We start from the raw sequence: 57,671 nt of genomic DNA, 5'->3' as shown, positions 1-57,671 counted from the left end.
AAGCGGGCCTGCAATATTAACAGGTTATTAAGGACCGGAGCGAATATGTCAAGAAGAGAGGCGCGCATTGGTAGCCCCTCGTAACACGAAACGCAAGTCCTCACACGCACCAATTCATGCGATTCCCACCAATCGCCACAATATAATTGGAATATTACCGGCGATGCGCTTACGATGCATATTCTACGGAGAAATAACATCATGCTCAGCCTCGTCTTCGAAACTCTCACCGCGCTGGCGGTCCTGATCATACTCATCCTCATCGTACGAAAGGATGATGATGTGGTCTTTGGCCGTAAAGGCTGGCTCTTCTTCAAGCTCGGCATCCTCTGCCTGCTGTTCGGATTGTTCGTGGGCATCATCAACAGTATCCCTGCCTTCAAGGGGACTCTGTCCAACAGCGGGTTCCCCCTTTCGGTCATTTTTGAAAAAGGCATCGGTTACTTCGGTGCCTTTGTTCTTATCGCCATCGGCCTGAAGCTCCGACTCGACGACCTGCACGAAAGGTACGAGAACAATAAAGCCCTCTCCAAAAAAGAACGCGCCCTCCAGATAACCGAAGAGGGACGACGCCTCATCTATGACAACTCCCCCATGGGCATCATACACGGTCTTATTGGCGGCAGCCTTGTGGAGCACAACCGCACATTTGCCACGATGCTCGCCTATGACTCCCTTGATGATTTCGAACAGACGGCCCAAGGCAAACCGGAAGGTTTCTACTGGAACGACCAGAGCTCCCTGAGACATGTCATCGAACGGCTCAAAAAGGAGCGGGAAGTCAAGGGCATCCGAACCCAGTTCATCCGTAAGGACGGCTCCCTCTTCTGGGCGCTCCTCGATTTCACTGCCCTGGCCGACCGCAACGGCGTCAACTACTACTTCTTCGGCTTTGCCTCAGACATCGACGATCAGTTCTCTGCCATGCACAAGCTCGCCGAGAGCGAACGACGTCTCAAACTCCTCTACGACAACGCCCCTGCCGGCATTGTTCACGGCGGCTTTAACCAGCCTCCTGAATACAACGACGAATTCGCCCGGCTTCTCGGCTACGAATCTGCCGAGGAATTTGCCACTGTCAGTGAGAGTAAGGGAGACCACAGTTTCTTCTGGCACGATCAGATGGACCTTGAGAAGCTCCTCCAACTCATGCAAGGCGAGGCGCGTGTCGCTGGCCTTGAGACCCGCTTCAAGCGCAAGGATGGCACCCCCATCTGGGTCCAGATCGACACCGCGGTTCTGACAGACGCCAAAGGTGAAAAGCAGTATTACTATTGCTTCATCCTCGATATCGACGGGCGCAAGCACGCTGTGGAACGAGTCATAGAAAGCGAACACCGCCTCAAGACGCTCATGAAGGCCATGCCTCTGGGCATCTATCTGGTCAATACCGAATCGTTGTTGATCGAAGAGATCAACCCGGCGGCACTGGAGATGACCGGCTATACCCGGGGAGAACTCATAGGCAACACCAGTTGCGACAAGTTCTGCCTCAAGTCCGAACCCTTCTGCGGCGGACTCGACCCAAAGGATGTCTCGGTACTCTCCGGCGAGGTATCCATTACCCGCAAGGACGGCACCGAGTTCCCGGCCATCAAGACCGTGAGCAAGGTCCATATCCTCGGCGAGGAGTATATGCTTGAGACGTTCATCGACATCTCCGAGCAAAAGCGCCTCGAACAGCTCCGTGAAGATGTGGACCGCATCGTGCGCCACGACCTCAAGTCGCCGGTCATCGGCGTGATCAACGCCTCCACGCTGGCCCTCATGGAAGAGTCCATTCAGGGCGAGGCGAGAGAGATGCTCGAAGCCATTCAGGTACAGGGCAACCGCGTCCTCGACATGATCGGCATGTCCCTCAACATGTACAAGATGGAAGCCGGGACCTATGAGTACCTGCCGGAACCGCTCGACCTCATGGAGCAGATCCGCCTGGTCCTCAGCGATCTGGAAGGGACCCTGCGGATTCTTGGCATCACGGTCTACATGACCATCGACGGTCTGGCCACGAACGCCAAATCCACTTTGCCCACATCCGGCACTCCGATCCTGCTCCAGTCACTGCTCGCCAACCTGCTGTCCAATGCAGCCGAGGCCGCCAGCTTCGGCGACACCATTACCATTGCCATCACCACCAACGGCGACATCACCCTGATCATAGCTAACCCCGGCGCTGTTCCGGAAGAGATTCGCGACACATTTTTCGACAAGTACGTCACTTCAGGCAAGGCCACCGGCACAGGCCTCGGTACATACTCGGCGCGCCTTATCGCCAACACCATCGGCGGCGATATCAACATGCAGACTTCGGACGAAAAGGACATGACGACCATCACTGTCACGTTGCCCACATAACCCTGTAACACCCCTTTTGCTTGACTTCACAGCCCTCCCACCGTAGGCATGGGCGCATATTTTCACCAGGAGGCCGGAATTATCATGATCGAACCCGGACAACTTATTCTTCTCATCAGCCACAAAGGCAAACGCTACCTGCGCAAGCTTGAAGCAGGCGGCGAAGTCCATACCCATGACGGCAAGCTCCTCATGGACGAAGCAGCCGAAGCCGGTTTTGGCCAGTACGTCAACACCCACCTCGGCCGTCCCTATCTCATCCTCAAGCCGACCCTGCATGACCTGATCAAAGGCGTGAAACGCCAGACCCAGATCATGTACCCCAAAGAGATCGGCTATCTCATGATGAAGCTCGGCATCGGCCCCGGCTCCACTGTCATCGAGTCCGGCACCGGCTCCGGTGGTCTGACCACCGCCCTCGCCTGGTTTGTGGGCGACACCGGCAAGGTCATCACCTACGAACGTCGCGCTGACTTCTTCAAGCTCGCAGGCAAGAACCTGGAACGCGTGGGACTCAAGCACCGCGTTGAGCAGGTGAACCAGAACATCGAAGACGGCTTCCTTCACTCCGGTGCAGACGCCCTGTTCCTCGACGTTCGCACCCCGTGGGAATACCTGCACTCCATCCCGAATGCCGTCATTCCCGGCGCCATGTGCGGCTTCCTGCTGCCCACCGTCAATCAGGTCTCAGATCTGCTTCGCGGCCTTGAAGATGGACCGTTCGAAGACCTCGAAGTGCTCGAAATCCTCGTCCGTCGCTGGAAGCCCGTTGCTGACCGACTGCGCCCGGACGATCGCATGGTTGCACACACCGGTTTTCTGGTGTTCGCCCGCTACATGGAGCCGCCCAAGGTGGAACCCAAGCCGGAAGTTGAAGAGACTCCGGTGGAGGTCGAAGCTCCGGCTGAAGAGCCCACGAGTGAGACTGAATCTGAATAAGAAGAAAGGCCCGCATCACTGCGGGCCTTTTTTTTGATCTCTAGCGGTTCGAGAGAGTGCTGTCGATGGGGATGGAAAAGGAGAATAGGCTTCCAGCCTCTTGATTCTGATCACACCAGATCTCCCCATTGTGTCTTCGTATTATCTCTTTGCATATGGACAACCCCAGCCCTGTCCCCTTTGGCTTGTCCGTCAGAACATCTCCCACCTGCTTGAACTTATTGAAAATCTCTTCCCTTTCTTCAAAGGGAACACCCATTCCTGTGTCCTGAATCTGGATGACAATATCCTCATCTTTCCGGAACATGCGACAGGCAACCTGGCCCTCCTGGGTAAATTTCGCGGCATTGGACAGCAGGTTGACACAGACCTGAACCAGCCTGTCAAAGTCTCCGACGATGGCCGGCAGATTCGGTTCGATGCTCTCTTCAAGTGGGAGGCCTTTTTCAAGGAACATATCGCGGGTCGCCTCAATGCCTTTTTCAAGGACATCCTGCAGAAATATCGGCTGAAAATCCCATTCATACTGGCCGGATTCAATTTTCGCGAGATCAAGCACGTTATCGACAAGGCCAGCCAGCCTGTCCCCTTCCTTGATTATTATCCGGGTATTCTTCCAGATGCGTTCAATGTTCTTGGAAACATCTTCGCCGCATTCGATGCACCCGGACATTTCAACACTGTACTTCTGGATCAGTTTGGCGAAGCCATTGATGGAGGTCAGCGGGGTGCGCAACTCATGGGACACCATGGAAAGCAGATCTGACTTCAACCTACTCAACTCTTCAGCCTTCTCCCTTGCTTCCATGAGCTGTCGGGCCTGCTGTCTCTGCTTCAAAATATGCGCGTACAGATTATATACGGCGAACCCCATCCCTATTATCAGAAATATCCATACAGCGAGAATGATCTCGTCCAATTCCCATTCTTCATGCTCTCGGGAAAAGCGCAACAGCAATTCAAACGCATCGAATGATGACAATATGGCAAAGGCAAGGCTTCCCAAAAGGGTTGCAAGGATCAGTTGCAATATCCAAGGCCTGTCTTTCATGTCATGTACTCCACCATTCTCGAGAACAATCCGCTTGAACAGCCCAACCGAAAGGAGAACCTCGATTCGACATCAACACCTGCATATTGGGCCACATATGATAATACCATAGTATCGACAGGACTATCCACAAGAATCGGTTTCAAAATTTCGCTGGACTCCGATCCAACTCCCCCGATCAAGGCTCCTCAGGTGAACGCATATGCTGCAACGCAAATCGAACACACGCCGGCCCGACGAGCTCAAAGAACGCTGTGGTGGTGACGACAATGGTGACGATGGAGTCGAATTCCTGATAACGATGCGCAGCCACCAGCGCCATGCCCAAGGCCACACCGGCCTGAGGCATCATCGCCATCCCCATCCAATTCTCTACCCGCGATCCGGAACCCGCCATCCGGCCGCCGACCTTGGCTCCGAGTATCCGTCCCAAAAATCGCAAAAGGATATAGGCAAGGATGACAGGGCTGGCATGGGGGACGTACTCCAATTGAATGGAAGCTCCGGCAAAGATGAAAAAAAGCACCATGAACGGCCACTCGATGCCCTCAATCGCATGAAAAGGCCGGGCATGATGTTTGGCTGTATTGGCCACGACCACGCCCAACGTCATGGAAGTCAGCAAATGCGAAACTTCAAGCCAAAGGGCAATGCCGCCACAAAGCATAACCATGCCGACAGCTTCGACCAGAGTTGGCTCACCCGGACGCAGGCGGCCTGTGAGAAAGCTCATGGGCAAGCCCAAGGCAATACCGATGGCCACGGCACCGCCAATCTCCCAAAGGGCATCAAGAACAATGGGAACAGCACCGCCTTCGCCGTTCAGGAACTGCACGCCCACAAGCAGGAGGCTGAACATGACCAGTCCCCAGGCATCATCTATCGCCACAATGCGCAACAATATCCGTGAGGGCCGATCCTTGAGCTTCAGCTCGTGAACCACATCCATTGTGGCCGCAGGGTCGGTTGCCGAAGCAATGCCACCGCACAATAGGGCAAAGGGCAATGGCACATCGATCAGCCACAACCCGAAGCTGACCAGCGCCGTGGTCACGATGACGACGCTCAATGAGATTGAGAGAACACTCCGGCCAGTGGTTTTGAAGCCTTCCACCGTAAGCGAGCTACCAAGCAGGAAGCCGACCATGACCAAGATCATGTCGGTGATATACGGGAACCAAACCGCAGAGATTTCAGGAAGAATATCAAGAACCGACGGGCCTATCAAAAAACCGAAGATGATCAGCGCCGACACCCGGGGCAAAAACGTATGCCGCCCGATATAGTCGGTCGCGAGGCCGCCAAGGAACAACAACCCCAGAGTAATCAGTGTCGTGGCTGGTGAAAGCATGGTGCCGCCTTTAGCTCCATCTGCCCTTTCTGCCATGAATCAGTCTCTCAAGACACGACGTCTATCGGACTACTCTATATCATAACAGACCAGCACAGCCGCCGCCAGCCCCATGGAAACGGCAGGGAGAAGGACTATTACCGGGCGCAGGCGCGGATCAGGCGGATGACTTCGTAGGAGTACTTTCCTTCGAGGGCCTCGAAGACAGGCGCGAGGGCGACGATGCCGCGCTGCTTGTAATGGGCGAGAGTATCGCGGATGGACCGGACTTCGGTGTCGGACATGCCGAGCACCTCCCGGTAGTCGATCTCTCGATGCTGCGCCGCCTGCGAGAGATGCCGCCAGATGGAGGCGACTTTGAGATCGCGGGCCTTAGCCACGGCTTCGATGTCGCGGAGATCGCGGAAGAGTTCGAGGGACTTGCGGGCTGTGTCGGAGAGGGATTCGTTGCGCTTTTTCTTGCGCTCCAGCTTGGCGAGACGATCCTCGGGGATGTCGGGGATATTGCCGGGCCTGCCGTGTTCATCCTCATGCTGCTGCAACCGGGTGAGGAAGGCGGAACCGAACCGGTCGAGTTTGACCGCGCCGACGCCGGACATGCAGCCAAAGGATTCGAGATCCTTCGGGCGGTACTGCACGAGCTCCAGCAGCGTCTTGTCCGGGAAGATGGCGTAAGGCGGCACTTCCTGCTCCTCGGCAATGGAAAGGCGCAGTTCGCGCAACTCATCGAAGAGCTTTTCGGCCTCCCAGTTATTGAGCACATCGGAAGCAGCAAGACGCACGGCCTTGGTCTTCTTCTTGGAGCGTCGGGGGAGCACAGGGTCCTGACGCAATCGCACTTCCTGTTCGCCGCGCAATACCGGCCAGGACCGCTCGTTGAGGGTCAGGGCGTTGAAGCGCTCCATGTCCACAGAGCAGAGGCCGTTGGCGAGGAGCTGGCGGTACACGGACTTCCACTGCTCCTGATTGAGCTCGGAGCCGATGCCAAAGGTGGATATCTGATCGTGATTGAAGGAGCGGATACGGTCGGTCTCCTTGCCCACTATCACCTGCGCGAGATAGTTGACGCCGAACCGCTGCTCGGTTCGGAAAATATTGGAGAGCGCCTTCTGGGCAGCCACGGTACCGTCCCAGGTCTCCACCGGCGTAAGACAGTTGTCGCAGTTACCGCACGGCTCAATATGCTCGCCAAAATAGCCGAGCAATGCCTGTCGACGACAGGTGGCTGTCTCGAGAAACGCAAACATGGAGCCGAGCTTGGCCGCCTCGACCCGCTTGCGCTGATCATTGGCCTCGCCCGAATCGATCATGGAGCGCAGAATAGCGATATCCTGCATGCCGAAGCACATCCACGCCGAGGCTGGCAGGCCGTCACGTCCACCACGTCCCGTCTCCTGATGGTAGGCTTCCAGTGATTTGGGCGGTTCCAGATGGCAGACAAAGCGCACGTTGGGCTTATCCACACCCATGCCGAAAGCGACGGTGGCCACCATGACCACGCCCTCTTCACGCATGAACCGGTCCTGATTGTGAAACCGCTCAGAGGCGGACAATCCTGCATGATACGGCAAGGCGGTGATGCCCTGCTTCTGAAGAAATTCGGCGGTCTGTTCGACCTTCTTTCGGCTGATGCGGTAGACAATGCCTGCGTCACCCGGATGGTTGTCCTGAATGAACCGAAGCAGCATCTTCTGGCCGTTGTTCTTGGGCAGCACCGTGTAAGTAATGTTGGGCCGATCAAATCCGGTGGCAAACACCTGCGCCTGTTCCAGATGCAGGTTGTTGACGATATCCCGCTGGGTCGGCTTGTCCGCCGTGGCCGTCAGGGCCAGTCGCGGCACCTGCGGGAACCGCTCCTTGAGCACGGATAGCTGCATGTATTCCGGCCGGAAGTCGTGGCCCCATTGCGATACGCAATGCGCCTCGTCAATGGCGAACAAACACGGGTGGCATCGCGCCAGAAAATCGAGAAAGCCCGGTTTGAATAGCCGCTCCGGGGCGATATACAGGATATCCAGCTGCCCCGTTTCCAGCCGTTGCTGAACGTCCCACGCCTCATGCTGATCCAGTGACGAGTTCAGGCAGGCCGCGCGAACGCCCATCTGGGTCAGCCCCTGCACCTGATCCTGCATCAGCGCGATCAGCGGAGAGATGCAGATACCCACGCCCGGGCGCAATATGGAAGGGATTTGATAGCACAGGGATTTGCCGCCACCCGTAGGCATCAGCACCAAAGAATCTCCGCCTTGAACAGCGTTGTCGATGATCGATTCCTGCAAGCCGATAAAGTTGTCGAAACCAAAGACCGACTGCAATATTTCACGGGGCGAAGACATAGGCGCGTAGCCTAGGTCAAAGCAGGAAGGAAGGCAATGTCTGCCTACCGGCAGTCGCCTCGCCGGCGGGGCAGCTTGCCAGCTGGGCCCAAAGGCCGAGGGCCTTTGGAATCCCATAGGCGATAAAAGTCGGCGGCATCTCTGAACGAACTTACGCTTCGCTTGTTCTTTTCAGGGATGCCGCCGACTTTTATCGCGGGGTGATTAACAGCACTACCTATCGCGCTAGCGCAACTACCATCTCACCAGACAACGACCAACACCAGCCCTTGAGCATGAGCCATAGAAACTGACCAAATCGAATGCCGTCGAAGACAGCACACATCTCCACAGCGACAAGTCGCGTAGAACATCCCAAGGCATTCTATTTGGATCAGATTCTCGGCGAGAACTCACGAGGCGGAGAGCACGCAAAAGCCGCGCTTTTTTCGTCTATTTTTTGGGGCGGCTCAGCCAAAAAATGGACCGCCCGCCGCGAAGGCGGCCCCCCGGCAGGGATCTAATAAATAAAAAAGAGGCCGCAGGCCGACATCCTCTCCTGCTTTCAAACTTCCCAAATAAAAAAGCCGCCCCAAAAGGGCGGCCTTCCTAAATTCTCTTAACCAACAAGAACCCTAATGATCCTTCCCCTCCGGCTCCAACCAATCCGCCAGCTTCGTAATCCCGACCATCTCGAAAACAGTCCTGAAGTTGGTGGAAAGTCCGGAAAGAACAACGCGAACACCAGCATCACGATTAAACTGAAGCATGTTCATCAATCCAGTGATGCCTGCGCCATTGATGGAGGCATTCTCCTCGAAATCGATGAGGATCGCGGACTTGTTCATAGCCTTGGCGGTCTCAAACGCTTCGGTGAGGTGCGGCATGGTATTGGCGGTCACATTGCCGCGCACGCCGATCATGGCGGACTCGGGGAGCTCCTCAACCGTCACCTGACTGCCCTCGGTCTTGGCAATGGCGAGACGCTCGGCCGCACGACTCAACGCCTGCTCAAGGGCCTCGCGCTGCACAGGCTTGTTGATGAAGTCCGTGGCGTCGAGATTGAGAGCCTGAATGGCGAGGTCCATATCGCCGTGTCCGGTGATGACAATGACCTCGGCGTGGGAATCCACCTTCTTGATCTCCTTGAGCACCTCAATGCCGTCCATGATGGGCATCTTGATGTCTGTGAGCACCACAGAGGGCCGTTTCTCCTTGAAGATATCGAGTCCCATCTGACCATTCTCAGCGGTTATCACCTCGTAGCCGTAGGCGGTAAGCAGCAATGAGAACATCTTGAGCGTGGGTTGCTCGTCATCGATAACCAGAATGATTTCCTTGTCCGTCATATGGTGGAACCTCCTCGCGCGCCCGATGCAGGGAATTGCATCCGGAACACGGTCCCTTTTTCTTTTTCGCTGTTGATGCGGATGTCTCCGCCGTAATCTTTTACGATACCGTACGTGATGGCAAGTCCCAGTCCCATCCCGTGACCTGCTTCCTTGGTGGTGTAGAACGGCTCAAAGACCTTATGCTGGTCTTCCTTGTCGATACCGCAACCAGTATCCTCCACCTCGACAAAGGCCAGACCTTCATCAGAACCGCTGCGGATGATGATGCGGCGGTCGGCATTGGAGTCGGTCGGACACGAGCAGTCGTCGATAGCATCGCGAGCGTTGGCCACCAAGTTAAAAATGACTTGTTGTATTCTGTTGGAGTGCGCTGTGACTGTGGGCAAATCATCGGCCAGTTTCAACTCGAAACGGATGTTATCCAGCTCGAACTGGCGACGCAAAATGGAGAGCACCGCACGAACCGGCTGATTCAGATCCACCTGCTCTTCGATGAGGTCGGACTTGCGACCAAACGAACGGAGCGTGTTGATAATCTCGGCGGCGCGGTCCACCTGCGTGGAGATTTCGCTGACCACCTCAAGGAATTGCTCCTTGGGCACTTCCATTCCACCCTCACGCATCATGCCCAGGTATTCGCTACCCATCTTGATGGCGTTAAGGGGCTGGTTGATCTCGTGGGCAACACCGGCCGACATCTCACCGAGCGACTTCATCTTACCAGCCTGAATAAGCTGGGCATCCTTCTCCATGAGCTCGGTAATGTCGGTCACAGCGATGATGATGGAGTGACGTCCCCGGTAGGAGATGGGACAGGCGTGCATGTTCACAAAGAACGGCTCATATCCGTTGCGGTAATGAAGCAGTTTGGGGAAATAGACGCAGCCCCCGCCGCCCTCATTGAAGTAGCGCATACAGTCGCTGTTGTGATCCGGCCCCAAGGAGATGAAATCCATGCCGATAAGCTCATCCTTGGAATAGCCGTACAACTCCACGGTACGCGGATTGGCGTCGCTGATCTGGGACGTCTCGCAATCCACAACAAAGATCGGATCCGGCCCGGAATCGAACAGGGAGCGGTACTTTTCTTCGGATTCGCGCAGGCGGCGGCGATACAGCTTGATGGACCAGACCATGTTGCGGAACGAGTCACTCAGCTGGACCACTTCGTCCCCTTCATGCTTGCGGTAAAAGGCACAGCTGGCGCACTTGCGGTGCACCTCTGCCGGGTCCTTGCCTGCGGTCTCGTCAAAGTGCCAGCATGGCAGATCCGTGTTGGTAAAGGCGGGACAATTGGCCGTATCCCAATTCTCGTCAGCCAACTTGAGGGGGATATCAAAGTTGCCGCGGCTGATCTCATCGGAGAGGCGCGTCAGGTCCACAATGGGCTTGGTGATGTACCGCGTCAGCCATGACGAGAAGAAAATCGTGATGAGCACCACCAGCGAGATGAAGCCGAGGAATGCCACGCGGAGCTTGCCCACAAGGGAGTCGATGTGAATCTTGTCCAACCCCACATGCACTGTACCAATCCGGTACAGTCCCTCGTTAATGGGCGCAGAGATGTCGTAAATATCCTGACCATTTACCGTTATCAGCTGCACGGCATCGCCATCGCTATCGGTGATCTCGTCCGAAAGAAGCACTTCGGGGAGCTTTCGGGTCAGCGTATGGGCCAGCAACTCCCCTTCGGAGTTTTCGATAAATATGTAGGACACCAGATAGCGCCGCTGATGCAGCTTGGCCTCATCAAAAATGAGAGTCAGCAGCTTGGGGATGTCGTTATCCAAAATGTACGAACCGCCGCGCTCGGCCACGGAATGAGCAATGGCCTTACCGCGCATTTCCAGTTCGTGCGTCAGCGAACTCACCAGAATATAACGGGAAATCAATGCCACAGCCACACTGATAAACAGAACGGCCGCCAGCATGGAGAGGAGCAGTTTCTCTCGCAATCCCGAGTAGGTGTACCAATGTATGAATTCTTCGCGAAGGCTCATTAGTGGCTCCCCCGCATCTTCTCAAGGGTCTTCCAATCGGTGAAGGGCACAAACCGCCCCTTCTGCAACCGGGTAAAGTAGACCTGATCCAAGCCCTGACGATCATGCTTGCCATAGGTGATGAACATGCCCGGGCCGAGCTTGTAGTTGCGGATTGACTCAATGGCGTCCACCAGTCGCTCTCGCGTCAACTTGCGTCCGGCCTTCTTCAGTCCTTCCACGAGGATGCGTGCATTCAGGAAGCCTTCCAAGCCGACAAAGCTGGGGCTTTCGCCCGGGAAATATTTATTCATCAACTGCACGTATTGCGAGGCGGCGCTGTCGGTGCCGTCATCCACAGGCGGCGGAACCACCTGCGACATGAGCACCGTGGCGTTGCCACCACCAACGCGTCGGGCCAACTCTTCTGCTCCGACAAAGGAGACGTTGTAAAAAATCGGGTTGTAGTCTTCATCACGGGCAAGGTTGATAAAACGGGCACACGCGCCGTACGTGCCAATCATGACCACGGCTTCCGCACCGGATTTGCTTATTTTTTCAACCGCTTCGGTGATATCCAACGTGCCGCGAATGTAAGACCCACGCGCCACTGGCTCGAGGCCATACTCCTTGAGCGCCAGCTCGGTACCGATGAGACCGTCAAAGCCGTAGGCGTCGTACTGGTAGAAGACCGCGATCTTGCGGATACCGAGTTCGGTGATCATGTTGGTCACAGCCGTGTGGGTTTCCTGATAATAGGAGGCGCGGATGTTGACCACGTACCGGTTGGGAGGTTCTCGCAGCCGATTGGCCCCGGTGAACATGCCGATAAGGGGGACATGTGCCTCTTCCAGCAGGGGGAGCACCTTCACCGTGGTGGGGGTTCCCACGTAGCTGAACAGAGCCAGCACGTCGTTATCTATGATGAATTTTTGCGTATTGGCGAGGCAACGCGGCGGATCATAAGAATCATCCACGGCCTTGATCCTGATCTTTCGGCCATGCACACCGCCATGGTCATTAATATAACGAAGGTAGGCCTCAGCCCCTTGAAGGGTCTGGGTGCCGAGGTACCCGGCGTGGCCGGTCAGGGCCAGCGAAGAGCCAAGCACAATGGAATCGTTGGTGACACCGGGAGTGCCCGAACGAGAACCACTGCCCTCGTCTGCCGGGCCACAGGCCACCAGCACCATGGTCAGAGCAAGAAGTAAGTTAAAGGCCCATGCGGGTCGTTTCACTGGAAGAGCTCCGTCGAGTTGCATTATCCGTCAATGGAAAATTCCAACCTCTGATTACTGTCATGGACGCAAAAAAACAAGGGTCTGCCATTTGCTTACGGTTCCGACCCACACTACCACCACATTTTTTTATACAAACGACCGGGTTTACGCCCGACAACACTAGCCAAAACCGGTCGTTATCGTTATGTGAGAACTGAAGGACCACGAATTCAACCCGCCTGATGCGGGATATCACCAGGAGGATGTTCTTATGTTAGTTGCGAATTGGATGACCAAGGATGTCATCACCCTCACCCCGGATCGCTCCATGATGAAGGCTTCCAAGCTGATGAAGGACAAGATCGTCAGCTGCCTGCCCATCGTCGACGAAGAAGGAAAGATCGTCGGCATCGTTTCGGATCGTGACATCAAGGACGCCTCGCCGTCCAAGGCCACGACACTGGATATGCACGAGCTCTACTACCTGCTGTCCGAGATCAAGATTCAGGACATCATGACCAAGAAGGTCGTCACCATCCGCTCTGACGAAACCGTTGAAAAGGCGGCAGTTCTGATGCTGGAAGGCCACTTTGGCAGCCTGCCGGTCGTCGATGAGAACAACGTGGTTGTCGGCATCATCACCGACACCGACGTCTTCAAGGTGCTCGTCGAAATCTCCGGTATTTATGAGGGCGGCACCCAGGTCTGCCTGCAGATTTCCACCGAGGCAGGTTCTCTGTCCCCGGTTCTGGATATGCTCAAGGAACACGGTGCGCGTATCATGTCCATCATGACCCGCAACGTCTCTCTGACCGAAGGAATGAAGGACGTATACATCCGCATCCGTGACATGGAGAAGCCGGAACTCAATCGCCTCAAGGCGGCAATGGAAGATGCATTCCAGGTCCAGTTCTGGGCCGTGGATCCTGTCCATCGCGTCATCTAGAAAACAAAAGCCAAAGGGGCCGGGGAAACCCGGCCCCTTTTTTTATGCTCAACCACACAGGAAACTAGGGGCATTACGCACCATCCCATAAGAAATGTTTACCGATAGGTTGCCGAAACAGTAATTCCATGTAATAAATGGATTAGGAACTGACTGACTTTACCTTATTCACTCCTTGGAAGAGGCCTCCCCGGCATGGAGGCTTCTTCTCTTTTTGGGCCACAAGACATGCGGATTGCCCCCTTAAGCTCTTTACGGTTTCTGCCGAAAAGAGAGATGCCCGCCTTGGGCAAAGGAGAAGGTATGGGAAGCGTTGTGGCGCTGGAGTCATTCCGGCAAAGCCAGCAAGAGAAAGATATCGGCAGTTCAAGACCGCCGCGTCCGGAAATCTCCGGAGGCGAGATATGGGGTCGCGACTACCGCGAAGTCGAAGCCATCGTGTTCGGCATTCTCAAGGTGCGCGCCATCCTCGCCCATCACATGGGCACTCACGACCATGTCTTTGACCACCTTTGCATCGAAACGCTGGAGGCGGCATACGCCATCCACGATTTGGGCCCTGCCAACCTGAGACTCGCCATCAAGCCGCTCAAGGAATGGATTCTCGACGAGATCACTGATGAGAACAAGCGTGATCTTTCATGGTCACTGGTCATATTGGACCTCATCGAGAAGTCGCCCACCAAGTAAGCCCGGATTTCCTCCCACCTCTCGACCGTTCACCGGTCCTTTTTCGCCCTTCCCCGAATAGGGGGTTGTCCTTGCGTGCAAATGCCGTATGGATGGATCATGGACGCCACCCCCACTGGCCCTGGCCCCCATATTCTGCTGTCAGCAGGCTGCCTGTTTCACCTGCCGCTCAAGCTCATTGCGCGCATCGGGAGGGAGGCTGGCTTTGTGGGCATGGAGCTGATCATGAATTCGCCGGACCTGACACCGGATTCGGGTCTGGAAAAGATCAGCGAAACCCTGCCCATACGCAGCATCCATGCCCCCTTCCGCAACTGGGCCGCATGGGGCGGCCACCTCGCGTCATGGAAGGCCACCGCCCAACTGGCCAACTCACTGTCGCACACCGACCACATCACCATGCACCCACCCGGGTCGCGGCTGGCCAACATGATCCAGAACCGCTGGTTCGAGAAAGCCTGCGACCTGCCCCTGCTCCTCGATGCCGTGGGCCGCATCCAATTTTCCCTTGAAAATATGCCGTGGGCAGAACGGTCGCCATTTTCCAAGGACCCGCTGGATCGGCTCATGGGCCAGTGCCGCGACAAGAACGTGGGCCTCACCTTTGATGTCTGCCACATGGGCGTTTCCGGCCGTAACGTCATGGATGCCATTGCAAAGGTACCTCTCGACTTGCTCTACAACGTCCACTTCTCCGACGCCGTGGGCTTCACCGAGCACCTCACGCCGGGGGCCGGGAACCTACCCCTCGATGACTTCCTGCACCACCTTGGCAAGATCGGCTACACCCGGTACATAACCTTGGAACTGGAACCCTCAGCCTTTCCCGATGACATGGACGGCACCATCGAACTGCTCATATCCATCCGGGAGGCCATGCAGCATCAACTTTCCCAAGGTCAGGAAGCCGCACCGCCATGCCCCACAACTACCTCGAACAAGTCCGCCAACCCGAACAATCCGTAAATCCCCTGTTCCGCCATCTCGGCATAGAAGTCGTGGAACTTGACGCTGACCGCGCTGTCCTGCGCCTGCCGGTCAAACCGGAGCTCATTCAGGGAGCCGGAAATGCGGCGGGCGGCGTCCTTGCAACCCTGCTCGACGAAACCATGGCCCACGCAGTGCTTTCCGGAAATCAGCCCGGCCAACTCACCTCCACCGTGGACATGAACGTCTCGTTCCTGCGCCCAGTCAAATCCGGTGACACCTTGCTTTGCGAGGCCACCGTCACCAAGCGCGGGTCCAGAATCCTCTTCACCGAGGCCACCGCCACCACAAAAAATGTCGCCGTTGCCAAGGCAACAGCGACATTCATAATGCTATAGATTTCGGACGACCCTACTGGATCTTTTGCAGCTCCTTGATGAGCAGCCCGAGATCCGGCCGGGTGTTGATGTCATGGACATCGATGTACCGGATCACGCCCTTCTTATCGATGATGAACAGGGCGCGCTCGGCCATGCCGTCGGAGCGAAGGACACCGAAGCTGTCAGCCACCTTGCCGTGGGGCCAGAAGTCGGACAGCACCGGGAAAGTGATGGTGTTCATGGCTTCGGACCAGGCATACTGGGTGGGGATGTTATCCACCGAGATTCCCAGAAGGACCGCATCATATTCGTGGAACATCTCCTGAGCGATGTTGTAACCGGGCCACTGATCCGAGCAGATCGGCGTCCAGGCCGCAGGCACGAAGGAAATAACCACGTTATTCTTGCCGCGGTAGTCGGCCAGACGAATCTTCTTGCCCTTGATGGACGGGAGCTCGAAGTCCGGAGCCTGCTCGCCGACAGCCACCTTCAACTTACTGTCGCGCGGTTTCATCTTGCCGTTATTGTAGGTCACATGATGCTCGGCCAACGCAGGCAGCGCGACCAGCAGTGACAATATGAATACAGATATGGCGAGTCGCATGGCGACCTCCTATTGCAGATTGGTATTGGCCTTGAGGGTCTCCATCAATGCATCCTTGTCTTTGAGTTCACCCTCACTCATGAACAGAATCTCCAGAGTGTCGAGCTTCACAATATAGAATGCAGGGGTACCAACCTCTTTCAAAGCCTTGTGAACGGAATAATCTTCATCCTGAAAGAGCGGGAACTCCACCTCATACTTCTTGCGGTAGAATTCCACCTCAAAGGGGGTATTGCCCATCGCCAGTCCGACGAACTTGACCGTGGACTTGGGATCAACGGATGCCATGGCGGCGTACATTTCATTCACCTCTGCGGCGTCACGCTGACAGATCGGACAGTACATGCTGTAGGCTTCAACAAAGAGATAATCGCCCTTGATCTCAGACACATTGAAGCTGTCAGCAGTCACGCCCAGATACGCCTTTTGAGCGTCAGACAGCTTTCCAGAAAGCTTCATGTCAGGGAAGGTGTCTCCAGCAACGGCAGCAGTGGCAAACATCATCAGCGCCAGTGCGAACAACATGGGGGCAAACCGTTTCATATCTCTCTCCTTAAACGCCTCATCCGATCGATGGGCTGGTTAATCATATGTAAGAATAATTACCATGCCAGAGGATTTGGCAAGGGCAAGTGAAAAATCATCATTGACCCGATTTTGCACCGTTGAGGGAAATACCCTCAGAAATGGCTATTTGACGCGCTTGACCGTGGCCCCGGCTTCCTTGTCGGGACGAAGTTCAAAGATACGGTCGGCGGCCCCGGCAAAGAGGTCCAGCGGATGATGGCTGATGACGAGAAGCTGCAACTCCAGTCGCTGTGCGATCTCGTTAATGAGTTTCATGAACTTGGGGATAAGGGCGGGTTTGAGCCAGCAGTCCTGCTCATCAAGCACCAGGAACGGACGGTGACGTTCGTCCGGAAGCTGTGAGAGGGCTATGAGCCGCAGGCCCACGGACAGGATATTACAGACCGAGCCACCCTGCCCTGTCATAATATCCTCAATTTCCTCTTCATTCCCCTGATTCTGAATCTGGAAATGAATCTGGAGACGGTTATTCTTCACCTCGCGCTCGGTGGTGACCACCCTGTCCTGCCCGAGGATTTCCCGCACGGCATGGGTGAGGTTCAACTCCACCTCATCGAGGATCTGACCGAACAGCGCCTTGGACAATTCTTCCAATCGATCCCGCGCCTTGGGCGCAAGCACAAGGAAGTCTCGCTCGGAGGCCAAGACCGCACGCACACGTTCGTGCTCGACGTGAAGTCCCTCGGCCAACGCGGAAAGGCGGTCAAGGCGACGCTCAATGGCACGCAGCTCAGACATTCCAGCGGAGGTGTCCACTAGCGGTCTCCGTCCACATTGTTTTCCACGGCGGCGAGGTCGGCCTGAATTTTCTGAATGTGTTCGCGGTACTCGGACACAACACGCTCATTTTCCTGCCGTTTTTGTTCAAGAAGTGCTTGAAGCTCTTCAGGATCACTGGTGCCATACTCGGCCTGTGCCTGTGTCTTGAGGGCTTCCAGACGGGAAGACAGGTCGGTCACCTGCTGCTCGGTACGCACTTTCTGGTCGCGGAGCTGTTCATACTGACGGCGAAGGCCGTTAAGCTCCTGCTCCAACTGGGCATCCTGATTTGTCCCGTTTCCGTTGGGGTTATTGATCACCTTGAATGACCTCCTCATAAAGTTCCCAGATCAACTCGCCTTCGGGCGTTGTCCGGGTCACGTTGTCTGTCAAAAATTGCTTCAGGCCCATGCCTTCCTGAGTGCGCTGCCACGCAAGTCTCTCCAATCCTTTAACATAATCGGACTCATCCTCTTCCTGCTCCATCTCCGGCGGGAATTCCTGATTCGGGAAGACCTCGTAAAACGGCTCGAAGGGAACCACCCATTTCTCCAGATCTTCACACCCCGGCGTCCAGATGGCGGCGGCCGGTTCGCGCTCCTGAGAGCGTCGGGAGAAGGTAATACGGGTGATGTTGCCTGGGTTGGCCCAGGTGGTTTGTCCTTTAGTGATAGTCGGTTGCGGACGGTGGATATGGCCATTGATGAGCCAGTCGATGCCGGGCAACTCCTTGATGGAGTAGGCACGGTCAATAAATTCGGGGAATTGGATATTGTGGTGGGAGAGCCAAACCACGGTCTCGGGATCGTCATCTTCGTGTTCATACCCCTTGGGGAGGGGAGTTCCATCCGGGCTGGCGCACACCAAGACCTGCTCATCACCCGTGTCGAGCACGAATTGGGGGCCGTCTTCCTTCATGAGACGTAGCACTCCGGCCGCCTCCAATACCGCAATGGTCACATCCTCGGTGAATCGGGACTGGTATTTGTCATGGTTTCCCACAACGGCCCACACCCGGTCCTGCCCCGTTCTGGCCCCGAAAACACGGATCAAATCCACAAGCATCTTGTTGGAGTTGTCTCTGGGCCAGTGAAACAGGTCACCCAGTATGACAACAGGCATGCCAAGGTCCGCTGCACGGTCCAAACACGCCTCAAGCTTGGTCATGATCTGATCGAGATAACCATCAAGCCGCTGTCCCGGGGGAACATCGGCCAAATGGGGATCTGCGACAAGGAAGAGACCCTTGCCTTGTATGACATCAAGCGTCATGGCGATGCCTCCGATCAAGGAAATCCTCTGCATTCATGTCCGCACCGCATGTGGGGCAGTATCCGAGGGCATTCACCCTGTCTGAAATAGCGTTCTTCAACTGGTCGAGCTGATTCTCCAACCCTCTGAGGTTGCCCTCTGCCACCTGCTGTTGGGAGATGACTGTGTGGATCTCGCCGAGCAGGGCTTGCAGATGACCCGGAGGGGTGATTTCAGGCGGCTCCACAACATTCTGCAAAGCGTCTTCCCACCGAGCACCACGCTTGCCACGGTAGGTCAAGGTGACTATTTCATCAATAAGGGCAGAAAGATGAGCTGTATTTTCCGGCACAGGAGGTTCAACCAAATCAGCCGTAACAGCCTGGCGTTTTCGAGTGCTATCAAGCCCTCGTTCCAAGGCTTGGAGTTGCCCGCAGACAGTTGCAAGTCGGACGGCATCGTACGTCTTCGGAGCTTCCGTCAGATCAGCCAACTTTCCGGCAGCAATTTCTACTCGCTGCTTTGTCTTTTCGACTTGATTCAGCTGTGTGATCATGTGGCATAACCCGCTGATATCCTGTAACTGAGGTGCTGGCGTGATCGCCTTGAGCACGCTTGCAGATGCCTGTCGAATTGTCAGATTATCAGTCAGATTTTTCTCACTGGAAATGACATTTTCCAGCTTTGGAATTTCGTTTTGCAGTCGAATTGCTGCCGACTCCAGTTCTTGAGCCGTTTCTACCTCAACTCCAATGTTCGGCAAGGGCGAAAAACGGTCCATTTCGCCTTCAATTTCGGCCAAACGTGCTTCCAACTCCCGCTCGCGCCGTTTGGCGTCCTGAGTTCGACGCTTGAGCGTGTTCTGCATGGCGAGCAGGTGGGCCGACTCGGTGGAGGCAGCAAAAAATGCAGCGGCATTGGAGCCGGGTTGGTTGAGCAGGAAGACAGGTTCGCGCTGATTACCCACATGGACGTCGACCTCGCCGCCGGTCTCCAGCTCAACAAGATCGAGCCGCATGACCTTGAGCACATCTTCGGGAGGCTTGCGCCCGAACTTCCAGTACTCCTCAGGCTCCTCGGCACCGGGATGCCACAGCTCGTATCCGGATGACCGCTTCTTGCGCACCCAGACCACACGAGTGCCGTTTTCCACCTCCAACGTCACGCGAGCCTCTTTGGCGCCGTGGCGAATGTAGTGCTTGGGCACCGGGTTGGTGGCCACACAACGAAGCCCCTCAACAATGGCGGATTTACCCGTATTGTTGGGTCCGGTCAGGGCGTTCACACCGGGGCCGAGTTCCAGCTCGGTGTGCTCGTGTGCCATGAAATTTTCAAGGACGATCTTGGTAATCATTGCCTTACCGATATTACTATATCAACTTGATTTATTATATATTATTTACAATTGACGAAAAGTTTCCGATCAGCAGAGCACAGTCCGTATTACAGATAGCGATGGCGGTCCATCCATTCTACGAACCACGCCTCGACACCCCTGTCAGCCATGGCCTCATTGTTTGCTTTCCAACGAGCCGCCAACGCGTCTGGCATACCGTGTTCTTCGCACGGGAACTGGTCACACTGGAAGCAGAAATCCACCCCGTGTTCCTTGGCACATTTCGGCACTCGGCAAGCTTTGAACAGACATCCCTTTTCCCGACAGCCCGAGCATGATCCCCCTGCCATAAAATCGAGCAGCTCTTTGAAGGAACCGTAGTTGGCAAACACCGGGTTCATCCCTTCGAACCGTTTCGCGTAAGCCCCAAATTTGTCGCCCAGCTCAGATGTCAGCGTCTGGGCCGCCACCTGTATCGGGCCGCCGTCATAGGCCAGACATTTACCACACGAGAGGCCGCACGGCGCGATCTGCGATTTCAGCATCTCCGCCATCTCCGGGAGATAGCCCTCCCCTCGTAACAGCTCCAGCGCAGTATCTATCGCAAACACAGCGTATTGAATGCATTTTCGGATAAGCCGCTTCTCAGCGAACCGCTCCTGCCCCTCTGGGGTGGAAAAGTCGCAACCGGTCAGTGCGAGGCAATTAATGGAGCCACACTTCTCATTAAACCGCTCCAAAAAATCCTGCACCAAGGCGTAGGCTGGTTCATAGTCGCCCCCCGGCTCTGTCCGTCCGGCATAGAGACCGATGCCCATTATTGCGCCAGAAACAGCACCACATTGCCCATTGGTGCGGGCAGCCCCGCTACAGAACCCGGTGGCCATCCCGACAAGCTGCTTGGGATCTCTACCGCCTGCTTCAGCCATGACGGCAAGGACGGTTTCAGCACAGAACAACTGCCCGTTTCCAAACAGATCGGTCACTCTTTTTTTTACGTAATCACTCATGATTATCCCTTCGGAAACTTATCGATTGCATCTGAGGTACGGACAAAATTCAATAGCCTCTTCCGTCACTCTGGTATCTTGCCCTTCCCCTTCGTGAAGGAATAGCGGCGGCTCAACCTGGAGGCCCGGGCCACCTGCTTTGACCGTCTCCATGAGCACCATTCTGGCGGTCTCGCCGGGACGGCCATACACCATCCGCATACGCTTGGGCTCCAACTTGGCCGCAGCCAATCCGGCCATGATTTCAGGCAGCCGCTCGGGCAGGTGAACGAAGGCAAACTTGCCTCGGGTTTTGAGAGCAATGGCAGCGCAACGAGCAAAGGCGGCGAAGTTGGCGCGGTTCTCAAACCGAGCTGTCTTACGCTCCTCTCCCTGACTCACACGCCCTCTACCAAGCTCCCGATAGGGGGGATTGGAGACCACGAAATCTACCACTTTTTCGGGCCGCCACGCAGTCACGTCACCCTGCTCTACAGAGAACTTATCGATAAGGTGCAGATTGACTCCATTTTCCTCGGCAGCCTCTGCAGCATCTTGATCAATCTCGACGCCCGTTATCTTCAAATCTGGCTGACGAAGGAGCATTGCGATGCCGACAACGCCACAACCGCAACCGAGATCGATGCCCACATGTTGACGCCCCGGAGAGGCAAAACAGGCAAGCAGCAATGAGTCGAGTGAAAAGCGGTACCCACCCTCGGGCTGGACCATTCCGCGCGGGAAATAATCACGCCGTTCGAGTATCGCTTCGGTATCAATGGCAGCCACAACTACGCCTCCTGCCCACGACGCTTGCGGCGGATGCGAGAACGAATCAAATCGGCAAACATACGCGCCTCGTCCATACGAAGCACATAGGCCGCGCCGATATACAGGACCACCAAAACGGGGATGGCTGCCAGCCACCATGGGTCATGGGAAGCGGCAACGTATGCACCAAACCCGACGCCCACGCTGAGGAGCGTTGTTTTCACTGCCGAAGAAAGGGGAACCAGCACGGAACCGCGCTTACGAGCCAGCAACACATGGAGGAGCACAAAATTCAGACAGGAGGAGATACTCACAGCCAAAGCGAGACCGACATGGGCCATGAACTGCATCAACCAGATACCGAAGCCGATGTTAGCGACGAGGCACACCACCGCGATCTTGACCGGCGTTTTGGTGTCCTCCAGCGCATAGAACCCAGCTACCAGAGGACGGGCCAGAGCGATGAATGGCAGCCCGATGGAATAGGCCACCAAAGCGCGGGAGGTGGCATCCACGGCCTCTGCGGTAAAGGCTCCGCGCTCGAATAACAGCGAAATGACCGGGTTAGCCAGCCCTATCAAGCCGGCAGCGGCCGGAAGCGCGATGAACAGGGTCAGCCCAAGCGCCACAGACAGCGCGCCGTCGAACTCTTCCATCTCCCCTTTCGCAGCCAGCCTGGCCAGACTCGGTAAGGCTGCGGTAGATACGGCGATGCCGAATACTCCGAGAGGGAATTGCACCAACCTGTCGGCATAATAGAGATAAGAGACCGAACCCACCGGAAGGTAGGAGGCCAGCAAGGTGCCGAGCAGGATGTTGATCTGGTAGACCGCAGCGCCAAACACAGTGGGCAACATGAGCAGCCCCATACGGGCCACGCCCTTGTTCTTCCACGACCACGGTCCGCGCCATCGGAACCCAGTGGAATGCAGGAAAGGCTGCTGCAAAAGGAATTGCCCAACACCGCCGATAACCACGCCATATGCCATGGAATATGCCACATTAAGTCCGAAGAAATGACCTATCAAGGCTGAGCCGATCAATGCGACATTGAGCACAACAGGAGCAAGCGCGGGGGCCAGAAAGTGATTCCGCGAATTGAGGATGCCCATACACAGGGCCACGCCACAAATAAAAATAACATAAGGGAAGCAAATTCGAATAAGGTCAACCGTAGCCTCAAACTGCTCGAGATTCTTGGTAAAACCCGGCGCTATCCCCATAGTAAGCGGACCAGCCAGCACTTCTGCCAGCACGGTGATGCCGCAGAGCACCACGGCGAGCCAGATCATAGCAGAACGAGCCATCGCCTGCGCAGCCTCTTCGCCTTCTTCTTCCCTAACGCGCGAATATACCGGGATAAACGCCATGGTCAGCGACCCTTCACCAAAGAGCCGCCTCAGCAGATTCGGGATACGAAACGCCACAAAAAAGGCGTCAGCAAAGAGTCCTGCGCCCAGGGCAAAGGCTACGATGACATCTCTAAGAAACCCCAACACCCTTGAAATCAGGGTTGCGCCTGCTACAACAGCAGCGTTCTTTGCTATGGTTTTACCGTGTGTACTCACTTGAAGTCCTGTATTCTGGCCACTTCATCAACCTACTGATTTTATTGACGCCCATTTTTCTAGAAAAGTGTTAGACTTTTTCTATATGCTGATTTTGTTATTTTAATTTTACGAACACACTATGAACATTTTTTCCACAGCATTTCTATGTATGAACACACAATTCACAAATTAAGCTCCTGTTATACATCCAATTACGATCATATTTCTCTCGTATATCACAGGAGCTGCAGTGTCCTACCCATTTTGCAGCACAAATCGCCATGGGGCTACCGCCATTTACGACTTGTTTTCGAACCGAATCTACAACTATCTTTAAAAGACAATTGCAGTTAACGCTTTTGCTGGCATTTCGGACAAAACGTGGAGGTCCTCCCTGCCACTTTTACCGCTTGAAGAGTCCCCTTACAGATGCGACACTCTTCGCCTTTCCTTCCGTAAACATTGAAATTATTTTGAAAAGCCCCAGCGTCACCGGAGGCGTTCACATAATCCCTGATGGAGCTGCCGTTCTCGGCAATCGCCTGCTTCAGTACAGCCTGGATCTCGGTAAACAGCTTGATCGCCTTGGACCTGCTGATACGATGGGCCTTTGTCTCCGGATGGATTCCGGCTCGAAAGAGCGCTTCGTCCGCGTAAATATTACCTATTCCCACGACAACAGCCTGATTGAGGAGCACACCCTTGATGGCGGACTTGCGATCCTTGAGCCGATCCGCCAGCACCTCGGGCGTAGTCTCAAGCGGCTCCGGCCCACATTTGCACAGAAACTCCCATTTCTCCAACTCTCCCGGAGTGAAGGAGCGGACATAACCGAACTTGCGCATGTCGGCAAAGGAAAGCAGGGAGCCATCATCCAGCGACATGAAGAGTCGGTCGTGCTTATCCGGCTCGCGCATGGGGCCATGCACCACACGCCCAGTCATTTTCAGATGAAATCCCAGTGACATGCCGTCAGTCATCTCAATGAGCAGCACCTTGGCCCGTCGGTAGACACGCTTCACAGTGCTGCCCGGCAGTTTGGGCAACAGGGTATCGGCAGGCTCGCTCAACCGAGTCAGATCGGCATACGGCACGGCTTCCACGGTTCGCCCTTCCAAGGTCGAGTGCAGACCTCGGGCGATGACTTCCACTTCAGGCAATTCAGGCATGGCTCTAACTACCTGAAAATGGACAGACTGAAAAGAACTCCGCCTCCCCTCCCAACATTCCGTTGTCATGCATCTATAATTGTTCCTTTTGCCATGAGGACTTATTTTCAAATCTGGTGAAATGGATTCACGGCGACCAGCATTATTCTCAAATCATGCGCGCCTTCGACATGAAAAATCATCCATAGGCATGGAATGCATCTGGAGGACAACACACATGGCAAACCATCTTTCCTCAATAGTTATAGGAGTATGCTTGTCTATTGTCGTGGTTCTGCCGTGCTTGTCCTCGGCGCAAACCCATGACCTGATGTTTGCCACCCAGGATTTTCCACCTTACAGCTACCTTATTGATGAGGACATATCAGGCCCGGCAGTTGAAGTTGTCCAAGCCATCTGCAAAGAGGCTGAACTCGATTGCGGTTTCGAGATGCTGCCTTGGGCGCGGGCACAGAAACATGTTGCAACGGGACTTGCCAACGCTATGTTCCTCCTTGCCAAGAATCCGGAACGAGCATTGTCACTCAACTTCTCCTACCCATTATTCAAAGGAGATTACGGGTTTTTCGTACATAAAACAGATGAATTAGAGTACCAATCTCCTGCTGACATTTCCGGGTATCGTGTCGCGGTGTACGGACCATCGAACACGGCAATACGCCTCCAGACCATCGTGGAACATGCATCAAAGGTGTCAATTGATATGAGACCGGATGATGAATCAGGCTTCAGAAAGCTCAATTCAAGAAGAGTCAGCGCAGTATTTTCCAATAAGTACGTTGGTTTAGCTATGATACACAAGATGAAGATGCACAGCATCCGATACGCCGGCACTGACAGCAGCGTGTTGTACTATGTAGGTTTTTCCAAGAAGTATACGGGGATAACGCTGGTTGATAAGTTCAACGCAGCCTACCTAAGATTACATGAAACACAACAGATCTCGGAAATCCTTAAGAAGTACGACATGGAAACAGTGCCTCCTGACCTTTCCCTCACGAGCCAATAGTTTCCCAATTCGTAATTGAACGTGCCGCGCCCCATGATGACATCTCACAGTTGAGTGTTGTATGCACGGACATCAACCTTCAACCGTGGAAAGACCATGAACGCTGTACGCATACTTCTCGGCTTCAACCACCTGATTCAGAAAAACATCCTGCTCATCGGCATCCTCTTCGCCTTGTGGATGAGCATGCACTTCCCGCTGGATACGTCCGGATTGGGCGCATTTGACATCAACGCCCCGCTGGTGGCGCTCATCTTTGTTGTTCAGGGACTGCGTATGTCCTTTGAAGGGCTTGGGAATGTTCGACAATACGGACTCATGATCGGCGCGGCCGTACTGGTAGCCGTGGTGGGCTACCCGCTTGTTGCAAACCTGCTTTCCATGGCTTTCGGGCTGGAATCGGACTTCCGCATCGGCTTTTTGCTCCTCTCCAGCCTGCCCAGCTCGCTGGAAGCGGCCATGGCCATGGCGGCCAGCGCAGGTGGCGACCCACTCACGGCGGTAATCCTGCTCATCACACTGAATCTGACCGGCATTATCTCCATCCCGGCCAACCTCGCAATCTGGCTGGGCGGTGAGACCCCGGTCAACGAATTACTGGTCCTCAAGAAGTTGCTGTTCTACCTCTTCATTCCGGCCTTTGCTGGCCAGATGCTGCGCCGTTTCTTTCCCCGCCTGCCGGAACGCACCGAAGCCCTCTCCCACTATATGCCCATGGTGTGTATCACCATCCTCGTATACACCTCATGTTCCAAGGAATCCGCACTGTTCCACTCCCTGCAACTGGGTGATCTGGTGAAGATTGTAGCGCCTTGCGTATTACTGCATGTCATCATGATTGGTGCATCGTGGCTGGTCTCACGGAAGTGGCTGAATCTGAAGGAACGCCCTGCGCGCTCGTTTCTCTTCATTACCTCGGACAAGCCCATGTCTCTGTCCGTTGCCTTGTGGTCCATGACCTATGCTGAGCATCATCCGCTGGCCATCTTTCCCATCCTCGTTTTCTATGTAGGACAGGTCGTATTCGACTCGGTCGTCGTGTCGAGACAGATCCGAAAGGACCTCATCGAGCAAGAAAAAGCCGCCCTTTCAGGCGGCGCAAATGCAGGGTGACGATTCTGGATGACGATCTGAAAAAATCGTCTAGAAAAAGGCAGTTAGAATAGTATCGATCTGTTGCCGATAATCTTCGACAGCGCGGTCGAGGAAGCCCTCGTCCAGCCCCAGCAGGGTCCACGCATCTTCATCGAATCCCGGCAGAACGTACATGCCGCCCTCGGCGACCTGAACGGCGTTGGCGAGATTGTCAGCCACATGGATGATGGCAGGCTCGAGCGGATTGGGGAACGCCATGGGGCTGTGGTGGTAGTTGATCATGTCGGAAAGCCCTTCCGGGAACTGCCACGACTTGAGCAGCGGAGCGCTGATGTCTGTGTGGCAGAAATCCAACACCGATCGTTCGGCTTCCACCAGCGGAATAGAGTTCTCGCGGGCAAAGAGCATGGCCTCGGTGGAGGCATACGGCAGCTTCTTGAACATGATGAGCCGCCCGACATCATGCAGCAGCCCGGCAATAAAGAATCGTTCCGGGCTCAAGCCGGTCTGGGCAGAGGCAATGATCTTGGCAAAGATGCCGCAGGTGATGGAGTGGCGCCAGAAGGACTTCATGTCCACCAGTTCCGGCGGGATATCCTTGAAATAGTTGATGGCGGAAATACCCAACGCCAGCGTGGACAACTCCTTGGCGCCCACCAGTGCCACGGCTCGGCTGACAGAATCAATGGTCGAAGGGAAGCCGTAGAGGGGCGAATTGACCAGCTTGAGCAGCTTGGCCGCGAGGCTCATGTCCGTGCTCACCACCTGCGCGATACGATCGGCAGAGGCGCTGTCGTCCTCCAACACTTCACGGATGCGGAAATAAACGTCAGGAAAACTGGCTAGTTCGGTCTCGTGTTTGACGATGGTCTCGGGCGATCCCATTCCCTTGAGGAAGAGGTCGGCCATGTGCTCCACGCTGGCAGCACGGCGTTCGGCAACGTCGGGGAGCGTCCAGCCGCCAGCCACGGCTTTGCCGGTCAACTCCAAGACAACACGGAACAGCTCGATGGACGGCGGGAAATCCGGGTCCACATAGAGAAAGAATTCGCGGACATAGTCCTCGACTTCGCAGAGAGTCTCATCGCTCAGTTCGCATGTGTCCTCGACCTCGGCGGACGATACGCCCACCCGCTCGAGCAGCGTCAAATGCCGCTCCTCCAGCTCGGTGCCGGACTTGAAGAGCAGCCTGCCGTCCTCGGCCTTCAAATCCGAGGCCAGAACCATTCCTGCGGTAAGCTCATCCAAGCGCTTGATAGCCAAACCAGGTCCCCTTTGTTGCGGAGTGTTGCAGTCCCCTAGCCTTCCTTCTTATACGCAATAGTTCCAGGATGATAGATGGGCTTGAACGTCTTGGAAACCTTGTGGAGCGTCTCCGAGTGTCCGAGCATCAGATATCCGTCCGGGAGCAGGTTGTCATAGAAGGAGCCGACAACCCGTTGCTTCATATCCTGATCAAAATAAATGATCACATTCCGACAGAAGACAATATGCGACCGCGGCACTCGCTTGAGCGACATGCGATCATTCAGGTTCATCTGCTGGAATTTGATTAGCTTCCCAACGGCTGGCTTGATCTTCCAACCACCGGGATCTTTGGTAAAATACCGATTCTTGATCTCTTCCGGCGTGGTCTTGAAGGCGTACTCGCCGTATACGCCCTTTTGGGCCCGCTCGATCATGGCAGGGGAAAGGTCCACTGCCGTGATATTGATGCGCCATTTGGCCAGTTCCATCCGCAACACCTCGTGCAACAGGATGGACAGGGTGTAGGGCTCCTCACCGGAGGAACATCCTGCCGACCAGATATTCAGCTCGAGCTTGCCAGCCTTACGCTGTTCCTCGATCTTTTCTTTGAGAACATGATCACGGAATGATTCCAACTGCTTGGTGTCGCGCCAGAAACTAGTTTCATTGGTAGTCACCAGTTCGAACAGCTTGTTCAACTCCTGCGCCTTGTTGGAATCGTACTTGAGGAACTTGACGTAATCCCCGAAAGAGCTGAGCCCAAGCGCGGAAAGGCGCTTGGAAAAACGGCTCTCAAACAGGTATTTCCGCTTGATGTCCACGAAAATACCGCTCTTCTCATAAATGAAATCGCGCAGCTGAACGAACTCGTCGTCCGAGATCTGAACGCTCTTTCTCAGCGAGATGGTATTGGAAAAAAGGGATCCCACGTTTCGCTTCCTCGACATCAGAGGTGTGTGCCAAGGCACCGCCACCTCAGACTTACACTTTTTTACAGTTACATCTGAAACGTACCTGTGATTCTTTTATTTTACAATAGGCTTATATCAACCCTTATTCATACTTGATAAATCGACAACCTCACAACCATCACAAAGCGTGGCTAGACAGGCTCTGCCACGTAAATCCTGGCCGTCTCGATTCCTTCCAGCACTCGCACGGCACCGCCTGCCAGCGAAGCCATTTCCTCGTCGCCAGTCACCACGGACACAGGACCCAAGTAGCTGACCATGCGGGATATTTCCGCAACCAGCGGTTCACTGCGAGCCAGTCCGCCCGTCAGCACAACGCCAGCCACTTCCACCACGCCGTTTTCATCGGCCAACGCCGGAGCGAGCGATGCCATATACCGGGCAATGCCATAGGCCAGCGCCATGAACACCTGCCTGGCCTGCTCGTCGCCGTCGTCCATGCGCTTGACCACGTCACGCAGGTCATTGGTACCGAGATGAGCGTAGACGCCACCTTCACGCAAAATAATCTGCTTTAATTCCGAGGTGCTACGCTCACCGCTTTCCACCATGTCCAGAATGGGAATCACGGGGAGACCGCCGGTACGTTCCGGCGAAAACGGTCCTTCACCGTCCAGCGCATTGATGACATCCACGACCCGGCCCTGTCGGTGGGCCCCGATGGAGATACCGCCGCCCATATGACAGACGATAAAGTTGCTGGATTCATAGGAAATACCGAACTTGGCCGCCGTGGTCCGCGCAGTGCCGCGCTGGTTCAGGGCGTGGAACAGACTGCGCCGCCTGAGGCCGGGCAATCCGGTAAAACGGGCCGCGTCCATAAGCTCATCCGTGACCACCGGGTCCACGATGTAAGCGGGGACGCCCCATTCCTCGGCCAGCTCCCGTGCCAGCACCGCACCCAGATTGCACGGATGCTCGCCATATCTGGCCTGCTGCAGGTCGTGCAGCATCTCGTCATTCACTTCGTAAACGCCGCCTTCAAGGGCATGCAGCATGCCGCCACGACCCGCCACGCCATCCATGGACGCCGGGTCCACACCTGCCTCATCAAGCACAGAGCGGATGGCGGCCATACGAAAATCATGCTGCTCCATCACGCGGTCAAATTCGGCCAGCTCAGCCTTGTCGTGCTGAAACTCCTTTGCCACCACGGCGTTACCGTCGTCGTACAAAGCCACCTTGGTGGAGGTGGAGCCGGGATTGATCACAAATACACGCATCACCCGCTCCTTTGGGCCAGCAAACTGGCCAGCGCAATGGAGTGGAACTTCGACGCATCGGAATCTCCGCGGGACGGCACCACAACAGGCACCTGACTACCCACCACTACCGCGGCCATGGTACAGCCGGACAAGGTGGTCAGCGCCTTGTAAAGGATATTGCCCGCCTCGATGTTCGGGGTCAGGAGGATATCCGCACACCCGGCCACCGGGCTGTCGAACCGCTTGCAGGCCGCCACTTCCTTGGAAACAGCCAGATCAAGGGACAACGGGCCAAGGATTTCGGCGTCACCGAACTCGCCCTGCCGGGACATCTTGGTGAGAATATCACCGTCCAACGTAGCTGGCATAGCGGGATAATTGATTTTTTCCGTAGCCGCGAGGACTGCCACCTTGGGCCGGACCATACCAAGCTTGCGGGCCACATCCAGCACGTTACGCAGGATATCCGCCTTGCGCTGCATGGAGGGTGCGATGTTCACGCCGGGGTCGGTCATGAGCATGAGCCTGCCATCAAGAGGCGACTCGAACACTGACACATGGCTCAGAATCCGGCCCGGGTTGGGCACGCCCGTTTCCTTGTTCAGCACGCCCTTGAGCAGCGCTGCCGTGGAGACCAGTCCCTTCATGATGAACTGGGCCTCGCCCTCACGGAACAGGCGCACCGCCTCATTCACGGCCATCTGGTCGTCCGGCATGTCGATATGCCTGAACGAAGAAATATCCAGACCGCGCTCGTCTGCGATCTTTTGCGTCTCCGCCATATCACCAATGAGAATGGGCTCGGCCACGCCGCGCTCAAACGCTTCTATTCCGGCACGCAACACGTGTCCTTCAGCCGACCGCGCAATGGCCACCTTGGGCAGTTCACCGCCGCGAGCCTGCTCCAGAACGGCCCGTACCAGACCGTCCAGACTTGTCACCGCATCATATGTCACGGCTACTCATCTCCCCGCTTCAGTGCGATCATGCCGGAACGGCACATGGATTTGATACCGTAGGGCTTCAGCATCTGGATCAACCCTTCGACCCGCTCCTGATCGCCTGCCAGCTCAACGGTGATCGTATCCTGACCCATGCCTACGACATTAGCCCGGAATACTTCGAAAATCTGCATCAGCTGCCCGGTGCTCTCCGGCTTCATGGTGATCTTCAGCATCACCAGCTCACGATCCACGAAGTCCTTGCGGGACAGGTCGTCGATCTGGACGATGACGTCGAGGCTATCGAGGTATTTTTCAGCCGCAGTGATGGCAGCGTCATCCCCTTCGAGCCGCAGCACGATGCGGGAAATCTCAGGGTTCTCGGTTTCCCCTGCAGCCAGGGACAGAATATTTGCTTCGGATTTACCGAATTCGGTTGCCAGTTTGGCCAGCACGCCCGGCTCATTTTTCGCGAGGGCAGAAAGTGTACGTTTCAAAGCTCTTCTCCTCATTAGAGTCGTGATGTCACTCTACTGAAAATACCCGACTCCGGCACGAAAGAAAAGGGTTGCAATGGAAAGGGAATTTTCAAGGCACCCTGACCAGAGGTCATATTCCCCGATACCGCACCATCTATTTACCGCTCCCCCCTTGGCGTCCTCGGCAAAGCGGTATACACTCCAAGTATTGTGATCCATTACGTACGTGAAAAGCGGTGGTTCTTCATCACCCTCATCATTCAGGCGGCCATGATACTGGGGCCGGTACCAAGCGGCGTCTCACCCGAAGGCTGGCGCGTGCTCGTCATGACCGTGGGCGCGACCATACTCTTCATCACCGAGCCTATCCCTCTGCCTGCGGTGGCCCTGCTGATCATCCTCGGCCAGGTCTTCCTCATGAAGCTGGACTCATCGGTGGTGGCCAAATCCCTCATGAAGGATTCGGTCCTGTTCATCATGGGGTCCCTCATGCTGGCCGTGGCTTTGGTAAAGCAGAAACTGGACAAACGACTGGCTCTGTTTATCGTCAGTGTGACGGGTTCAAATACTTATCGTATTGCATTTGGTATTTCGGTTTTCTCGGGCATCCTTGCCTCATTCATTGGTGAGCATACGGTTGCGGCCATGATGCTCCCGGTGGCCATATCGCTCCTGCAACTGGCCACCGAAGATCCGGACCAGCGCCGCGCACTGGCGCTCCTGTTCCTGTTCTCCATCTCCTACGCCTGTGCCATGGCCGGTATCGGTACTCCCTCGGGTGGCGCGCGCAACGCCATCATGATCGACTACCTGCGCGACTTTTTCTACGCCACGGATGACCCGGCCACCTACGGCTACAATGTCAGCTATCTCAGCTGGATGATATACGCCTACCCCATCTTTCTGGTGCAGCTGCCCCTCATGCATCTCATCCTGCGCCACACCTTCAAGACCGACATCACCGACATGGCCCCGGCCGTGGAAAAGCTCAAGGAGCAGGTCGGCAGCGAAGGCGCCCTCACCGGCAGGCATTATGTTGCAATCATTCTGTTTTTACTGACCCTTATCGGCTGGGTATTCTTCTCCTCCGAGGTAGGCATGGGCACCATCGCCATCCTCGGTGCCACCCTGTTCCTCGTGACCGGCCTTGTCCGCTGGCAGGATTTGAACTCCGGCGTGAACTGGGGTGTTGTCTGGCTCTATGCCGCTGCCATCTCCCTTGGTGTGCAGATGCGCGATACCGGTGCAGCCGCATGGGTTGCGGGACTTTTCATGGACGCCCTCGCCCCTGTGGGGCTGGATTCCGGCATCGGCCTGCTGGGCGCGGTCATGCTGCTGACCACCTTCATCACCAACACCATGAGTAACGGTGCAGCTGTGGCGGTCCTCGGCCCTGTAGTTCTCTCCATTGCCGTTGGTTCTGAGACCAATCCCCTTGCCGTGGGCATGGTGACTGCGATATCCAGTGCTTTCGCATACTTCACAGTCATCGGCACCCCGGCCTCCACCATTGTCTATTCCTCGGGCTATCTCCGACCGCCCGACTTCATGAAGGTCGGCTGGCGCATGGCACTGATGTCGTTTGCCGTGCTGCTCATCGCATCGAAAACATATTGGCCCCTCATCGGTCTGTAAGGAGTCGTCACCATGTCCGACAAACTATCAACCCGCATCCTCGTCTGCATTGGCGGCGGCCCCGAGGCATACACCGGTCTCAAGTTCGTGCATCGACTGAGCGAGGAAAGCTGTGTGGACATCGCCCTGCTCTATGTCCGTCCTGTGGACAGCGGCCTCAAATCCGGCGGCATGGAAATACGCGTGGCCCGTGAAAACGTCCTCGACTGGGGCATTGAACTGCCCGGCATGGCCCACCTGAAAAAGGCGCAGGATATTCTGGTGGATCTCGGCGAAATCTCCGGTGAGATCGATGAAAGCTGGCACCACCATGAACTCTCCGGCGACCCTACCGGCGAATTTGTCCGTGAATACCGCAATGCTTGCGGCGGTCGCATATCCTTGCGTCTGCGCACGGCAGAAGACGTCACCACGGCCGTGGTGGACGAGGCTGACCGTTTCGAGGCGGATATCATTATTGTTGGAGATAACACAAAGCCGGTGGAGGGGTTACGCAAGCTCATAACCCCACGGCAACTCTCCCTGAAGATTGCAGCGCATGCCAATTGTTCTGTCATCGTGGCCCGCCACCTCGAACCCGGGCATGGGCATCTCGTCTGCGTCCAGAACAATGACCTGACCCGCGCCATGCTCCCCAAAGCCGTGCACCACGCCCACACCTGTGGTTGCCCCATCTCCCTCCTCTCCGTGGCCGAAAAGGAAGAGAAGCGATCCGAAGCTGAAGAAGCCGTCGAGATGGCAGCCCAGTTCTTCCGCGACAATGGCATCGATCCCCACGAACAACTCGTGGAGGTAGGCGACCCGGCAGAAGTCATCACCGAACTCGGCTACGACTTTTCCCTGATCATGGTCTCCGAGTCAGAAAAACCGTGGTTTGCCAAGGGATTCAGCGTTGCCCATGACGTGGCAGCCAGAGCTCGCAACTCTGTAATGATTGTGAAGTAATCGCTTATAAATCAACCAATTCGACTTCGCTCTCGCCGATAGCCGTACCCAGAAAACGGGTACCGGTGCGGGCGAACCGTGCCACATCGTCGGTGGTGAGATAGTGGACTGTCCCGCACTCGCCTTCGGCGCGGCGCATGGAGAGCCGCTCCAGTTCGGAGAGCACGGTCTCTGCCGTGGTGGCAGCGGAGTCGACAATGACGGTGGCCGGATCGACCACGTTGCGAATAGCGGGTGCCAACAGCGGGAAATGGGTACAACCGAGCACCAAAGTGTCTGGCGTTACAGGCGATTCCGTTCCCGAGGCGGGCTTGAAAATGGGATCAAGATAGCGAGCAGCCACAGCTTCAGGAATATCGCCGTCAACCCATCCTTCTTCCGCCAAAGGAACGAACAGCGGGCAGGGATGGCCGATGATGCGTGCTGCTGGAGAAATGCTATGAATGGCGCGCTGATAGGCTCCACCGTTGATGGTGGATTCCGTGGCGATGACCGCGATGGTGTCGTTGCGAGAGGCCCTGCAGGCGGCCAGCGCTCCGGGCTCGACCACGCCGATGACCGGAATGTCGGGGTATGCTTCACGGAGTGGCCCCAGCGCCACGGCAGAGGCGGTGTTGCACGCGATGACCAGCAGCTTGATACCGCGGTTAACGAGTTCGGCAGCGCATTGGACTGCGTAACGGGCAACAGTCTGGGGGGATTTGGTGCCGTAAGGCAGGCGCGCAGTGTCGCCGAGATAGATGACATCCTCGCAGGGGAGGCGTTCCTTGAGCGCTTTGAGGACCGTCAGTCCGCCCACGCCGGAATCGAACATGCCGATGGGAAGTCGTGCCTTTGCATCCATGGTTCAAGCTCCTTGCGCGGCCCTGCCGCGCCAACAGCCGGAAACCAACACATTTTCATGAAAATGTCTAAAGAGAAATGGATGTCCCTGATAAGACCGGGAAAAGGAGCGGATCAGTCCTCGAATCCCTTGCCGTCACCATCATCATGGTGGCTGGCAACACCCAGCATGCTCTGCGCCCAGTTACGGGACTGAGCGTAGAGGAGATCGGCTGCCCGGCTGTCCAGATTGAGCTTCTTGAGCCGCTTGGTGGTGTCGGCCCAGTGCCCGTGTTCATAGCACTGGGCCAGGGTGATCATATCCCTGACATTGCCGTCCCGGGTCAAGCCTTCAACGATGGCATCATCCAAAGGCAACTTGCCCAGGACCTCTTCCATCTCGATGCCAAGCATGGCGTCAAGCAGGGAAAAGAGTCCGGTGATGAACATGGTGTCCGGTGTACACGTCCCACCCTTGGTGCTGGAGCACAACGCCTCGAGGAACTTGGCTCGCTGCACCGCCATATAGGCGAGCTCAGAGGCCCTGGGCGTCGTATTCATATCTGCCAGCACTGCGGAACGGAGCCACTGCTTGGCCTGAATCATGCCCATCATGTCGATGGCCCGCTTGAGGGACGTTACCTTGGAGCGAAGGCCGAAGCCCACGGAGTTGATGTAACGGAACAGACGATAACTCAGGTTGGGATCAGACTGGAGAATCTCTGCCAGTCGTCTTGGCTCAAAGTCACCGGACAACTCGCTCAAGAGCTGCAACTTTGTGGCTTCATTGGTAGAAAGCTTCTTTCCGGGAATAATCTCAGGCTTACTGAAGAAGAACCCCTGGAAGAGAGAGAAACCTGCACCTCGAAGGAATTCAAAGGTCTTCTGATCCTCGACCTTCTCGGCCAGCAGTGTGGCGTTGGGCGCCGGCACGTTGGCAATGGCTTCCTTGATGCGCTCCGGGTCGGAGTCGAGTTCCAGTATGTCGATCTTGACGATGTCGGCGAGATCAATGAAGGGCTTGAGCTGTGGCTGACCAAAATAATCGTCCACCGCAATGGTATACCCCGCCTTCTTGAGACGGCGCACGGCATCCAGCGTCTTTCGTGTGGGACGGACATGTTCCAGCACTTCCACCACGCACGTTTCCGGTGGCAAGGCAAACCCTGCGTCGTCCACCAGCATGTCTTCCGGGAAATTGATCAGGATATGAATATCGGACGCCAGTCCTTCCAAAGCCAGACTCAGGCCATCTGCAATGACTGAAGATGTCGCATGCGTCTCGTCAATGACGTTAGCCACATTCTCGTGCCCAGAGCGAAACAACAGCTCATAGCCCCACACGGTTTCATCGGCATGGAAGACAGGTTGACGGGCAACGAATACTAATTCAGCAGCAGGAGTTTCAGTCATGATTTCATATTACTCGATTTTTCATTAGGTACAAGTAATATGACGACCTCTCGCCCATGAGTGAATTATAAAGTTGGAAACAACCGCACCTCTACTTCATGGCCTCCAGAGCAAAACCGCCACGACGCAAAGACTTCATGAAGCAATCGAGATCATCATTGCAACCGGAAAGTATACTGTCGAGATAATTCAAATTATTATTAATTGCTTCCTCGTACAGATCACGATCAATGCCCCACCGACTATTGAAGTAGGCACCCATGTACTTGTCGACCTTGCCCAGATCGTTGTCCAATCTCTTGCGTGCCACTTCCTGATAGAAGTTGCGTGTCTTGAGGAGCAGATCAAAGGCGGTGTCATATCCCGGCAGCTTGGCCTCCTTGAACTCCTCGAACAGGAGCAGGAGCTTCTCCAGGTAATACCGATCCGCAATCTGGGCGAGCAGGTCGGCAGAACCGAGGAAATACCCCATGTAGCGCATGGTGGTAGTCCGGAAGGCGATCTTGGAGGGCGGCATCATCAGAATCGTGCAACGAATACAGTCCGCGATATCCTCAATACTGTCATCGGACAAAACGTCACCGAGATTTTCCCGCATGAACTGGATGGATCGTTCCTCGTGCCCCACGGTATATTTGGCTCCGGTGCCAGTCTCGTCATCCTCGGTCTGAATCAGCCCAACGTCATGATAGAGGGCAGACAACAGGCCGCGGGTAATGGCGCGCTCCGAGTACTCGTGCCCCTCACACATGGCACCGTAGATCAAGCGGGACATAGCCAGAACCACGGAGCAGGTGTGTTCGAAGTTATGATACTTGGTATTGCTCGCCCTGTATCCCGGATACATACCAAAGAAAAGGCGCTCGATATCACGAAAAACCCTATCGAACAGGGTGCCATCATATTCGGGATGAAATTCCCGCACCACTCCCAAAACCTCACGACGCACGCAATCCGCGTCAGCCGGGTCGACAAAGTCATAGAGGCGTTCTTTCTTCATGCGTTCCTCCATTACCCTTTCCACTGTTCCTTGTACTTGGCCCGAATCGCCTTGATGACGTCAAAAATCTCAACAAATATCTCAACGATTTCCGGATCGAAATGCGTACCGGCATCGCTCTCCAGAATGGAAATACATTTCTCATCCGGGAAGGGATCCTTATAGGACCGGGGCGACGACAGGGCATCGAACACGTCGGCCACGGCACAGATACGCGCGCCAAGCGGAATATCCTCGCCGTTCTTGGGCTCACCCATCTGGACCTCGGGCGACCAGATGTCCGGAGTAACCTTGCCGGGGTAGCCCCGCCCTTCCCACTTCTCATGGTGACACAGGGCGATCTCCATGCTCATGCGGTCCAGGTCCGAGGTCAGGTTGTTGAAGAGGCGCGCCCCGAAAATGGTGTGCATCTTGATGACGTCGAACTCCTCGTCCGTGAGCTTGCCCGGCTTCTTGAGGATGGCATCCGGGATACCGACCTTGCCCACGTCGTGCAGCATGGCAGCCAGACGCAGATTATCTCGAACCCGTTTGATTTCCTTTGCAGACTGTTTTCTGCGAGCCGCCCAGGTGCCGTAAATTTCAGCGCAGTACGCACCCACGCGCTGGACATGGGCGCCCGTCTCCGTGGGGTCGCGCAGCTCGGCCATCTGCATCATGCGCAGGATGAGCTCGCGGTTCATAATACCGCGCTCAATGGCCACGGAAGCGTTGTTACAGAACAGCGGGATATATGTCCGGGCGTCGTCGTCGAAGGGGACCACCTTGCCCATGTCGTTCTTGGCGTTGATGAGCTGCATGACACCCACCAGACGACTCTCCTGCGCGATGAGCGGGATGGTCAGCATGGATGTGGTCCGGTAACCGGACTTCTCATCAAAGGACTTGTTGAACGAGAACGGCAGAGTCACGTCCAGTTCGTAGGCATCGTCAATGGCCAGGCTGTTACGGGTCTTGGCCACGTATCCCACAATGGACTGCTCACTGATGGGAATACCGAAATTCTGATACAGGGCTGCGTTGGCCCCTTCTCCCTTGAACAGGGTATCGTTCTGGACGAAACTGAAGATGAGACTGTCCTTGTCCACCAGGAAGATGGAACCAGCATCCGCATTGGAAAACTTTCTGGATTCATAGAGGATTTTATCCAGAATCGTATCAACGTCCTTGAGCTGGTTGACCTCGTCCGTGGTCCTGAGGATGGTGAGAACCGGGTTCTCCTGATTCCGTATCTGCTCGTCAGTCATGACTTCTCCCTATGGTTATCTCAATGATATCGCCCAATCCCCGCAAAATTGCAAGGCACCACCCGCGACAGATCGACCGCTCTCTATTGCCATCCTTGGAGTGTGTGATATGGTGCGCTCTATTGCTCCAACGAGGATAACGCCATGGCAAATGACCTCAGTCCCATACTGAACTACCACTTGGATACTTCCCACCAGCGCGGCAAGATCTCCGGGCGCACCCTCAATCGCGAGGAGTATCCGGTTCCGTTCAAGCTGTATCGGTCTCCCAAGCCATTCCATCTCGCCCACGACCTCAGGCTGCCGAACACCTCCCTCGGCAAAAGCCTCGACAAGCACCCTTTGCCCAAAAAGCCCAATATGCCCGGCATCCTGGCCGCCATCTGCAATCTCACGGCGGGCATCAGCCAGGTACGCCGCCATCATGACGGCAACGTCTTTCATTTTCGCACGGTCGCTTCTGCCGGAGCTCTCTACCCTGCTGAATTTTATATCGCATTACAAAACGTCAGCGGAATGACTGACGGTTTGTATCACTACTGCCCTTTGGAACACACCCTGACCCAGCTCCGCTCCGGGTATGTTTTTGGCGCCCTCAGCGGCACGGCCCCCATCGTCCGCTTCTATCTGACTTCCATTTTTCATCGCAGCGCATGGAAGTACGGTCCCCGGGCCTACCGCTACTGCCTGCTCGACACCGGACACATGGCCGAGAACCTGCTCCACGCCGCCCGCATCCACGGCATGCCCGCCCGGATCGACTATGATTTCAAGGACAACGCCGTAAATCGCTTTCTGGCCGTGGACCCGGATCAGGAGGGGTGCTTCGCAGTCATCCACTCCCTTGGGTGCAGTTCCCAGACCGATGTGGACGACACGGTCCCGCCTCTCACTGGCGACCTGCCCCTGTTCAGCCGCGCTGCACCTACGGCAGAGCCGCCCGAAGGGCTCATGACCGCGCACAAGGCGACCTCTTCCTTTGCCCGCTGCCCTGCTCCGCGGGAAGCAAGCTCCTCGCTCCAATCCACCCCCTTGCCTGCACCAGCGTTGGAAGGCTCGGTCACGACGGCCATCATGAAACGTCGTTCCAGCCGCAACTTCATACCGATCAAGGCCAACACCAAGAATTTAGTGGATATTATCTCGTACCTTTGCCACGACACGCCGCCCATTTGTTCCAGCGCGTTACAGGTCGGCTTCATCGCCAGCCCGAACAGCGGGCTCACCCCCGGCTATCACCTCATTGATCGAGACAACAAATCCACCATGCTCATGAAATCCGGTGACCTCATGGCGGCCTCGGCCCGCGTCTGTCTGGATCAGAGTTGGTTGCAGAACGCCGCGCTGCACATCGTCTTCACAGCCGATCTCCACGCCCTGAACAACCAGTGCGGGCCGCGCGCCTATCGCTACGCCCATCTCGAAGCAGGCAGGCTCGGCCAGCGGCTCTATCTGGCCGCCACCTCCAAGAATCTGGGGGCCTGCGGGATCGGAGCCTTTTTCGACTATGAAGCCGCAGAGTTGCTCTCGTTGCCCTTCGGCAATTCCCTGCTCTATCTCGTGGCAGTGGGACCTGTTCGCAAATAAAAACGCCCGGATATTAGTCCGAGCGTTTATACAATCAGATTAGGAAGTCGCCTTCGGCGGGATTGTTAGGTGATTTCGCCTCTGGCGCGGGTTATTTATTTGAGAGCCACTTGTCGACTTCCTGTTGGGTTTCGGTGGCAGCAGCGGTTTCAGCAGCCTCGCGTTGGGCCTTGGTCCGCTTCTCCTTTACGAATGCAGCAAACTTCATGTCCTGCTTGAGGATGTGTTTCACCAACCACTTGGCCAGGAATTCCAACACATCATTGGGCGAGACCTGTTTTCCCTTCTCCAATTCATCCAGATATTCCTTGACCGTGGTAGTCATCTCCGCATGCAATTGGCAATGGGCCTCAAACTCGGGGTATCCCTCCTCCTGCATCAGGCTCTCTTCATCCCGGAAATGGTAATTTGTATAGTCATACAATTCCCGACAGATTTCACCCAACAGGTCCTCAGCCACCCCGGCCCGAATCACGGAAACCAGACTGTTTACCAATTGGATCAACCGCTTGTGCTGGTCATCCACTTTCCCCACCCCAATCCGCAAACTAGGATGCCATTCAATTTTCCTCATTATTACAACTTAGACAAAGATATACCGAGAATCAACACTATAATACCCCACATCCAAATCTTCCCGAAGGCGAAGCAGCGAAGCGCCCTTCGCCCTCGCCCCAAACAACGTGAGGCGCGCGAGAGTGGTGCAGCTGCAAGACGACGGGTATGTTTCAACCGGAGGCGTAGCAGCGCTACGTCGAGGATTGAAACATACCCGGCAACGCAGCAGATGTACCGCTATCGCGCGCCGAGGCTACTTAATAACAGGAAGGGTGAAGACGAACTTAGCTCCCGAAAACGTCGACTCGGCCCAAATGTGTCCGTGATGGGCTTCGATGATCTTTCGGCAGATGGGAAGGCCTAGGCCGGTACCCCGGGGACGCTCGTCATCAAGGGTGTCCTTGGCCTGAGTGAACTTGTCGAAGATGGTCTCCAGCATGGGCGCGGGAATACCGATGCCGGTGTCGGTCACGCTGATACGGACATGGTCCTCGACTAACCTAGCACAGCAAGTGACTGTTCCCTGAGAGGTAAACTTGACGGCATTGGAAAAGAGATTGACCAGAACCTGAATGATACGGTCGAAATCCGCATCCACATTGGGCAAACCAGAGTCAATATCGGTAAGCAGCGTCAACCCTGACTCGATGAACAACGCGCTGGTTGCATCCATGGCTCGGGAAATAACCTCGTTGGGGCTAATCGGCCTCCGCTTGAACTCCAGCTTGTTGGCTTCCAGCTTGGCCAGATCCAGCACATCGTTGATAAGACTCGTCAGACGCTCGCCTTCGGACACAATGATGTCGAGGTTCTTCTCGACCGTATCCATGGACTTGGCCACCTGCGTGTCATCGTTGATGTTTACGGCAGGATAAATCGTATCGAGCAGCTTCTTGCGAATGAGCTTGGTGAAGCCGATCACCGAGGTCAGCGGCGTGCGGAGTTCATGGGATACGATGGAGAGAAATTCGGACTTGGCGCGGTTGGCCCGCTCCAGCTCGCGGGTGCGCTCGCGGACTCGTATCTCCAGCTTGTCGTGGCTCTTGCGCAGTGCTTCCTCGTTGCGCTTTCGCTCGGAAATGTCACGCGCCACGATAACAGCCCTTCCCCCGGTCTGCGCCTTGACCGTTCGGATGGAAAGCTCCACAGGCACTGGAGGACAAGAGCTGCACTCAGAGCAATTGAACTCGGTCTCCAGGCTGAGATGTTCGCTGTTGGATGAGAACAGATTAATGGCATAGCGGGCGATATGATCCGGCAGCAACTCACGGAACTCCTTGCCCGTGATGTCTGAAGCGCTGCACCCGAGCATGGGTTCTATGGCACCGGAGGCATCAAGGATCGTGCCTGTGGTGGCATCCACCACAAAGATGGCGTCGGAAATACGGTCCATCAGCGCGCGGAAATGCTCCAACTCCTCAAGACGTTTCCTGAGTTCCGGATAATAGCTCTTTGAGATGGAGTTTTTACCGAGCCCGATCAGCTTTTCGCGCTCGGCTGCCGGATCAACCGGCTTCCGGTCAACACGCCTCTTCATAAATGCCGATAACCTCGTCCGCCGTAGGCTGCTTTGGGTTGGTGAGCATACAGGCATCGGCCAGCGCGTTCTCCGCCAGGGGCAAAAGGTCGTCCTTGGTCATGCCCAGTTCGCAGAGATTGTCCTCAACGCCCACAGCCTTCTTGAGCTTGCGCACAGCGCCCAAGGCCTGCTCTCGCACTTCATCAATTGGCGCGCCTTGAGGAATGGAAGCACCCAGCGCGTTGCCCAGCTTGCGGAACCGCTCCGGGTCGGCATCGAGATTAAAGTCCATCACATGGTCCAGCAAAATGGCATTGCACAGGCCGTGCGGCAGGTCCAACAGACCGCCGAGGCTGTGCGCCATGGCGTGGACCGCACCAAGGATGGCGTTGGAAAACGCAAGCCCGGCGTAGGTGGAAGCGAGCATCATGCCGGTACGGGCTTCTACGTTATTCGGCTCTTCCACAGCGCGCAGAAGGTGCTTGTGTATCAGCCAGACCGCCTCAAGGGCGTTGAGATCGGTGATGGGGGAACTGGCGTTGGAGACATATGCTTCCACCGCATGGGTCAGGGCATCAAGCCCGGTGTAGGCGGTGAGCTCCGCGCCCATGGTCATGGTCAGCAGCGGATCGATCAGTGCCACGTCCGGCACCATGGTCTTGGACACGATGGCGATCTTCACTTTGCGCTGCGTGTTGTTGATGATGCAGAACTGGGAAATATCAGCAGCGGTTCCAGCCGTAGTGGGGACGCAAAGCAGCGGCGGACCGGGGTTGGAAACATTATCCACGCCCTCAAATTCGAGCACGTGCTGGTGGTTCGTGCAGACGATGCCGATGGCCTTGGCGCAGTCCATGGGCGAACCGCCGCCCACGGCCACAATGGCGTCGCAGTTGGTCTCCTTGTATATTTCGGCACCAGCCATGACTTCATGATCGCGAGGGTTGGGAGAGACGTCGACAAACAGCTCGCTGCGGATTCCTGCTTCGGAAAGGCTGTCGATAACCTGTCCCGGGGTGCCAATGTTCTCAAGGACCGGCCCGGAGACCACCAACGCCTTGTGGATGGAAAGGTTGGCGGCAAACTGTCCGGTAAGACTGCCTGCTCCAGCGCCGAAGACAAACTCGGGTGCAACGAATTTTCTGAGTGCACTCACATCATATTCACTCATGATGATATCCCCCCTCTCCCCAGGACATGGATTTTTGACGTATAAGTGACGTTATCCCAAGGAGAAAAGATTGTACAACCCATTATAATAATTTTCTCTACACTGCGTCCATGAGATCCAGAAGCCGTCGCACCTCTTGTTCCAAATTATTCAGCAGGATGTCGTCCTGCCGCTCCTCACGACAGGCCACTTCCAGATCGGCTGCGGCCAGTGCGGCCACCTGCGCGCCGATAGACGAGCACAGGGACTTGATGGTGTGGGCCAATCCGGCAGCCATTGACAGATCACCGGAGCCTGCCGCCTGCCGAATCTCATCCAGCATGGTGGAGAGCTCGTGGCGGGCCGCAGCAAGAAAGTCATTGAACATGGTCTGATCCACACCCAGATCCTCCATGGCCTTCTCCGGCGTCCATGGCGGTAAATCTCCGTGGGCGGTGACACCAGTCGAGGGATCTATGGCAGGAACCGCTTCAGGGTTAACTACGGCCTCGCTTCCATCACTATCTGGATCAACCGGGAACGGCGAGGCACCCACCAGCCTCGTGATAATCACGGCGAGTTCATGGAAATCCACGGGTTTGGACACATAGTCATCCATGCCCGCATCCAGACTCTTCTCGCGAAATTCCTTGAGGGCGTGGGCTGTGACGCCGACAATGGGGATGTCCGGATTGGGAATGGGGCCGCCCTTTACTGCGGAACGGATCGCCTTGGTGGCGGAGATACCGTCCAGAACAGGCATCTCAATATCCATGAGCACCAAATCAAAGTGCTCGCGCTTGAGCATATCGAGGACTTCCAGACCGTTGCCTGCCACGGTGTAGGTATAGCCCATCTCTTCCAGACGCAGGGTCGTGACCATGACGTTGACGTCATTATCCTCGGCCACCAGCACCCGAACGGGCCGCTGGGGCGCCTCGGGCATCTGCTTCTCAATGGCAACGGGGGCCGCGCAGGTCAGCCCCTGCTCGAACCAGGTGTCGAAGATGAACGTGGACCCCTTGCCCACCTTGCTCCTGACATTGATCTTTCCGCCCATGAGGCCGATGAGCTGCTTGCAGATGGCAAGACCGAGCCCGGTACCGCCAAAGGCGCGGGTGGTCTGGGAAAAACTCTGGAAGATGGAGTCCATGAACTCGTTGGGGATGCCAATACCGGTATCCTCCACCTCGAACAGGACACCGAGGCCCCGGTCGTCGGACGGGTCGCGGTCCATCTCCGGCACGATGGGACGCACACGGATGGTGATGGTGCCGCGGTGGGTGAACTTGATGGCGTTGCCCACCAGATTGACCAGCACCTGACGCAGGGAGAGCGGGTCGCCCTTGACGCAATGGGGGACCTTCTCATCAATGTCCAGCACCACATCCAGCCCCTTTTGCCGCCCCTGCATCACCAGTCCCTTGATGGTGGTCTGCACGTGGAACGGCAGATCGAAATCGGTCCTGTCGAGCACCAGCTTCTGGGCTTCGATCTTGGACAGGTCAAGGATATCGTTGATGATGGAAAGCAGATGCTGGGCCGAATCACGGACCGTCCTCAGATAGTCCCGCTGATCGTCATTCAGGTCTGTCTGCAACGTGATGTCGGTCATGCCCACAATGGCGTTCATGGGGGTACGGATTTCGTGGCTCATGGCGGCCAGAAATTCACTCTTGGCGCGGTTGGCGGCCTCGGCCCCCTCACGGGCGTGGATAAGGTCCTCCTGCGCACGACGATGATCCGTAACATCATCCCAGGCCCAGATAACGCCCTTTTTCAGGGACTCTCTGTCCACGGACTTGGCGTACATGCGACACCAGACCATCTCACCGGCCTTATTGCGAAATTCCTGCTCGCAGTTGAAATCGCCCCGCTCCTCAAGGGCCTCGCGAGACACCCTGATAAACTGCTCCACCGCATCAGGAGAATCAAACAACAGAGACATGTCGCTGCCTATGACTTCGCCGGGCAGATAGCCGAAAATCTCGGCCCCGCGCCGGTTTATGGTGGCCAGCTTGCGGCCACGCGTCATGGCAATACCGACCAGCGAGTTCTCCAGAATAGCCTCAAACTTGGACAGGGACTGGCGGATTCGGTTCTCCGACTCCTTGCGGACGGTAATGTCACGGACGTTGGCCAGAATGGCCTCCTGCCCGCGGAACACGATGCGATTAAGATAGACTTCGACGTCGAACTCACTGCCGTCATGAGGGCGTCGCGCCTTCCACTCGAAGAACTGCGGCTCCCCTTTGATAACCGCCCGCCAGAGGGAGGAGAGGCGGTACACGGCGTTGTGTCGACTGGAGATATCCCGGGCAATGGACAGATCGCGCAACTCATCACGGGAGATGCGGTACATCTTGAGCATGCGCTCATTGGCGTCGAGGATTTGGCCTGAACCGTCGTGAATGAAAATGGAGTCATGGGAGGCATCAAAAACCGTACGCAGGGCCTCCTCCGACTCCTTGAGTTCGCTGGTGCGATCACGGACACGCTCTTCAAGGGACTGATGCGTGCGACGCAGTTCCTTTTCCGCCTGTCTGCGGCGGGAAGTATTGACCACGAGCACCAGAATGATGACCATCTGGATGGAGGTGAAGGCCATCCCGAGCCAGATAAGTGTTTCGTTTTCCGTATAGAACGAAGTGGGACGATTGATGATTTCGCTATCGTCAGGCAGCGAATTCACGCTGATGTCAAAGCGTCTCAGCACCTCGTAGTCGAACATGGGTTGGGAAATGCCCTCTTCAATGACAGGGATATCCCTTGGATGCCGTCCGGCCAGAACATGCAGAGCCATCTGGGCCATGGACTGTCCCTGAAAACGGCCGCTGGTGAGCATGCCGCCCACGATGCCGTGCCCGAGATCGAAGTCAATCAGGCCATAGACCGGTCGTTTGGAACGTCGGGCGAGCGCCCCCACAGCTTCGGCCGCATCGTAGTACCGTCCATTGACGTCGCGGTAATAGATGCCGAACAGAATGATGCTGTCTTCAGGAAGTTTATCGACATCACGTAAAATACCATCAAGGTCCTTGTTCGCAGCATATCGCACATCAATGGCTGGCGCGAAGTTGAGCAGGCTTTCCTTGATCGTCTCAGCCACGGCCTTGCCCGACGGCGTATGGTCGTTGACGATGTAGATCGTCTTTGTGTCGGGGTGAAGGTTCAGTGCCCACCAGAGCGTACCCCTTGCGTCCACATTTTCTGCCACGCCTGTGAACAGCGGATAGTCCTTAATGAGTTCATGACGATAGAAATTAACACCGCAGAAGACGACAGGCACGCCCGGGAATAACACTTTTTGATAACGCCGCATGAACTCGAAGGCGTTGTTGTCCGTGACCATGATCAGGTCCAGACGCATGTTCCGGTATTTGTGCTCGAAGACATCCCTGAGTTGTTCGCTGTATCGGTGGTTGAAGGCCACGCGCTTGGTGTCCATGTTCTCTACATGGAGCACGATGCCGGTCTCCTTGGGACGCAACACATCGAGGATGCCGGTGAAGATCTCTTCGTTCCAGGCGAAATTCTGATGATAGGAATTGAGCAGCAGGATCTGCTTCTTCTTGGAAACCTCTGCAGACGCACGTTTGGCAGCCCATCCGGGACCGGCACACAGGCACAGAATGGTCGCCGCCAACAATAGAGCGAACCAAAGACGCCTCATCGCGCCCTTTACGGGACAATAATGCATGCAACTCCCGGTTTTACAGAGATTGAAAACCCTTACCAAAAGCCCGCCCGTTAATAAAGGGGCTAAATGGTGACGTTCAGAAGAAGAGACAACAGGAAAAACCCCGCTTACACGGGACAAATTCTCCGGTTTGATCACGTCCTTGGCCTGTTTCACTAGTTGGCAGACGGAGAACGCAAGCCCAAATGAACACAATCCCTCCTGACAACCTTCACGATTACAGGCAGTTGAAACCTGCCATTTACCCCTTTATATTTCTTAATAATTCTTAATATAAATCCGGCCCCATTGGGCTTAATGCTTGCTCGCCGACCAGTGGTGATTTGCATCGGGCAAATCTTGCCGTTTTGCCAACCTCCAACAAGAAGGAGTGCACTATGAGCATTTCAGCATTGGACAGCTCGACTCTGGCAGCGGGCTTCGGGATGGGGCAGATGGGCGGCATGTCGGGCAGACAGAAAATGGACTCGGACGAAATGGCCGAGTTCATCGTCAGCAAGGACGATGCCGATGGTGACGGACTACTGAGCCTGGGGGAGACCCCACTGGATGAGGACAGATTTAACTCCATCGATGCGGATGGTGACGGATTCATCTCTTCTGAAGAGTTGAGCGCGGACGCCGAATCACGCAAAGAGGAAATGAATCTGATGGGCCAGTTGACCATGCAGATGGCGGGCATTGACCCCAGCCAGATGGCAGCATCCATTTTCGATCAGGATGACGCGGATGGCGACGGGCTGTTGACTCTGGACGAGACCCCGCTCTCGGAAGAGATCTTCAATTCCATTGATACAGACGGCGACGGGTCCATCTCGGCCGAGGAATTGACCGCTGACATCGAGAGCAAGGCCGCCGAGGGCATGCCTGCACCGCCTCCGGGCGCACAGGAACAGGCTGCCGCAGCCTCATCCGAATCCAGCAGCTCCAGCAGCAGCGACAGCGAAGAGGACTACGACGTGCTCGACCTGAATGAAGACGGCGTCGTGAGCATGTCCGAACTCTTTCAGGCGTTCCAGAACGGAGACTCCAGCTTGAGTTCATTGTTCCCGGACGAAGGTGAAGGCAACGTCTCTGCCATGACCCAGCGCATGGCAATGCAGGCCTACCAGGCGCAAATGAGCTAACCCACGTCCCAGTCGCGGCATGTATCCCCACAAACCATGATGCATGCCCGAAAAGAGGCCATCTCCCTCAGGGACGAGAGAGATGCGCGTCTTTTTTCTCTATAGGAAACGCAGCCACATACTTCCCTTTCACATGCTGACCATCTTTTTTTCTTTTTTCTGACGTTTAGTTGATATGAGCAATTACAGCTTTATATCAGCATGTTAGAACATAAATACGCCTTTTATCATTCACTTCTCTTGGAAAAATAATATCTTTTTCCACCCTTTTTTGACTCAAGTCATACTACCGGGTTCAGGATTGGACTAAACCTGTTTTCACCGAATCGAAATCACCAAAACATCAAGGAGTGAATCTATGTTTTGTTATCAGTGTGAACAGACCGCCAAGGGCGGTTGCACCAAAGTAGGCGTTTGTGGAAAGACCGATGCAACTGCAGCTCTTCAGGACCTGCTCCTGCACCTCACCAAGGGCCTGTCCCAGGTAGCCGTTGCTGCCCGCGAGCAGGGCATCGAAGACATCGACGTGAACCGCTTCACCGTCAAGGCTGTATTTTCCACCCTGACCAACGTCAACTTTGACGACGCCCGCTTCGTCACTCTTATCAATGAATGTGTCGCCAAGCGCGATGCCCTGAAAGCCAAGGTTTCAGGCGTCGAATTCGACGGCCCCGCAGTTCTGGCCCCGGCCCTCGACCTCGCCGGTCTGGTCGCACAGGGTGCTCAGTACGGTGTCGAGAACGACCCCGAGCCCAATGAGGATCTCAAGTCCCTCAAGCAGACCCTGACCTACGGCCTCAAGGGTGTTGCCGCTTACGCCGATCACGCTGCCATCCTCGGCCAGGAAGACAACGAGCTCTACGCCAAAATTCAGGTCCTGCTCGCTGCCACCTTGTCCACTGATCTGACTCTGGAACAGTGTGTTGAAGCCGGCCTCGAATGTGGTCGCATCAACATCCGCGCCATGGAGCTCCTCGACGCCGCCAACACCGGCACCTACGGCCATCCCGAGCCCACCGAAGTCAAGCTCGGCGCCACCGCAGGCAAGGCTATCCTCGTTTCCGGTCACGATCTCAAAGATCTGCACACCCTGCTGAAGCAGACCGAAGGCAAGGGCATCAACATCTACACCCACGGTGAGATGCTGCCCTGTACCGCCTACCCGGAACTGAAGAAGTACCCGCACCTCGCCGGTCACTACGGCACTGCATGGCAGAACCAGAAGAAGGAATTCGCCGAGTTCCCCGGTGCCATCCTGATGACCACCAACTGCATTCAGGATCCCAAAAACTACATCGAGAACATCTTCACCACCGGCCTGGTCGGCTGGCCCGGCGCAGTGCACGTCTCCAATGACGATTTCACTCCTGTCATCGAGCGCGCCCTCGCCATGCCCGGTTTCCCCGAGGACACCGACAAGGGTACCGTCATGACCGGTTTTGGCCGCAACACCGTCATGTCCGTTGCCGGCACCGTCATCGACGCCGTCAAGGCAGGCAACATCAAGCACTTCTTCCTCGTCGGCGGTTGCGACGGCGCCAAGCCCGGCCGCAACTACTACACCGAGTTCGTCGAGAAGACCCCCGAAGACACCGTGGTCCTGACCCTCGCCTGTGGTAAGTTCCGCTTCTTCGACAAGCAGCTCGGCAACATCGGCGGCATCCCCCGTCTCCTCGACGTCGGTCAGTGCAACGATGCCTACTCCGCAGTCAAGATCGCTCTGGCCCTTGCCGAAGCCTTTGAATGCGATGTCAACGAGCTGCCCCTGTCCCTGGTCCTGTCCTGGTACGAGCAGAAGGCCGTCGCCATCCTGCTCTCCCTGCTGGCCCTCGGCATCAAGAACATCAAGCTCGGACCCAGCCTCCCGGCATTCATCACCCCCAACGTGCTGAACTTCCTGGTGGAAAACTACAACATCGCTCCCATCTCCACCCCCGACGAAGACCTCAAGGAAATCCTCGGTTAATTAGAAAGATAGCGTAATCAAGACTCCGCCCATCCCGACTTTCATCGGGGTGGGCGGTTTTTTTGTGGCCGCTGCGCGGCGTGCCTCCCCTTCCCCCGCGTCAGCTCTTAGGCCGAACTTGTTCGGTCTTAGAGATGTCGACAGCAGAGATAGACCCCCATCCCCTCCTTTTCCTAAACATTTTGGTGGCGCATCCGCGCGGGTGAGGAGACTTGCTTAAGCACTCTACTTAGTGAACAGGTATTCGTTTAGAGAAGCAGAAATAGAGCAACATTGTGTTACTTTTACGGAAGCGTCACCGACTGGTAACGGGGTGGTAACGATGGTATGATTGGATTAGGTAAAGGAGGTGTCCCATGACTCTTTGCCTGATCGGTCCTGTCGTCCTGCTCGTGGTCTTTTTCGCGTTGACTTTGCTGCGTTTGATGGACCCCGGCAGTCCCAATGCGGACTTGTTGGTGAAAGTCATCGAGATGGAGCATTCCACCCCCGAGAAAAGACATCCGAAAGGGACTGATTACTCCAATATGATCCCCTCCTCATAGCCCCTACTCGCGCCGAAGGCGCAAATGGGATTCTTAAGGCCCTCGGCCTTGAGCCGTCGGAGACGAAATCACCTAACAATCGGAGGCCGCAGGCCGACCTCCTCTCCTCCCCCTCCCCTTTTTCCAAATAAAAAGCTCCCGACTGCTTGGCAGCCGGGAGCTTTCTTTTGATCTTCTATCGTCGTGCCTAGAAACGATAACCGAGTCGCAGCCCGACGTTGTCCATTCCCTCGTTGGGGTTGGCAATGTAGGCGTTGGACATGTGCTCGTACTGCACGGATACGTTGACCTTTTCAGTGAGATTCACGCCAACGGCAGCACCGACGCGGAACAGCACCGGGGAGCCGAGAGACTTGCGATCACTTTTATTGGTGTTGAGATAGCCGTTATGCGCGGACAGACCGAGACTGCCGTCCACAAAGAAACGATCGGTCAGGAAGTACTCCCAGGTCAGCCCGGTGTAGGCATGGGAAGTGTCGCCGCTGGTGTTGACCGTCACGCCCACATGCGGACGAGGCGCCCAGATGGCCTCAAGCATATCGGGCGAAGTGAAGAGCACTTCGGCATTGATGTCCGCACCGCTCTCACGATGAAAACTCCAGAAGCTGATGTCATGGGCATACACACCGCCTCGGATTTCCGAGACGATGCTGTCGCCTTCGGCCTGGGCGACCGAAGCTGTGAACAGCAGAGCAAGGGCAAGAAGTACGGCTTGAACGGATTTCATGGCTACACCTTATGATTTTCGTTATTTATTGCCCATTACTCGTATAAACGGGTTTATGTCAACGCATGGCCGGAAAACCGGACGCATTGTGACGATTTACTTGCAGAACGCATCGAGCATGACCTGCTCGGCAGCCTCATCCACACTGATCCACCAGACCAGATCGCCGCTGAACCAGATCAGATGCGATTGCCCCATTCCCTCGAAACGATAAACGGCATGTCCCGCATGATCGAGGCGGCTGGGATTCTTGAACGGCGAACGGGGATTCTCATACATGAGATGAACCATCTGCCCGGTCTGGCGACGGGCTTCCTTTTCTGAGGAAACGCGGGAAACCCATGCTTCGGCAGGACGCCCCTTCTGTTCGGGCTTTGCGTAGCGGGCTACGGCCGAGGCCTCGGCCGGAAGCGCCTTGCCGTGGAGCTTGTCCACTGCTTCCTGTGCTTCGGGGCCGGTCAGCAGCTCGACGCGCTGCCAGTCACCCACATTGTCGGGCATGAGGGCGCCGAGATCGGCGGCATGAACGTGCAGCGGCAACATGGCCGCAAGGACGAGTATCAGGGAAAGAGAGCGCATTTATTGTTCCTTGTCAGTCTTGGTTTCGGCTTCAGAGGCCTTGGTAGGCATGGTTTCGGACTTCTTCATCTTTTTCGAGGAACTCGGACGTTTGCCGAGCTTGCCCACGCTGGTGGAGTATGTATCCTCGCCGCGCTGGACGAGGAAGGTCAGTTCCTTGTCTTCCTTGTGCACCTTGGCCCCGGCAATATGAAGGCTGAACAGGTGATCCAGACGGATACCTGAGGCTTCAAGGAGCACGTCACCGGGACGCAGCCCCGCCTTCTCGGCACGGGAGCCACGCTCGACGCGTTCCACCAGCAGTCCGCCAGCAGGCTGGGCTGTGAGGGTCGCGCCCATGCGGGACACGTAAGTATCCGGAGAATAGAAGAATACATCTGCGACTTCGTCGTCGAATTCGCCACCGCGCCACGGCATGATGGTTAGAATCTTCGCAGCAGGGTCATGGCGACGGATACGACGGGCAATGCCCCATGCGTATTCGACGTGGCCGCCACCGGCGATGACCATGACAGGCCAATCAAATTCTTTGCGAAGCCGTACGGCCTCTTCGGCCATCTTGGAATCCCAAATGGATTGGACCAGATGGAACCGCTCACGTTGGGTCGCGTCGTCCTTATCCTTGCCCTTGTGCTGGGAAAGGATCGAATCGAGGAGCGGCACCTGCGCGTTGGCAGGCGGCACGATCTCATTGGGCAGGAAGGCGCGCTCCTCATCGGTGAGGGATTCAATGCCTTCCTTGGAAATCTTGCGGGTTATACGGGTCGGAACATTGAGCCCGGCCACGGGCAGACTGTTGCGCTGGGTGATTTCAAACAGGCCACGGAACAGGGAATAAGAGAATCCCCATCGCTCACTCCACTCGAGTTCTTCCTCAAGCGCGTCCACTTCCACCTGCCCCTTGCCAAAATCATTGAGCACGGGCTGCATGTCCACGGCGATCATTTCAAGCCCCACGGACGGCGGCGTTTCGGTCGCTGCGAGGGCGGCAAGAAGCTGTTGCTGGACACTGTGGTCAACTGGATTTCTGTGACCTTCACCGATCAGGATATAGTCCTTACCCTTTGCCATTGCTGTGATCTCGTCTATGGAGAGCTGATCACCATACTTGGAGATGAAGTCTCCCTTGTCAGGCAGAAAGGTCACGTCCATTCGGGGGTGCTGGATGGTCTTCACACAGGCTCCCAGGGTCAAAGTGAGCGCCAGAAGCAGCAAAACAGGCCCCTTGCGCAGAACGGTTCGCGTTGTTTTGTATTTCATTGCAGTTCCTCACATGTCTTGTCCGAAGTCCGGATACCAGATGGCCATGGGCAGACCGGTTTCATCCTGCTCTGGCGGGTTCGGCAGGGAGTGTATCTCCCCTTCTCCCAGCCTTGCGGCCACAGCCAGAACCATGGCGTCGACCACATCGTCCCGCGCCACCTCTTTTCGCAGGTATTTACGCAAGACGAGACCATATATCTCACCTGTATTATTCAAATATTTACGAAGCACTGTCAGCCGTTCCTCCAACCCGGGACCGGTTTTCTTGGAGTGCTGGATCGTTCCGCCCGAGGCGAGCCAGAAGCAGAGCTCAGGATGTGATTCACGCAACACCTTCACAGCACCGGGCTCATCCTGAAGCAACGAATCGACATCCTGAATCTTGGGAACGAGATACCAGTATTGCTTGGATATCTTCTTACCGGTAAGTTGTCGGTTAATCTCGCATGCTTCCCGATATGAAGAGGCACTCAGCACCTCCCTGACACTGGGCAAAAAGACCGATGACCGCCTTGGACCAAGCATTTCACGTGCGAGCCGGTCCGCGGCCCTCGGAGGCTGGTTTCCACCGGGCAACCCCATGGGGATATCCACCATGATAGTATGGGCATCACCATGCGCTTCCCACAACTCTCGGAAGGTTTCAAAGACCGTACAATCCACATTGTGGTCGGTTAGAGATACGACAAACCACCCTGCGGGGCAGCCGTCCACGCCAACGTACTTCATTTACCCCCTATACCCGCCGAGGTTCGTCCAGGCAAATGCGTTTCACATTTGCACATATCATAAATAACCGGGGCAAAATGTCTCGAACTGGTGTGAATAATGACATTTGCTGGACTTCCTTCATGGTTTGAAGGTACACCAATTACCATCTCCATATGGGAGGCTAGGTATTTACAGGAGTTAGTGCATGAGTCAGGCATCTTTCGAAAATATTTGTATTTTTCACATCATGGAAGGGCTCCGTGATGGATTGACCCATTTCTCTAAGCCCAGCCGCGCCGCGCTCATCTACGCAGAGAAACCCGACTCGCCGCCACGCATTTTCGACCCCCTCGACCTCCTTTCGGGACATGAACCCAAGCTCAGGGATTTCTACCTCTATTCATCCCAATGGCGTGGCAATGCCGTCACCACCAATGAACTCCGCATCATTGACGCTGAAGACAACGGCCTCGACCTGACAGGCATCATTTCCCTCGGTGCACGTTCACGCCACATGCACTATCAGGCCTGGTTTACTGACGAACATCCCGACATGTGCTCTGTCGGCCCCACCAAGCGTTGGCTCGAATTTGCCGCAGGACTGGTCTCCCAGAATTTCGCCACCCGCGATGTTCAGAATCTGGATACCGCCGGGTTCGTGCTCCAGCACTGCGCCACCCACGCCATCCGCGACTACATCGTGGATGAACGCAGCCGTCAGGGCTGGTGGGACACCCAGATCCGTGTCTACCCGTTCCTGGATGCCGTCCTCGGCGTCTCCTCCACACAGGAGGAAGGCGAGTGGCCACGCGGCCGAGTGGTCGTGGTGGAACCGAGCCAACTGGACAAGGTCCGCTTTGTCTGTCGCTTCCCCGCACTGGAGCAGCCGCAACTTGCTGACACCAAACATGTTCGCAAGCTTCTACAGGCAGTTGAAGAGTCCGGGCGCGTACTGGTCTCCGACGGCAAACGCATGCTCGGCATCGCCATCGGCCCCATGCCCGGCGCTTATCTCGCCGCCCAGTTCAGCGGGCATCACGGCTTCCTCTGGATCAAGGATTCGTTGGTCTGCAGCTTCTCTGATGGTCGTTTCCACTCCTCCAATCTCCGCGCCAACTTGGTGCAATTGGAAGAACTTCTGCTGGAAACCGACATGGACATGGGCGATCAGCATACCCTGCTCCAGATCGTCTCGCTCATGGTCAACCGTGTGCGCGACCGCAAACACGGCTGCACCCTGGTCATCGACACGGCCAAGGAACAACTCTCCATGTCTGGTCAGCACTTTGAAAAGCCATTGGATTTACAGGAAAGCAGCCAGCTCAAGCTTGCCTGCTCATTGGCGAAACTCGACGGCGCGGTGCATGTGGGACGCGACCTCAAGCTGCACGGCTTTGCCTGCCTCATGGACGGTCGCATTGTTCCCGGCGAGAACCGAGCCCGCGGCGCACGCTTCAACTCCGCACTCCGTTTTACTGCGGAGCATGAAGAAATCATCGTGGTGGTGGTTTCCGCAGACAGACCTGTCTCCATCTTCAAGGATGGCGTGGAACTCACCGCTCAGTGCCGTTTCCAGCCCATCGGCGGACTGACCCGGCCGCCGCTGCTGGCCGAATGGATCATGTCCTGATTCCGGTTGTAGTCTCTTGTTGACGGAGCGCTGAACCACCATGTCCTCCACCTGGATAACCGACCCCGTATTCTGGGTCATCGCCCTGCCTGCGCTGGCATCGTCAGGCATACTTATCCAAATGGTTCTTAGTACTTTTTCCTGTTGCGGCACCTTCAAGCTGCGCGGCAAACCCGTCCTGCTCAAGTGGTGGATGATTCCCACCGCCGCCGTAACTTGCGGAACATTGTGGGCCATTGCTGTGGCATACGTAGTATTTCAATGACCCTTTTATATCGACTTGACCGCTTATACGGGCTATAGAAACCATTCATTTATATTCTTCCAGGGTTTCTGAATATGGCGGGCGAAAGACTTCAGAATATCGTTCTCAGAAAGAACATCGGTGGCTCAAGCACCGAGGATTACAACCAGATTGACCCACACATTCTGGCGTGCTTTCCGCGTTCCCGCTTCACCGTGGACCTCTATCACTACAAAGAAAAGATACGGACCCTCTCGCCCGTCTACGCAGCAGGCAACGAAGTCTCCCGCTCCATGCTGGAACGCTTTGAACAGATGAGTGCCAACGGCGAGCTGTTCTTTTCGCGCAAGCAGATCAAGGCCTACACCGCACTGGTCGCCTGCGATCTCTATACGGCCCTGGATGACCCCAACCTGACATGGGAAGAGAAGGCACAGGTCTTCATCGACGAACTCCGCCGCAAGCAGTCGGAATTCTTCCATCATCCCATGCCGCAGGAGCTGGACAACCTCATAAACCCGCTCAGCTCGCTCTGCGCCTACCTCATTGAGGACAATCGGCGCATGACCACCATCGTCAACCGCCTCCACGCCGCCCTGACTCCCGACAACCGCCGGATCAACGCCTCTCTTATGGCACTGGCCGTGTACTTGGAGATGAACAAGGGCAATCTCTTCCTCGAAACCCTGGAAGCGGTGGCCCTCGGCTTTTTCCTGTACGACATCGGCATGAGCAAGGTCTCTGAGCTGATGATCGGAAAGCGGCAGAAGCTTACGCCCAGTGAGCAGCGCACCCTCCAGACACACCCGCAAAAAGGGCTGGAGATCGTCAACCGACTCAACATGACCCGCCCCGAGATTGTCGAGCCCATTATTCAGCACCATGAGCGGCTCAACGGCAGCGGCTATCCCAACAAGCTCGCGGCCGACAAGATCGGCCAACTGGGGCGAATCGCGGGCGTGGCCGACTCATACATCGCCATGGTCACGGATAATGCCCAGCGCGCCGGCATCACCCCCATCGAGGCTGCCGCCGAATTCCTCCGAAAGAAGAATCTCTACGATCAGATGGCCCAGCGCACCCTGATCCGCTACCTCCAGACCGTCCCGGCCTCCTAGACCTAGCAGCCACCCAATTGGCCTCCCTTAATGGGAACCAGTGTGCATTGTAACATTCTTGGCATTCATTATTGTCAGGAACGACATCGTATTGTCGCAAATCAGGTCGCAACAACCCGCCAGTGCTCTATATTCAGCCACGTTAGGTATCACCTGCGAGGAAAATGAGAGAGAATATAAAGGGAGAGAGAACCATGATCTGGCTTGCACACAAGAAATACACCGCCGAATACGTTTCCGAACAGCTCAATGTCATCTGCTACCGCATGCGCCGCGAAACCCGCCGCATGATCTATGTTGCTGTTGGCGCCGTGTCTTTCATGGCCGCCATTCAGGCAACCTACCTTATTGAGCTGCTCGGCGCCTAAACAGCACCAGCGCCAACACGGCCAACAGCGCCACGCCCAAGGCTACTAATCCGGTGGAGACCACCGACTCGGCCATTTCTGGCGTGCGTGGGACATTGCGTTGCTCCACATCCGCTGGCAATCCCGCCGCAGAAATGGATCGTTGCGCCATGACGGTCATATCCACCACGGCCTTGGCTTTGACCGCTTCGGCCAGTATCTCGCGTGCAGGCTCACCTGCGCCGATACGTCGGATCATTCCGGCGATTTCACGTCCCTGAGCCTCGGCATCCACGACCACACCGCCAAGTACGCCTGAGTCCATCCACCAGTCGGCCAGCACGAAGACCGGTCCAGCGCTCCGCTCA

Annotated in this window: 52 protein-coding genes (1 of these 52 only partly in view); 18 read left to right on the top strand and 34 right to left on the bottom strand. The window is 56.0% G+C overall.

Annotation, left to right across the window (positions count from 1 at the left end; translation table 11 throughout):
* The first annotated feature begins 201 nt into the window (after positions 1 to 201).
* Complete coding sequence (locus HFN16_RS06740) at positions 202 to 2,355, top strand: PAS domain-containing sensor histidine kinase (RefSeq protein WP_168890025.1); 2,154 nt, start codon at positions 202 to 204, stop codon at positions 2,353 to 2,355.
* Positions 2,356 to 2,439: 84 nt separating this feature from the next.
* Positions 2,440 to 3,294 carry a tRNA (adenine-N1)-methyltransferase gene (locus tag HFN16_RS06735; RefSeq protein WP_168890024.1) on the top strand — a complete coding sequence of 285 codons (855 nt, stop codon included), beginning with the start codon at positions 2,440 to 2,442 and terminating at the stop codon, positions 3,292 to 3,294.
* A 40-nt stretch (positions 3,295 to 3,334) separates the two neighbouring features.
* Here HFN16_RS06735 and HFN16_RS06730 read toward each other — a convergent pair whose 3' ends face one another.
* The 6 genes from HFN16_RS06730 to HFN16_RS06705 all read right to left on the bottom strand — a co-directional run bounded on the left by HFN16_RS06730 (position 3,335) and on the right by HFN16_RS06705 (position 12,535).
* Positions 3,335 to 4,345: a HAMP domain-containing sensor histidine kinase gene (locus tag HFN16_RS06730; RefSeq protein WP_168890023.1), complete on the bottom strand. Its 1,011-nt coding sequence runs from the start codon at positions 4,343 to 4,345 to the stop codon at positions 3,335 to 3,337.
* Positions 4,346 to 4,523: 178 nt separating this feature from the next.
* A complete protein-coding gene (locus tag HFN16_RS06725; protein ID WP_247648464.1) occupies positions 4,524 to 5,732 on the bottom strand; it encodes a cation:proton antiporter in 1,209 nt (402 codons plus the stop codon).
* Between the two features lie 101 nt (positions 5,733 to 5,833).
* On the bottom strand, positions 5,834 to 8,032 hold the full coding sequence (gene recQ / locus HFN16_RS06720) for a DNA helicase RecQ (RefSeq protein ID WP_168890022.1): 2,199 nt from the start codon (positions 8,030 to 8,032) through the stop codon (positions 5,834 to 5,836).
* A 614-nt stretch (positions 8,033 to 8,646) separates the two neighbouring features.
* Positions 8,647 to 9,360: a response regulator gene (locus HFN16_RS06715; protein WP_168890021.1), complete on the bottom strand. Its 714-nt coding sequence runs from the start codon at positions 9,358 to 9,360 to the stop codon at positions 8,647 to 8,649.
* On the bottom strand, positions 9,357 to 11,363 hold the full coding sequence (locus tag HFN16_RS06710) for an ATP-binding protein (protein ID WP_168890020.1): 2,007 nt from the start codon (positions 11,361 to 11,363) through the stop codon (positions 9,357 to 9,359). Before HFN16_RS06710 ends, HFN16_RS06715 begins: the two co-directional genes overlap by 4 nt.
* On the bottom strand, positions 11,363 to 12,535 hold the full coding sequence (locus tag HFN16_RS06705) for an ABC transporter substrate-binding protein (RefSeq protein WP_247648494.1): 1,173 nt from the start codon (positions 12,533 to 12,535) through the stop codon (positions 11,363 to 11,365). The genes HFN16_RS06710 and HFN16_RS06705 overlap by 1 nt, the downstream gene beginning before the upstream one ends.
* Positions 12,536 to 12,833: 298 nt before the next feature.
* Between HFN16_RS06705 and HFN16_RS06700 the strand changes: the two genes are divergently transcribed.
* The 4 genes from HFN16_RS06700 (at position 12,834) to HFN16_RS06685 (ending at position 15,523) form a co-directional block, all read left to right on the top strand.
* Complete coding sequence (locus HFN16_RS06700) at positions 12,834 to 13,508, top strand: CBS and ACT domain-containing protein (protein ID WP_168890018.1); 675 nt, start codon at positions 12,834 to 12,836, stop codon at positions 13,506 to 13,508.
* A gap of 303 nt (positions 13,509 to 13,811) precedes the next feature.
* A complete protein-coding gene (locus HFN16_RS06695; protein ID WP_168890017.1) occupies positions 13,812 to 14,198 on the top strand; it encodes a hypothetical protein in 387 nt (128 codons plus the stop codon).
* An 81-nt stretch (positions 14,199 to 14,279) separates the two neighbouring features.
* The gene (locus tag HFN16_RS06690; protein ID WP_247648493.1) at positions 14,280 to 15,164 is read left to right on the top strand and encodes a sugar phosphate isomerase/epimerase family protein; all 885 of its coding nucleotides are present in this window, start codon (positions 14,280 to 14,282) and stop codon (positions 15,162 to 15,164) included.
* Entirely contained in the window at positions 15,116 to 15,523 is a 408-nt protein-coding gene (locus HFN16_RS06685) for a PaaI family thioesterase (protein WP_168890016.1), read from the top strand. The genes HFN16_RS06690 and HFN16_RS06685 overlap by 49 nt, the downstream gene beginning before the upstream one ends.
* Positions 15,524 to 15,536: 13 nt before the next feature.
* Here HFN16_RS06685 and HFN16_RS06680 read toward each other — a convergent pair whose 3' ends face one another.
* From HFN16_RS06680 to mutM, 10 genes are all read right to left on the bottom strand, one after another.
* A complete protein-coding gene (locus HFN16_RS06680) occupies positions 15,537 to 16,109 on the bottom strand; it encodes a peroxiredoxin (RefSeq protein WP_168890015.1) in 573 nt (190 codons plus the stop codon).
* Positions 16,110 to 16,118: 9 nt separating this feature from the next.
* Positions 16,119 to 16,652 (bottom strand): TlpA disulfide reductase family protein, encoded by a 534-nt coding sequence (locus tag HFN16_RS06675; RefSeq protein ID WP_247648463.1) that lies wholly within the window; start codon positions 16,650 to 16,652, stop codon positions 16,119 to 16,121.
* Between the two features lie 147 nt (positions 16,653 to 16,799).
* On the bottom strand, positions 16,800 to 17,435 hold the full coding sequence (locus tag HFN16_RS06670) for a hypothetical protein (RefSeq protein WP_168892276.1): 636 nt from the start codon (positions 17,433 to 17,435) through the stop codon (positions 16,800 to 16,802).
* Between the two features lie 17 nt (positions 17,436 to 17,452).
* Positions 17,453 to 17,776, bottom strand: coding sequence for a hypothetical protein (locus tag HFN16_RS06665; RefSeq protein ID WP_247648462.1), 324 nt, complete (start codon positions 17,774 to 17,776; stop codon positions 17,453 to 17,455).
* A complete protein-coding gene (locus HFN16_RS06660) occupies positions 17,766 to 18,728 on the bottom strand; it encodes a metallophosphoesterase (protein ID WP_168890013.1) in 963 nt (320 codons plus the stop codon). The genes HFN16_RS06665 and HFN16_RS06660 overlap by 11 nt, the downstream gene beginning before the upstream one ends.
* Positions 18,718 to 20,061 (bottom strand): AAA family ATPase, encoded by a 1,344-nt coding sequence (locus HFN16_RS06655; RefSeq protein ID WP_168890012.1) that lies wholly within the window; start codon positions 20,059 to 20,061, stop codon positions 18,718 to 18,720. Before HFN16_RS06655 ends, HFN16_RS06660 begins: the two co-directional genes overlap by 11 nt.
* A gap of 89 nt (positions 20,062 to 20,150) precedes the next feature.
* Positions 20,151 to 21,053 carry a C-GCAxxG-C-C family (seleno)protein gene (locus tag HFN16_RS06650; protein ID WP_168890011.1) on the bottom strand — a complete coding sequence of 301 codons (903 nt, stop codon included), beginning with the start codon at positions 21,051 to 21,053 and terminating at the stop codon, positions 20,151 to 20,153.
* An 18-nt stretch (positions 21,054 to 21,071) separates the two neighbouring features.
* Positions 21,072 to 21,821, bottom strand: a complete 750-nt coding sequence (locus HFN16_RS06645; RefSeq protein ID WP_168890010.1) for a methyltransferase — start codon at positions 21,819 to 21,821, stop codon at positions 21,072 to 21,074.
* 2 nt (positions 21,822 to 21,823) lie between these two features.
* A complete protein-coding gene (murJ, locus tag HFN16_RS06640; RefSeq protein ID WP_168890009.1) occupies positions 21,824 to 23,371 on the bottom strand; it encodes a murein biosynthesis integral membrane protein MurJ in 1,548 nt (515 codons plus the stop codon).
* A 332-nt stretch (positions 23,372 to 23,703) separates the two neighbouring features.
* Positions 23,704 to 24,522 (bottom strand): bifunctional DNA-formamidopyrimidine glycosylase/DNA-(apurinic or apyrimidinic site) lyase, encoded by an 819-nt coding sequence (gene mutM, locus HFN16_RS06635; RefSeq protein WP_168890008.1) that lies wholly within the window; start codon positions 24,520 to 24,522, stop codon positions 23,704 to 23,706.
* Positions 24,523 to 24,739: 217 nt separating this feature from the next.
* On the opposite strand from mutM, the gene HFN16_RS06630 reads away from it, so the two are divergent.
* Positions 24,740 to 25,531 carry a transporter substrate-binding domain-containing protein gene (locus tag HFN16_RS06630; RefSeq protein ID WP_168890007.1) on the top strand — a complete coding sequence of 264 codons (792 nt, stop codon included), beginning with the start codon at positions 24,740 to 24,742 and terminating at the stop codon, positions 25,529 to 25,531.
* 96 nt (positions 25,532 to 25,627) lie between these two features.
* Positions 25,628 to 26,644 carry a bile acid:sodium symporter gene (locus HFN16_RS06625; RefSeq protein ID WP_168890006.1) on the top strand — a complete coding sequence of 339 codons (1,017 nt, stop codon included), beginning with the start codon at positions 25,628 to 25,630 and terminating at the stop codon, positions 26,642 to 26,644.
* 30 nt (positions 26,645 to 26,674) lie between these two features.
* On the opposite strand, the gene HFN16_RS06620 is transcribed toward HFN16_RS06625, so the two are convergent.
* The 5 genes from HFN16_RS06620 to ilvN form a co-directional block, all read right to left on the bottom strand.
* Positions 26,675 to 27,889 (bottom strand): HDOD domain-containing protein, encoded by a 1,215-nt coding sequence (locus HFN16_RS06620; RefSeq protein WP_168890005.1) that lies wholly within the window; start codon positions 27,887 to 27,889, stop codon positions 26,675 to 26,677.
* A gap of 35 nt (positions 27,890 to 27,924) precedes the next feature.
* Positions 27,925 to 28,803, bottom strand: coding sequence for a protein-glutamate O-methyltransferase CheR (locus tag HFN16_RS06615; protein ID WP_168890004.1), 879 nt, complete (start codon positions 28,801 to 28,803; stop codon positions 27,925 to 27,927).
* A 173-nt stretch (positions 28,804 to 28,976) separates the two neighbouring features.
* A complete protein-coding gene (gene buk / locus HFN16_RS06610) occupies positions 28,977 to 30,068 on the bottom strand; it encodes a butyrate kinase (protein ID WP_168890003.1) in 1,092 nt (363 codons plus the stop codon).
* On the bottom strand, positions 30,068 to 31,006 hold the full coding sequence (locus HFN16_RS06605) for a phosphate acyltransferase (RefSeq protein WP_168890002.1): 939 nt from the start codon (positions 31,004 to 31,006) through the stop codon (positions 30,068 to 30,070). Before HFN16_RS06605 ends, buk begins: the two co-directional genes overlap by 1 nt.
* A 2-nt stretch (positions 31,007 to 31,008) precedes the next feature.
* Positions 31,009 to 31,488 carry an acetolactate synthase small subunit gene (gene ilvN, locus HFN16_RS06600; RefSeq protein WP_168890001.1) on the bottom strand — a complete coding sequence of 160 codons (480 nt, stop codon included), beginning with the start codon at positions 31,486 to 31,488 and terminating at the stop codon, positions 31,009 to 31,011.
* A 192-nt stretch (positions 31,489 to 31,680) separates the two neighbouring features.
* Between ilvN and HFN16_RS06595 the strand changes: the two genes are divergently transcribed.
* Both HFN16_RS06595 and HFN16_RS06590 read left to right on the top strand, forming a co-directional pair.
* On the top strand, positions 31,681 to 33,105 hold the full coding sequence (locus HFN16_RS06595; RefSeq protein ID WP_168890000.1) for a DASS family sodium-coupled anion symporter: 1,425 nt from the start codon (positions 31,681 to 31,683) through the stop codon (positions 33,103 to 33,105).
* 12 nt (positions 33,106 to 33,117) lie between these two features.
* Positions 33,118 to 34,050, top strand: coding sequence for a universal stress protein (locus HFN16_RS06590; RefSeq protein WP_168889999.1), 933 nt, complete (start codon positions 33,118 to 33,120; stop codon positions 34,048 to 34,050).
* A 4-nt stretch (positions 34,051 to 34,054) separates the two neighbouring features.
* Here the strand turns inward: HFN16_RS06590 and murI are convergent, their stop codons facing one another.
* From murI to HFN16_RS06570, 4 genes are all read right to left on the bottom strand, one after another.
* Positions 34,055 to 34,894: a glutamate racemase gene (murI, locus tag HFN16_RS06585; protein WP_168889998.1), complete on the bottom strand. Its 840-nt coding sequence runs from the start codon at positions 34,892 to 34,894 to the stop codon at positions 34,055 to 34,057.
* Positions 34,895 to 35,007: 113 nt separating this feature from the next.
* Positions 35,008 to 36,285, bottom strand: coding sequence for an EAL domain-containing protein (locus HFN16_RS06580; RefSeq protein WP_168889997.1), 1,278 nt, complete (start codon positions 36,283 to 36,285; stop codon positions 35,008 to 35,010).
* A gap of 91 nt (positions 36,286 to 36,376) precedes the next feature.
* Entirely contained in the window at positions 36,377 to 37,285 is a 909-nt protein-coding gene (locus tag HFN16_RS06575) for an HD domain-containing protein (protein WP_168889996.1), read from the bottom strand.
* Positions 37,286 to 37,296: 11 nt separating this feature from the next.
* Positions 37,297 to 38,532 (bottom strand): HD domain-containing phosphohydrolase, encoded by a 1,236-nt coding sequence (locus HFN16_RS06570; RefSeq protein WP_168889995.1) that lies wholly within the window; start codon positions 38,530 to 38,532, stop codon positions 37,297 to 37,299.
* 144 nt (positions 38,533 to 38,676) lie between these two features.
* On the opposite strand from HFN16_RS06570, the gene HFN16_RS06565 reads away from it, so the two are divergent.
* Positions 38,677 to 40,119 (top strand): SagB/ThcOx family dehydrogenase, encoded by a 1,443-nt coding sequence (locus HFN16_RS06565; protein ID WP_168889994.1) that lies wholly within the window; start codon positions 38,677 to 38,679, stop codon positions 40,117 to 40,119.
* Positions 40,120 to 40,210: 91 nt separating this feature from the next.
* On the opposite strand, the gene HFN16_RS06560 is transcribed toward HFN16_RS06565, so the two are convergent.
* From HFN16_RS06560 to HFN16_RS06545, 4 genes are all read right to left on the bottom strand, one after another.
* Positions 40,211 to 40,645 (bottom strand): bacteriohemerythrin, encoded by a 435-nt coding sequence (locus HFN16_RS06560; protein ID WP_168889993.1) that lies wholly within the window; start codon positions 40,643 to 40,645, stop codon positions 40,211 to 40,213.
* A 285-nt stretch (positions 40,646 to 40,930) separates the two neighbouring features.
* On the bottom strand, positions 40,931 to 42,214 hold the full coding sequence (locus tag HFN16_RS06555) for an ATP-binding protein (RefSeq protein ID WP_168889992.1): 1,284 nt from the start codon (positions 42,212 to 42,214) through the stop codon (positions 40,931 to 40,933).
* The gene (gene ercA / locus HFN16_RS06550) at positions 42,198 to 43,367 is read right to left on the bottom strand and encodes an alcohol dehydrogenase-like regulatory protein ErcA (RefSeq protein WP_168889991.1); all 1,170 of its coding nucleotides are present in this window, start codon (positions 43,365 to 43,367) and stop codon (positions 42,198 to 42,200) included. The genes HFN16_RS06555 and ercA overlap by 17 nt, the downstream gene beginning before the upstream one ends.
* A gap of 97 nt (positions 43,368 to 43,464) precedes the next feature.
* Positions 43,465 to 47,019, bottom strand: coding sequence for a PAS domain S-box protein (locus tag HFN16_RS06545; RefSeq protein WP_168889990.1), 3,555 nt, complete (start codon positions 47,017 to 47,019; stop codon positions 43,465 to 43,467).
* A gap of 404 nt (positions 47,020 to 47,423) precedes the next feature.
* On the opposite strand from HFN16_RS06545, the gene HFN16_RS06540 reads away from it, so the two are divergent.
* From HFN16_RS06540 to HFN16_RS06530, 3 genes are all read left to right on the top strand, one after another.
* Positions 47,424 to 48,173 (top strand): EF-hand domain-containing protein, encoded by a 750-nt coding sequence (locus tag HFN16_RS06540; RefSeq protein WP_168889989.1) that lies wholly within the window; start codon positions 47,424 to 47,426, stop codon positions 48,171 to 48,173.
* 358 nt (positions 48,174 to 48,531) lie between these two features.
* On the top strand, positions 48,532 to 50,139 hold the full coding sequence (gene hcp / locus HFN16_RS06535; protein ID WP_168889988.1) for a hydroxylamine reductase: 1,608 nt from the start codon (positions 48,532 to 48,534) through the stop codon (positions 50,137 to 50,139).
* A 356-nt stretch (positions 50,140 to 50,495) separates the two neighbouring features.
* The gene (locus HFN16_RS06530) at positions 50,496 to 50,684 is read left to right on the top strand and encodes a hypothetical protein (RefSeq protein WP_168889987.1); all 189 of its coding nucleotides are present in this window, start codon (positions 50,496 to 50,498) and stop codon (positions 50,682 to 50,684) included.
* 187 nt (positions 50,685 to 50,871) lie between these two features.
* Here HFN16_RS06530 and HFN16_RS06525 read toward each other — a convergent pair whose 3' ends face one another.
* The 4 genes from HFN16_RS06525 to HFN16_RS06510 all read right to left on the bottom strand — a co-directional run bounded on the left by HFN16_RS06525 (position 50,872) and on the right by HFN16_RS06510 (position 53,982).
* A complete protein-coding gene (locus tag HFN16_RS06525) occupies positions 50,872 to 51,411 on the bottom strand; it encodes an acyloxyacyl hydrolase (protein ID WP_168889986.1) in 540 nt (179 codons plus the stop codon).
* A gap of 96 nt (positions 51,412 to 51,507) precedes the next feature.
* Positions 51,508 to 51,990, bottom strand: coding sequence for a hypothetical protein (locus HFN16_RS06520; protein WP_168889985.1), 483 nt, complete (start codon positions 51,988 to 51,990; stop codon positions 51,508 to 51,510).
* On the bottom strand, positions 51,991 to 53,250 hold the full coding sequence (locus HFN16_RS06515) for a ChaN family lipoprotein (protein ID WP_168889984.1): 1,260 nt from the start codon (positions 53,248 to 53,250) through the stop codon (positions 51,991 to 51,993).
* Between the two features lie 9 nt (positions 53,251 to 53,259).
* Positions 53,260 to 53,982, bottom strand: coding sequence for a DUF429 domain-containing protein (locus HFN16_RS06510; RefSeq protein WP_168889983.1), 723 nt, complete (start codon positions 53,980 to 53,982; stop codon positions 53,260 to 53,262).
* 187 nt (positions 53,983 to 54,169) lie between these two features.
* Here HFN16_RS06510 and HFN16_RS06505 point away from each other — a divergent pair, with 187 nt between their 5' ends.
* The 4 genes from HFN16_RS06505 to HFN16_RS06490 all read left to right on the top strand — a co-directional run bounded on the left by HFN16_RS06505 (position 54,170) and on the right by HFN16_RS06490 (position 57,324).
* Positions 54,170 to 55,594: a DNA integrity scanning protein DisA nucleotide-binding domain protein gene (locus HFN16_RS06505; RefSeq protein ID WP_168889982.1), complete on the top strand. Its 1,425-nt coding sequence runs from the start codon at positions 54,170 to 54,172 to the stop codon at positions 55,592 to 55,594.
* 40 nt (positions 55,595 to 55,634) lie between these two features.
* Positions 55,635 to 55,859 carry a competence protein ComEC gene (locus HFN16_RS06500; protein WP_168889981.1) on the top strand — a complete coding sequence of 75 codons (225 nt, stop codon included), beginning with the start codon at positions 55,635 to 55,637 and terminating at the stop codon, positions 55,857 to 55,859.
* Between the two features lie 74 nt (positions 55,860 to 55,933).
* Positions 55,934 to 56,956, top strand: a complete 1,023-nt coding sequence (locus HFN16_RS06495; protein ID WP_168889980.1) for an HD domain-containing phosphohydrolase — start codon at positions 55,934 to 55,936, stop codon at positions 56,954 to 56,956.
* 194 nt (positions 56,957 to 57,150) lie between these two features.
* Positions 57,151 to 57,324: a hypothetical protein gene (locus HFN16_RS06490; protein ID WP_168889979.1), complete on the top strand. Its 174-nt coding sequence runs from the start codon at positions 57,151 to 57,153 to the stop codon at positions 57,322 to 57,324.
* On the opposite strand, the gene HFN16_RS06485 is transcribed toward HFN16_RS06490, so the two are convergent.
* On the bottom strand, positions 57,302 to 57,671 hold the final stretch of the coding sequence (locus HFN16_RS06485; RefSeq protein ID WP_168889978.1) for a hypothetical protein. 758 nt of this gene lie beyond the right edge of the window; only the last 370 of its 1,128 coding nucleotides appear in the window; the start codon falls outside the window, past its right edge — the gene reads right to left on this strand; the stop codon is at positions 57,302 to 57,304. The genes HFN16_RS06490 and HFN16_RS06485 overlap by 23 nt on opposite strands.

The sequence above is a fragment of the Pseudodesulfovibrio sp. zrk46 genome (genome assembly GCF_012516435.1).
In the GTDB taxonomy this organism is placed as follows: Bacteria; Desulfobacterota; Desulfovibrionia; order Desulfovibrionales; family Desulfovibrionaceae; genus Pseudodesulfovibrio.
This window is presented reverse-complemented; position numbering and strand designations above follow the sequence as displayed.

What these genes read in the sequence shown, in the direction of transcription:
- HFN16_RS06575 (WP_168889996.1), bottom strand. Translation starts at nt 37,285, where the DNA reads ATGAAGAAAGAACGCCTCTATGACTTTGTCGACCCGGCTGACGCGGAT.
- HFN16_RS06490 (WP_168889979.1), top strand. Translation starts at nt 57,151, where the DNA reads ATGATCTGGCTTGCACACAAGAAATACACCGCCGAATACGTTTCCGAA.
- HFN16_RS06630 (WP_168890007.1), top strand. Translation starts at nt 24,740, where the DNA reads ATGGCAAACCATCTTTCCTCAATAGTTATAGGAGTATGCTTGTCTATT.
- HFN16_RS06530 (WP_168889987.1), top strand. Translation starts at nt 50,496, where the DNA reads ATGACTCTTTGCCTGATCGGTCCTGTCGTCCTGCTCGTGGTCTTTTTC.
- HFN16_RS06695 (WP_168890017.1), top strand. Translation starts at nt 13,812, where the DNA reads ATGGGAAGCGTTGTGGCGCTGGAGTCATTCCGGCAAAGCCAGCAAGAG.
- HFN16_RS06730 (WP_168890023.1), bottom strand. Translation starts at nt 4,345, where the DNA reads ATGAAAGACAGGCCTTGGATATTGCAACTGATCCTTGCAACCCTTTTG.
- recQ (WP_168890022.1), bottom strand. Translation starts at nt 8,032, where the DNA reads ATGTCTTCGCCCCGTGAAATATTGCAGTCGGTCTTTGGTTTCGACAAC.
- HFN16_RS06590 (WP_168889999.1), top strand. Translation starts at nt 33,118, where the DNA reads ATGTCCGACAAACTATCAACCCGCATCCTCGTCTGCATTGGCGGCGGC.
- HFN16_RS06735 (WP_168890024.1), top strand. Translation starts at nt 2,440, where the DNA reads ATGATCGAACCCGGACAACTTATTCTTCTCATCAGCCACAAAGGCAAA.
- HFN16_RS06515 (WP_168889984.1), bottom strand. Translation starts at nt 53,250, where the DNA reads ATGAAATACAAAACAACGCGAACCGTTCTGCGCAAGGGGCCTGTTTTG.
- HFN16_RS06740 (WP_168890025.1), top strand. Translation starts at nt 202, where the DNA reads ATGCTCAGCCTCGTCTTCGAAACTCTCACCGCGCTGGCGGTCCTGATC.
- HFN16_RS06505 (WP_168889982.1), top strand. Translation starts at nt 54,170, where the DNA reads ATGAGTCAGGCATCTTTCGAAAATATTTGTATTTTTCACATCATGGAA.
- HFN16_RS06650 (WP_168890011.1), bottom strand. Translation starts at nt 21,053, where the DNA reads ATGAGTGATTACGTAAAAAAAAGAGTGACCGATCTGTTTGGAAACGGG.
- ercA (WP_168889991.1), bottom strand. Translation starts at nt 43,367, where the DNA reads ATGAGTGAATATGATGTGAGTGCACTCAGAAAATTCGTTGCACCCGAG.
- HFN16_RS06655 (WP_168890012.1), bottom strand. Translation starts at nt 20,061, where the DNA reads ATGATTACCAAGATCGTCCTTGAAAATTTCATGGCACACGAGCACACC.
- murI (WP_168889998.1), bottom strand. Translation starts at nt 34,894, where the DNA reads ATGGATGCAAAGGCACGACTTCCCATCGGCATGTTCGATTCCGGCGTG.
- HFN16_RS06525 (WP_168889986.1), bottom strand. Translation starts at nt 51,411, where the DNA reads ATGAAATCCGTTCAAGCCGTACTTCTTGCCCTTGCTCTGCTGTTCACA.
- HFN16_RS06690 (WP_247648493.1), top strand. Translation starts at nt 14,280, where the DNA reads ATGCCGTATGGATGGATCATGGACGCCACCCCCACTGGCCCTGGCCCC.
- HFN16_RS06675 (WP_247648463.1), bottom strand. Translation starts at nt 16,652, where the DNA reads ATGAAACGGTTTGCCCCCATGTTGTTCGCACTGGCGCTGATGATGTTT.
- HFN16_RS06500 (WP_168889981.1), top strand. Translation starts at nt 55,635, where the DNA reads ATGTCCTCCACCTGGATAACCGACCCCGTATTCTGGGTCATCGCCCTG.
- HFN16_RS06495 (WP_168889980.1), top strand. Translation starts at nt 55,934, where the DNA reads ATGGCGGGCGAAAGACTTCAGAATATCGTTCTCAGAAAGAACATCGGT.
- HFN16_RS06520 (WP_168889985.1), bottom strand. Translation starts at nt 51,990, where the DNA reads ATGCGCTCTCTTTCCCTGATACTCGTCCTTGCGGCCATGTTGCCGCTG.
- HFN16_RS06700 (WP_168890018.1), top strand. Translation starts at nt 12,834, where the DNA reads ATGTTAGTTGCGAATTGGATGACCAAGGATGTCATCACCCTCACCCCG.
- HFN16_RS06715 (WP_168890021.1), bottom strand. Translation starts at nt 9,360, where the DNA reads ATGACGGACAAGGAAATCATTCTGGTTATCGATGACGAGCAACCCACG.
- HFN16_RS06625 (WP_168890006.1), top strand. Translation starts at nt 25,628, where the DNA reads ATGAACGCTGTACGCATACTTCTCGGCTTCAACCACCTGATTCAGAAA.
- HFN16_RS06555 (WP_168889992.1), bottom strand. Translation starts at nt 42,214, where the DNA reads ATGAAGAGGCGTGTTGACCGGAAGCCGGTTGATCCGGCAGCCGAGCGC.
- buk (WP_168890003.1), bottom strand. Translation starts at nt 30,068, where the DNA reads ATGCGTGTATTTGTGATCAATCCCGGCTCCACCTCCACCAAGGTGGCT.
- HFN16_RS06570 (WP_168889995.1), bottom strand. Translation starts at nt 38,532, where the DNA reads ATGACTGACGAGCAGATACGGAATCAGGAGAACCCGGTTCTCACCATC.
- HFN16_RS06710 (WP_168890020.1), bottom strand. Translation starts at nt 11,363, where the DNA reads ATGAGCCTTCGCGAAGAATTCATACATTGGTACACCTACTCGGGATTG.
- mutM (WP_168890008.1), bottom strand. Translation starts at nt 24,522, where the DNA reads ATGCCTGAATTGCCTGAAGTGGAAGTCATCGCCCGAGGTCTGCACTCG.
- HFN16_RS06685 (WP_168890016.1), top strand. Translation starts at nt 15,116, where the DNA reads ATGCCCCACAACTACCTCGAACAAGTCCGCCAACCCGAACAATCCGTA.
- HFN16_RS06725 (WP_247648464.1), bottom strand. Translation starts at nt 5,732, where the DNA reads ATGGCAGAAAGGGCAGATGGAGCTAAAGGCGGCACCATGCTTTCACCA.
- HFN16_RS06680 (WP_168890015.1), bottom strand. Translation starts at nt 16,109, where the DNA reads ATGCGACTCGCCATATCTGTATTCATATTGTCACTGCTGGTCGCGCTG.
- HFN16_RS06510 (WP_168889983.1), bottom strand. Translation starts at nt 53,982, where the DNA reads ATGAAGTACGTTGGCGTGGACGGCTGCCCCGCAGGGTGGTTTGTCGTA.
- HFN16_RS06705 (WP_247648494.1), bottom strand. Translation starts at nt 12,535, where the DNA reads ATGGTGCTGGTGGCCTGTGGCCCGGCAGACGAGGGCAGTGGTTCTCGT.
- HFN16_RS06540 (WP_168889989.1), top strand. Translation starts at nt 47,424, where the DNA reads ATGAGCATTTCAGCATTGGACAGCTCGACTCTGGCAGCGGGCTTCGGG.
- hcp (WP_168889988.1), top strand. Translation starts at nt 48,532, where the DNA reads ATGTTTTGTTATCAGTGTGAACAGACCGCCAAGGGCGGTTGCACCAAA.
- HFN16_RS06670 (WP_168892276.1), bottom strand. Translation starts at nt 17,435, where the DNA reads ATGTCTGAGCTGCGTGCCATTGAGCGTCGCCTTGACCGCCTTTCCGCG.
- HFN16_RS06545 (WP_168889990.1), bottom strand. Translation starts at nt 47,019, where the DNA reads ATGAGGCGTCTTTGGTTCGCTCTATTGTTGGCGGCGACCATTCTGTGC.
- HFN16_RS06580 (WP_168889997.1), bottom strand. Translation starts at nt 36,285, where the DNA reads ATGACTGAAACTCCTGCTGCTGAATTAGTATTCGTTGCCCGTCAACCT.
- HFN16_RS06660 (WP_168890013.1), bottom strand. Translation starts at nt 18,728, where the DNA reads ATGACGCTTGATGTCATACAAGGCAAGGGTCTCTTCCTTGTCGCAGAT.
- HFN16_RS06565 (WP_168889994.1), top strand. Translation starts at nt 38,677, where the DNA reads ATGGCAAATGACCTCAGTCCCATACTGAACTACCACTTGGATACTTCC.